The sequence below is a fragment of the Pseudomonas sp. Marseille-QA0892 genome, assembly GCF_054950135.1.
The window spans coordinates 1,876,036-1,933,706 of sequence record NZ_CM143104.1; the positions used below are offsets into that span (position 1 = coordinate 1,876,036).

At 58.4% G+C, this 57,671-nt stretch carries 44 protein-coding genes and 1 pseudogene (2 of these 45 only partly in view); 24 read left to right on the forward strand and 21 right to left on the reverse strand.

Annotation, left to right across the window (positions count from 1 at the left end):
• Window positions 1-204, forward strand: partial view of a SurA N-terminal domain-containing protein gene (locus tag ACY8D3_RS08785; protein WP_462383427.1) — the end only. 1,656 nt of this gene lie to the left of the window's left edge; only the last 204 of its 1,860 coding nucleotides appear in the window; the start codon falls outside the window, past its left edge; the stop codon is at window positions 202-204.
• Between the two features lie 99 nt (window positions 205-303).
• Here the strand turns inward: ACY8D3_RS08785 and fabI are convergent, their stop codons facing one another.
• From fabI to gloB, 7 genes are all read right to left on the reverse strand, one after another.
• Window positions 304-1,101: an enoyl-ACP reductase FabI gene (gene fabI / locus ACY8D3_RS08790; RefSeq protein WP_462383428.1), complete on the reverse strand. Its 798-nt coding sequence runs from the start codon at window positions 1,099-1,101 to the stop codon at window positions 304-306.
• A gap of 14 nt (window positions 1,102-1,115) precedes the next feature.
• Window positions 1,116-2,735 (reverse strand): ABC transporter ATP-binding protein, encoded by a 1,620-nt coding sequence (locus tag ACY8D3_RS08795; protein ID WP_462383430.1) that lies wholly within the window; start codon window positions 2,733-2,735, stop codon window positions 1,116-1,118.
• Window position 2,736: 1 nt separating this feature from the next.
• Complete coding sequence (locus tag ACY8D3_RS08800) at window positions 2,737-3,756, reverse strand: ABC transporter permease (protein WP_462383432.1); 1,020 nt, start codon at window positions 3,754-3,756, stop codon at window positions 2,737-2,739.
• A 3-nt stretch (window positions 3,757-3,759) separates the two neighbouring features.
• Window positions 3,760-4,842, reverse strand: a complete 1,083-nt coding sequence (locus tag ACY8D3_RS08805; protein WP_462383434.1) for a microcin C ABC transporter permease YejB — start codon at window positions 4,840-4,842, stop codon at window positions 3,760-3,762.
• On the reverse strand, window positions 4,843-6,666 hold the full coding sequence (locus ACY8D3_RS08810; protein ID WP_462384304.1) for an extracellular solute-binding protein: 1,824 nt from the start codon (window positions 6,664-6,666) through the stop codon (window positions 4,843-4,845).
• Between the two features lie 301 nt (window positions 6,667-6,967).
• Entirely contained in the window at window positions 6,968-8,284 is a 1,317-nt protein-coding gene (locus ACY8D3_RS08815) for a transglycosylase SLT domain-containing protein (protein ID WP_462383435.1), read from the reverse strand.
• Window positions 8,285-8,381: 97 nt separating this feature from the next.
• A complete protein-coding gene (gene gloB, locus ACY8D3_RS08820; RefSeq protein ID WP_462383437.1) occupies window positions 8,382-9,161 on the reverse strand; it encodes a hydroxyacylglutathione hydrolase in 780 nt (259 codons plus the stop codon).
• Between the two features lie 65 nt (window positions 9,162-9,226).
• Between gloB and ACY8D3_RS08825 the strand changes: the two genes are divergently transcribed.
• The 6 genes from ACY8D3_RS08825 (at window position 9,227) to nudC (ending at window position 16,296) form a co-directional block, all read left to right on the forward strand.
• Window positions 9,227-9,991 carry a class I SAM-dependent methyltransferase gene (locus ACY8D3_RS08825; protein WP_462383439.1) on the forward strand — a complete coding sequence of 255 codons (765 nt, stop codon included), beginning with the start codon at window positions 9,227-9,229 and terminating at the stop codon, window positions 9,989-9,991.
• The gene (rnhA, locus tag ACY8D3_RS08830; RefSeq protein WP_462383441.1) at window positions 9,988-10,440 is read left to right on the forward strand and encodes a ribonuclease HI; all 453 of its coding nucleotides are present in this window, start codon (window positions 9,988-9,990) and stop codon (window positions 10,438-10,440) included. The genes ACY8D3_RS08825 and rnhA overlap by 4 nt, the downstream gene beginning before the upstream one ends.
• 57 nt (window positions 10,441-10,497) lie before the next feature.
• Window positions 10,498-11,271 (forward strand): DNA polymerase III subunit epsilon, encoded by a 774-nt coding sequence (gene dnaQ / locus ACY8D3_RS08835; protein WP_462383443.1) that lies wholly within the window; start codon window positions 10,498-10,500, stop codon window positions 11,269-11,271.
• Window positions 11,272-11,369: 98 nt separating this feature from the next.
• Entirely contained in the window at window positions 11,370-13,628 is a 2,259-nt protein-coding gene (locus tag ACY8D3_RS08840) for an Orn/Lys/Arg family decarboxylase (protein WP_462383445.1), read from the forward strand.
• 185 nt (window positions 13,629-13,813) lie between these two features.
• A complete protein-coding gene (locus tag ACY8D3_RS08845) occupies window positions 13,814-15,466 on the forward strand; it encodes a ferrous iron transporter B (RefSeq protein ID WP_462383447.1) in 1,653 nt (550 codons plus the stop codon).
• The gene (nudC, locus tag ACY8D3_RS08850; RefSeq protein WP_462384306.1) at window positions 15,466-16,296 is read left to right on the forward strand and encodes an NAD(+) diphosphatase; all 831 of its coding nucleotides are present in this window, start codon (window positions 15,466-15,468) and stop codon (window positions 16,294-16,296) included. The genes ACY8D3_RS08845 and nudC overlap by 1 nt, the downstream gene beginning before the upstream one ends.
• Window positions 16,297-16,366: 70 nt before the next feature.
• Here the strand turns inward: nudC and ACY8D3_RS08855 are convergent, their stop codons facing one another.
• Entirely contained in the window at window positions 16,367-16,681 is a 315-nt protein-coding gene (locus ACY8D3_RS08855) for an SCP2 sterol-binding domain-containing protein (protein ID WP_462383449.1), read from the reverse strand.
• A 207-nt stretch (window positions 16,682-16,888) separates the two neighbouring features.
• On the opposite strand from ACY8D3_RS08855, the gene sohB reads away from it, so the two are divergent.
• Window positions 16,889-17,908, forward strand: coding sequence for a protease SohB (gene sohB, locus ACY8D3_RS08860; protein WP_462383451.1), 1,020 nt, complete (start codon window positions 16,889-16,891; stop codon window positions 17,906-17,908).
• 8 nt (window positions 17,909-17,916) lie between these two features.
• On the forward strand, window positions 17,917-18,912 hold the full coding sequence (locus ACY8D3_RS08865) for a YhdH/YhfP family quinone oxidoreductase (RefSeq protein ID WP_462383453.1): 996 nt from the start codon (window positions 17,917-17,919) through the stop codon (window positions 18,910-18,912).
• A gap of 72 nt (window positions 18,913-18,984) precedes the next feature.
• On the opposite strand, the gene ACY8D3_RS08870 is transcribed toward ACY8D3_RS08865, so the two are convergent.
• The 5 genes from ACY8D3_RS08870 to ACY8D3_RS08890 form a co-directional block, all read right to left on the reverse strand.
• Window positions 18,985-19,485, reverse strand: coding sequence for a DUF934 domain-containing protein (locus ACY8D3_RS08870; protein WP_462383455.1), 501 nt, complete (start codon window positions 19,483-19,485; stop codon window positions 18,985-18,987).
• On the reverse strand, window positions 19,469-21,127 hold the full coding sequence (locus tag ACY8D3_RS08875) for a nitrite/sulfite reductase (protein WP_462383457.1): 1,659 nt from the start codon (window positions 21,125-21,127) through the stop codon (window positions 19,469-19,471). The genes ACY8D3_RS08870 and ACY8D3_RS08875 overlap by 17 nt, the downstream gene beginning before the upstream one ends.
• A 248-nt stretch (window positions 21,128-21,375) precedes the next feature.
• On the reverse strand, window positions 21,376-22,896 hold the full coding sequence (locus tag ACY8D3_RS08880) for a tripartite tricarboxylate transporter permease (protein ID WP_462383458.1): 1,521 nt from the start codon (window positions 22,894-22,896) through the stop codon (window positions 21,376-21,378).
• Window positions 22,897-22,905: 9 nt separating this feature from the next.
• Window positions 22,906-23,394: a tripartite tricarboxylate transporter TctB family protein gene (locus ACY8D3_RS08885; protein ID WP_462383460.1), complete on the reverse strand. Its 489-nt coding sequence runs from the start codon at window positions 23,392-23,394 to the stop codon at window positions 22,906-22,908.
• 65 nt (window positions 23,395-23,459) lie between these two features.
• A complete protein-coding gene (locus ACY8D3_RS08890) occupies window positions 23,460-24,440 on the reverse strand; it encodes a tripartite tricarboxylate transporter substrate binding protein (RefSeq protein WP_462383462.1) in 981 nt (326 codons plus the stop codon).
• Window positions 24,441-24,880: 440 nt separating this feature from the next.
• Here ACY8D3_RS08890 and ACY8D3_RS08895 point away from each other — a divergent pair, with 440 nt between their 5' ends.
• Complete coding sequence (locus tag ACY8D3_RS08895; RefSeq protein ID WP_462384308.1) at window positions 24,881-26,290, forward strand: FAD-binding oxidoreductase; 1,410 nt, start codon at window positions 24,881-24,883, stop codon at window positions 26,288-26,290.
• 89 nt (window positions 26,291-26,379) lie between these two features.
• Here the strand turns inward: ACY8D3_RS08895 and ACY8D3_RS08900 are convergent, their stop codons facing one another.
• The 3 genes from ACY8D3_RS08900 to ACY8D3_RS08910 form a co-directional block, all read right to left on the reverse strand.
• Window positions 26,380-26,706: a hypothetical protein gene (locus ACY8D3_RS08900; RefSeq protein WP_462383463.1), complete on the reverse strand. Its 327-nt coding sequence runs from the start codon at window positions 26,704-26,706 to the stop codon at window positions 26,380-26,382.
• Window positions 26,707-26,808: 102 nt separating this feature from the next.
• Complete coding sequence (locus ACY8D3_RS08905) at window positions 26,809-28,101, reverse strand: tyrosine-type recombinase/integrase (RefSeq protein ID WP_462383465.1); 1,293 nt, start codon at window positions 28,099-28,101, stop codon at window positions 26,809-26,811.
• Between the two features lie 1,183 nt (window positions 28,102-29,284).
• Complete coding sequence (locus ACY8D3_RS08910) at window positions 29,285-30,259, reverse strand: GlxA family transcriptional regulator (RefSeq protein ID WP_462383467.1); 975 nt, start codon at window positions 30,257-30,259, stop codon at window positions 29,285-29,287.
• A gap of 95 nt (window positions 30,260-30,354) precedes the next feature.
• Between ACY8D3_RS08910 and ACY8D3_RS08915 the strand changes: the two genes are divergently transcribed.
• Together ACY8D3_RS08915 and ACY8D3_RS08920 are read left to right on the forward strand one after the other, a co-directional pair.
• Window positions 30,355-30,855, forward strand: coding sequence for a cysteine hydrolase family protein (locus tag ACY8D3_RS08915; protein WP_462383469.1), 501 nt, complete (start codon window positions 30,355-30,357; stop codon window positions 30,853-30,855).
• 249 nt (window positions 30,856-31,104) lie between these two features.
• Complete coding sequence (locus tag ACY8D3_RS08920; protein ID WP_462383471.1) at window positions 31,105-31,407, forward strand: hypothetical protein; 303 nt, start codon at window positions 31,105-31,107, stop codon at window positions 31,405-31,407.
• Here the strand turns inward: ACY8D3_RS08920 and ACY8D3_RS08925 are convergent.
• On the reverse strand, window positions 31,351-33,327 hold the full coding sequence (locus ACY8D3_RS08925; RefSeq protein ID WP_462383473.1) for a putative bifunctional diguanylate cyclase/phosphodiesterase: 1,977 nt from the start codon (window positions 33,325-33,327) through the stop codon (window positions 31,351-31,353). The genes ACY8D3_RS08920 and ACY8D3_RS08925 overlap by 57 nt on opposite strands.
• Window positions 33,328-35,002: 1,675 nt before the next feature.
• Between ACY8D3_RS08925 and ACY8D3_RS08930 the strand changes: the two genes are divergently transcribed.
• From ACY8D3_RS08930 to ACY8D3_RS08985, 12 genes are all read left to right on the forward strand, one after another.
• Window positions 35,003-35,797, forward strand: a complete 795-nt coding sequence (locus ACY8D3_RS08930) for a WecB/TagA/CpsF family glycosyltransferase (RefSeq protein WP_462383475.1) — start codon at window positions 35,003-35,005, stop codon at window positions 35,795-35,797.
• A gap of 395 nt (window positions 35,798-36,192) precedes the next feature.
• A complete protein-coding gene (glgA, locus tag ACY8D3_RS08935) occupies window positions 36,193-37,743 on the forward strand; it encodes a glycogen synthase GlgA (RefSeq protein WP_462383477.1) in 1,551 nt (516 codons plus the stop codon).
• A gap of 15 nt (window positions 37,744-37,758) precedes the next feature.
• Window positions 37,759-39,531, forward strand: a complete 1,773-nt coding sequence (gene treZ / locus ACY8D3_RS08940) for a malto-oligosyltrehalose trehalohydrolase (RefSeq protein ID WP_462383479.1) — start codon at window positions 37,759-37,761, stop codon at window positions 39,529-39,531.
• Complete coding sequence (gene malQ / locus ACY8D3_RS08945; protein WP_462383480.1) at window positions 39,524-41,608, forward strand: 4-alpha-glucanotransferase; 2,085 nt, start codon at window positions 39,524-39,526, stop codon at window positions 41,606-41,608. The genes treZ and malQ overlap by 8 nt, the downstream gene beginning before the upstream one ends.
• Window positions 41,605-44,391, forward strand: coding sequence for a malto-oligosyltrehalose synthase (locus ACY8D3_RS08950; protein ID WP_462383482.1), 2,787 nt, complete (start codon window positions 41,605-41,607; stop codon window positions 44,389-44,391). Before malQ ends, ACY8D3_RS08950 begins: the two co-directional genes overlap by 4 nt.
• Window positions 44,392-44,393: 2 nt before the next feature.
• Window positions 44,394-44,786 (forward strand): DUF2934 domain-containing protein, encoded by a 393-nt coding sequence (locus ACY8D3_RS08955; protein WP_462383483.1) that lies wholly within the window; start codon window positions 44,394-44,396, stop codon window positions 44,784-44,786.
• A 184-nt stretch (window positions 44,787-44,970) separates the two neighbouring features.
• A complete protein-coding gene (glgX, locus tag ACY8D3_RS08960) occupies window positions 44,971-47,139 on the forward strand; it encodes a glycogen debranching protein GlgX (RefSeq protein WP_462383485.1) in 2,169 nt (722 codons plus the stop codon).
• Window positions 47,140-47,156: 17 nt separating this feature from the next.
• Complete coding sequence (locus ACY8D3_RS08965) at window positions 47,157-47,993, forward strand: PIG-L deacetylase family protein (RefSeq protein WP_462383487.1); 837 nt, start codon at window positions 47,157-47,159, stop codon at window positions 47,991-47,993.
• 312 nt (window positions 47,994-48,305) lie between these two features.
• Window positions 48,306-49,223 carry a DUF72 domain-containing protein gene (locus ACY8D3_RS08970; protein ID WP_462383489.1) on the forward strand — a complete coding sequence of 306 codons (918 nt, stop codon included), beginning with the start codon at window positions 48,306-48,308 and terminating at the stop codon, window positions 49,221-49,223.
• Entirely contained in the window at window positions 49,220-50,014 is a 795-nt protein-coding gene (locus tag ACY8D3_RS08975; RefSeq protein WP_462383491.1) for an endonuclease/exonuclease/phosphatase family protein, read from the forward strand. The genes ACY8D3_RS08970 and ACY8D3_RS08975 overlap by 4 nt, the downstream gene beginning before the upstream one ends.
• Window positions 50,011-51,246, forward strand: coding sequence for a cardiolipin synthase ClsB (gene clsB / locus ACY8D3_RS08980; RefSeq protein WP_462383493.1), 1,236 nt, complete (start codon window positions 50,011-50,013; stop codon window positions 51,244-51,246). Before ACY8D3_RS08975 ends, clsB begins: the two co-directional genes overlap by 4 nt.
• Window positions 51,243-52,229: a lysylphosphatidylglycerol synthase transmembrane domain-containing protein gene (locus ACY8D3_RS08985; protein ID WP_462383495.1), complete on the forward strand. Its 987-nt coding sequence runs from the start codon at window positions 51,243-51,245 to the stop codon at window positions 52,227-52,229. Before clsB ends, ACY8D3_RS08985 begins: the two co-directional genes overlap by 4 nt.
• A gap of 42 nt (window positions 52,230-52,271) precedes the next feature.
• Here the strand turns inward: ACY8D3_RS08985 and ACY8D3_RS08990 are convergent, their stop codons facing one another.
• From ACY8D3_RS08990 to treS, 4 genes and pseudogenes are all read right to left on the reverse strand, one after another.
• The gene (locus ACY8D3_RS08990) at window positions 52,272-52,946 is read right to left on the reverse strand and encodes an RES family NAD+ phosphorylase (RefSeq protein ID WP_462383497.1); all 675 of its coding nucleotides are present in this window, start codon (window positions 52,944-52,946) and stop codon (window positions 52,272-52,274) included.
• 3 nt (window positions 52,947-52,949) lie between these two features.
• Complete coding sequence (locus ACY8D3_RS08995; RefSeq protein WP_462383499.1) at window positions 52,950-53,351, reverse strand: MbcA/ParS/Xre antitoxin family protein; 402 nt, start codon at window positions 53,349-53,351, stop codon at window positions 52,950-52,952.
• Between the two features lie 126 nt (window positions 53,352-53,477).
• A complete protein-coding gene (gene glgB, locus ACY8D3_RS09000) occupies window positions 53,478-55,682 on the reverse strand; it encodes a 1,4-alpha-glucan branching protein GlgB (RefSeq protein WP_462383501.1) in 2,205 nt (734 codons plus the stop codon).
• Window positions 55,682-57,671 (reverse strand): annotated as a pseudogene (gene treS / locus ACY8D3_RS09005) (maltose alpha-D-glucosyltransferase); it runs 1,328 nt beyond the window's last position. The gene glgB and the pseudogene treS overlap by 1 nt, the downstream one beginning before the upstream one ends.

Consider the following 57,671-nt stretch of genomic DNA (forward strand, 5'->3'; position numbering starts at 1 on the left):
GGCACACCTCGGATGTCTGGCGTCGCGCTGGACAACGGTAGCTTCGTGGTCATCCGCCTTGACGGGGTAAACTCACCGGAGCAGACGCTGAGTGATGAAGAGAAAGCCAATTATCGGCGTTTCTTGGCATCGCGGGCAGGTCAACAAGACTTTTTCGCGTATCGGGAGATGTTGCGCGAAAGCGCTGAGATCGAGCGTAAGTGACCCGAGATGTGCGATGACTCTTCATTAGGAAGAGGGCAGAAATGAAAACGCCGCTATCTTTCGATAGCGGCGTCTCTTTAAGCGGGATACGTCGGGCGATTAGTCTTCGCTGAGATTGCCCATCGCCGTCGTGTTGAAGCCACCGTCGACGTACAGGATTTCACCACTGATGCCGGACGCAAGATCCGAGCACAGGAATGCGCCTGCATTACCCACTTCGTCGATGGTGACGTTGCGACGCAGCGGTGTCTGCGCTTCATTGGCAGCGAGCATCTTGCGGAAGCTCTTGATCCCGGATGCAGCCAATGTACGGATCGGGCCGGCGGAAACGGCATTGACGCGTGTGCCTTCTGGGCCAAGGCTGGATGCAAGGTAGCGAACCCCTGCTTCCAGGCTGGCTTTCGCCATTCCCATGACGTTGTAGTTCGGCATGGTACGCTCGGCGCCGAGGTAGGAGAGGGTCAGTAGGCTGCCATTGCGACCCTTCATCATTTCGCGGCCCGCTTTGGCCAGGGCGACGAAACTGTAGGCACTGATGTCGTGCGCGATCTTGAAGCCTTCGCGGGTGGTGACTGCAGTGAAATCACCGTCAAGCTGGTCGCCTGGAGCGAAGCCTACGGAGTGTACGATTACGTCCAGACCGTCCCACTTCTTGCTGAGTGCCTCGAACACGGCTTCGATTTGAGCGTCGTCGGCCACGTCACAAGGGAAGCACAGGTCAGCACTGGAGCCCCAACCAGCCGCGAATTCTTCAACACGGCCTTTGAGCTTGTCGTTCTGGTAGGTGAAAGCAAGTTCGGCGCCTTCCCGATGCATGGCAGCGGCAATACCGGACGCGATGGAGAGTTTGCTGGCTACACCGACGATCAGTACGCGCTTACCGGCGAGAAAACCCATGTTCTATTCCTCTTCTAGTGTAAAGGCGACCGCTGGTTAGCCACGAAGGCGGCTTCCAACAGCTGTCGCGTGTAGGCATCCTGCGGTGAGGTGAAAACCGTCTCCGCAGGGCCCTGTTCTACGACCACGCCCTGTTTCATCACCAACAGGTGATGGCTAAGGGCGCGGACGACAGCCAAATCGTGGCTGATAAATAAATAGGCGAGATTGTGCCGTGCCTGTAGTGTCCGAAGCAATTCCACAACCTGCTTCTGAACGGTTCGATCCAGCGCAGAGGTCGGCTCGTCGAGTACGATCAGGGCAGGCTTGAGTACGAGTGCACGGGCAATCGCGATACGTTGCCGCTGCCCACCTGAAAACTCGTGTGGGTAACGATGGCGGGCGTCCGGGTCGAGCCCAACCTCCTGCAGCACCTCAATGATGGCCGCTTCTTGAGACTGCGCACAGCCGATGTCATGAATTCGAAGGCCTTCGCCAATGATCTCCGAAACGGACATACGAGGACTTAAGCTTCCATAAGGGTCCTGGAATACGACCTGCATTTGACGCCGGAATGGCCTGACCTGTTTTTGCGAAAGCCCCTGCAGTTCCTCGGAGCGATAGCGTATTGAGCCGTCACTTTGCAGTAATCGGAGGATGGCGAGTCCTAGTGTCGATTTGCCGGAACCGCTTTCACCTACAACCCCTAGCGTTTGGCCTGCCTTGAGTGTCAAATTGATCCCGTCGACCGCTTTTATGTGGTTCACCGTACGTTTGAAAAGACCTTTCTTGACGGGGAACCAGACTTTCAGCCGGTCGACCTGAAGCAGGGTGTCGTTCGATACAGCGGGGACGGGTTGTCCTGTAGGCTCAGCTGCGAGAAGTTGTCGTGTGTATGCGTGCTCGGGTGAGGAGAAGAGCTTATCGACGTCAGCCTGCTCGACGATACGACCCTCTTTCATCACGCATACGCGGTGAGCAATTCGTCGTACCAGGTTTAAATCATGACTTATGAGCAAGAGCGACATGCCCAGACGAGCCTGGAGGGACTGAAGCAGCTCCAATATGGTCTGTTGGACCGTGACATCCAGTGCAGTCGTTGGCTCGTCCGCGATGAGCAGTTCAGGTTCATTTGCCAGCGCCATCGCAATCATTACACGTTGGCGCTGCCCGCCGGACAGCTCATGTGGAAACGAGCGTAAGCGGCTCGCTGGCTCGTGGATACCGACCATCTCCAGAAGCTCGGTTGCCCGGGCAACGGCGGCTTGGTCCCGGAGCCCTCGGTGCAGAGCCAATACTTCCGTGATCTGCTTACCTACCGTATGCAACGGATTGAGCGAGGTCATAGGCTCCTGGAAGATCATTGCAATACGGTTGCCACGCACCTGGCGCAATGCGCGCTCTGAAGCAGCCAACAGATCCTTGCCGTCATACCGTATGGCCCCGGTAGGGTGACTGGCGATCGGGTAGGGCAGTAGCCGGAGGATCGAATGTGCCGTCACCGACTTCCCTGATCCGCTTTCACCAACCAGCGCGAGTGTTTCTCCGCGCTTGATCGTGAAGTCGACGTGCTCGACGGCTCGCAACTCGCGGCCGTCCTGCTTGAACGTGACGGAAAGGTCGCGAACCTCCAGCAGCGTGTTCGGCTCGCTCATGTCATTTCCTCGGGTCGAATGCATCACGGGCAGCCTCGCCGATGAATACCAGCAGTGTGAGCATGACGCCCAGTACGATGAATGCCGTCATGCCGAGCCATGGCGCCCGCAGGTTCTCTTTGCCCTGGGCGACGAGTTCGCCAAGTGACGGTGAGCCTGGTGGGAGACCAAAGCCGAGGAAGTCCAGCGCGGTCAACGTACCGATGGCAGTGGTCAGGATGAAAGGCATGAAGGTCAGCGTTGATACCATCGCATTGGGCAGGATGTGACGGAACATGATGGTGCGGCTTCTCATCCCAAGCGCGCGCGCAGCTCGGACATACTCCAGATTGCGACTTCGTAGGAATTCGGCGCGGACGACGTCTACCAATGTCATCCAGGAGAAGAGCAGCATGATGCCGAGCAACCACCAGAAATCGGGTTGAACGAAGCTCGCCAGGATGATGAGTAGATAGAGCACTGGCAACCCGGACCATACCTCCATCAGCCGTTGGCCGACGAGGTCGACCCAGCCCCCGTAATAACCCTGTACCGCACCGGCGGCCACGCCAATGAGGGAGCTCAGCAAGGTAAGCGAAAGCGCGAAGAGTATCGAAACCCTGAATCCGTAGATGACACGGGCCAACACGTCCCGCGCCTGGTCGTCGGTTCCCAGCCAGTTCTCGGCAGAGGGAGGAGAGGGCGCGGGCACCTTCAGGTCATAGTTGATGGTTGCGTAGCTAAACGGAATCACTGGCCAGATCATCAGGCCGTCCTTCTCGTCGATAAGGCTCTTGATGTAAGGGCTGCGGTAATTGGCCTGGAGTGGAAACTCGCCGCCAAAAACCGTCTCTGGATAGCGTTTGAATACAGGGAAAAACCATTCGCCGTCGTACCGCACCGCGAGCGGCTTGTCATTGGCAATAAGCTCGGCGCCGAGGCTAAGCACGAAGAGAGTGAGGAAGATCCATAGCGAGTACCACCCGCGTCGGTTGGCCTTGAATCGTGCAAAACGGCGTTGATTGATAGGAGACAACGGCATCGGTCACTGCTCCCGACTGTCGAAGTCGATTCGCGGATCAACGAACATATAGGTCAGGTCGCCAATCAGCTTGACGACGAGGCCTAAGAGCGTAAAAAGAAAAAGCGTACCAAAGACGACCGGATAGTCGCGATTGACGGCAGATTCGAAGCTAAGCAAGCCCAGCCCGTCCAGCGAAAAGATGAATTCGATCAACAGCGACCCGGTAAAGAACATGCCTATGAAAGCGGCCGGGAAGCCCGCGATGATAATGAGCATTGCATTGCGGAACACGTGCCCGTACAGCACGCGTCTGTTGCTGAGCCCCTTGGCTCGTGCGGTGACGACGTATTGCTTGCTGATCTCGTCGAGGAAGCTGTTCTTCGTCAATAGGGTCAACGTGGCGAAATTCCCGATGACCAAGGCCGTGACGGGAAGCACCAGATGCCAGAAGTAGTCGCCGACCTTGCCGAAGAAGCTGAGCTCCGCAAAATTGTTCGATGTCAGGCCGCTTAACGGAAACCACGACCAGTAGCTGCCGCCGGCGAACAGGACAATGAGGAGGATTGCGAACAGGAAGGAGGGAATGGCGTACCCGACGATGATCGCGGTGCTACTCCAGATATCGAACGGCGTACCGTGTCGCGTCGCCTTCGCAATGCCTAGCGGAATCGATACCAGATACATGATCAGGGTGCTCCACAAGCCTAGCGAGAATGACACCGGCATTTTCTCAAGAATGAGATCCGTCACCTTGGCGTCGCGAAAGAAGCTCTCTCCAAAATCGAAGCGCAGATAGTTCTTCAACATGATGAAGAAGCGCTCAGGCGCCGATTTGTCAAAGCCGTACTGCCGCTTGATGTCTTCGACCAGATCCGGGTCCAATCCCTGGGCGCCTCGGTAATTGCTCCCGCTGCTGACCTCCTGCCCGCCCCCGGAGATTCGGCCGGTTGCGCCGCCAGCCGCAGCGTCAATACCTTCGAGGCGCGCAATGGTCTGCTCGACCGGCCCACCCGGCGCTGCCTGAATGATGATGAAGTTGATCAGGAGGATGCCAAGCAGCGTCGGGATGATCAGGAGCAGTCTGCGTACCAGGTATGCAAGCATCTAGGGCGTTTCCTGCGTAGAGAGAGCGGCCTCGGCGTCCGGCTCAGGATCGTTGAGGGCCTCAGGTTTGACCCACCACGTCATTAGCCCAATGTCATAGGCGGGAGATACGGTCGGATGCTGGAAACGGTTCCAGTAGGCCACGCGCCAGGTGTCGGTGTAGTAGTTCGGAATGACGTACTCGCCGGCCAGCAATACGCGGTCCAGCGCTCGGGCGTGATCGATCAGGGATTGCCGAGAATCAGCGCGAACCAGGCCTTCAACCAATGCGTCAATGGCGGGATCGCGCAAGCCAATGAAGTTTCGGCTTCCAGGGTTATCCGCGCTGCTGGAGTGCCAGAACTCCATCTGTTCATTGCCCGGGGAGTTGGACTGCGGCCAGATGGATGACGTCATGTCGAAGTCACGTGTCCTGAGCCGGTTGATGTACTGCGACACGTCCACCACGCGAATCTGCATGTCGATGCCCAGGTCGGCCAGGTTGCGTTTGAACGGGAGTAGTACGCGCTGCAGATTGGCCTGGGTTATCAGGAATTCAAAGCGTAGCGGGCGACCGCTCGGGTCGACCATCTGGTCGTTCTCGATGTGGTATCCAGCCTCGGTCAATAATCGATAGGCCTCGCGCAGCTTGTCTCGGATGATGCCGGAGCCGTCAGTAACCGGCGGTTTATAGGCTTCGCCAAACACCTCGTCAGGCACCTTGCCTCTGAGCGGCTCGAGGATTGCCAACTCTGCCGCGCTTGGTTTACCGCGCGCGGCCATCTCGGAATTCTCGAAGAAGCTGCCGGTACGCTTGTAGGCGCTGTAAAACAGTTGTCGGTTGGTCCACTCGAAGTCAAAGAGGAGGGAGAGCGCACGCCGTACGCGCCGGTCCTGGAACATCGGCCTACGGATGTTGAAGGTGAACGCCTGCATCCCGACTGGATTCTTGTTGGGAAGTGCCTCTTTCACGATGCGGCCTTCGCGCAGTGCCGGGCCGTCGTACCCGGTGGCCCAATCTTTCGCGGAATACTCAAGGTTGTAGTCGAAACGGCCGGCCTTGAACGCCTCAAGCGCAACCGACATGTCTCGATAGTAATCGACCGCGATAGCGTCGAAGTTGTATTGGCCCTTGTTCACTGGCAGGTTCGCGCCCCACCAGTCCTTCACCCGTTCGAAACGGATCGAGCGGCCGGCATTGAAGCTCGCGATTCGGTATGGGCCGCTGCCGAGTGGCGGCTCCAGACTCGTCTTCGTGAAATCGCGCGTAGCCCACCAATGCTTTGGCAGGACGGCCAATTGCCCGAGAATGAGCGGCAGCTCGCGATTGCCGGCATGCTTGAAATCGAACCGAATCTGATGCGGCCCTTCGACCTCGACTTTCGATACGTCCGCATAGTAGTAGCGATAGAGCGGGTCGCCATGCTCTAGCAGGGCATCGAAGCTGAACTTGACGTCCTCGGCGGTCAGCGGGTGGCCGTCATTGAAGCGCGCCTCCGGCCTTAGGTAGAAACGGACGTAGCTGCCATCGTCAGCTTTTTCGATCTTCGCGGCCACGAGGCCGTACTCGGTAAACGGCTCGTCCGGAGAATGATAGGTAAGCGTGTCATAGAGTAGCCCAAGACGGTCTGCCGCATTGCCCTTCGGTATAAAGCTATTGAAGCTGTCGAACCCATTGAGGCCGGACAGTCGCAGCGTTCCCCCCTTGGGCGCATCCGGGTTGACGAAATCAAAGTGCGTGAAGCTGGCCGGGTATCTGGGGGCTTCGTCGTAAAGCGTCATGGCGTGTTTCGGTTCAGCGTAGGCCAGGGAGTAGCTCAGCGTAATCGCCAACGCACCGGCCAATGCGCGATAGGCTCGGGTAGTGATCAAGGCATAGACTCCAGAGATCCGGGCTGCTCAGAGCGAAGACGTGTGGCGTACCACAGCGTAGAACGCCGGCCCGCCTGGATTACGACCGGGCGCCCTATGGTTACGGCGCGTATCCGGCAGGCACGTCGATAACATGATTCGGCAGTTCGAGCGTTCAGACGTCGGCACTCATTGTGGCTGCTTTATGACGGTAGGGCCGTACAGTAGCAGTTCGAGTCGACACTGTTAACGGGCTCGCCAGAGCGGCAAGCGTAACGGGGCGTGTTGATTACGGTCAGTTTCGGCGAACGGTTAGAATCTGGCCAGGCTGCAGAACACGCTTGCTGCGAGGATTCCATTTGCGCAGCGCGTCGAGCCCAACATCAAAACGCTTGGCTATCTGGTAGAGCGTATCGCCCTTGCGCACCCGGTAGTAGGTGACGTCGTCCTTAGGCTTGGTGGCTTGCCGTAGCTGCACGCTTACATTGGTCAGCGATGCGGTCTGAACGCCACCGGTCACTTCGCGCGGCGCTGTTCGCGTGCCTGCATTGGCCACATCGGCGGCAACGCTTAGCTGGGCAAGGTTTTCTGCAAGCACCTGGGCCTTTTCGGCAGGTACGAGCAATTGCTGAGGGCCGTCCAGTGTCTGCTTCGTCTTGTAGGCAGGATTCAACTGATAGAGCACCTCTTCATCGACACCTGCGAGGGCGGCGACACGCGCAAGCTTCATGCTGCGGTTGAGTTCGACGGTCTCAAAGAAGGGTTCGTCTGGAATGGAATCGAGTGCGATGTTGTACGCGTCAGGTGACATCACCAGCTGGGAAAGCGCCAGGAGCTTGGGTACGTAGTCCTGCGTTTCCTTGGGCAGCGGAAGGTTCCAGTAATCCGTAGGTAAACCAAGCTTTTGATTTCGCTCCATGGCACGACTGACCGTACCTTCGCCTGCATTATAGGCGGCAAGTGCGAGCAGCCAGTCGCCATTGAACATGTCGTGGAGGTAGCTAAGGTAGTTGATTGCGGCGTCAGTCGATGCTGCGATGTCGCGACGCCCGTCATAAGACGAGGTCTGCACCAGATTGAACTGGCGTCCCGTGGACGGAATGAACTGCCAGAGACCGACCGCATGGGCCCGCGAGTAGGCAAAGGGATTGTAGGCACTTTCGATAATCGGCAGGAGCGCGAGTTCGAGCGGCATGTTGCGCTCTTCCAGACGCTGAACGACGTAATGTATGTACGGCCCACCGTTGGTGCTGGCGCTTTCCAGGAACGAAGGCTTACTGACGAACCAGAGTCGCTGCTGCTCAATTCGAGGGTTGCTACTGGTAAGGTCCTGCATGGCGAAGCCGTCGCGCATTCGGTCCCAGAGGTCCCGTGGAGTAGCGTCTTCCTCAACGCTGTGTCGGAGCGCATCGTCGGACAGCCACCTCGGATCCTTCTGCACCGCGCGCTTGGCCGCTTGGCCTAGAACAACCGGCTCGTCCTGTTGCGGCGCTGTCTGGCAACCCGCAAGCACGCACGCCAGCAACACCGCCGCCGATACTGCAGTCGATCTACCGACCTGTCGCCGCCAATAGCCAGGCAGTGGAGGGGTGTCGCTGTGGCTAAATGGCATTGGGTTGGCGGCTTCCCTAGGCGAAAAAGCGGCGATTCTAGGTGCCGCTTCGTTTTAGGGTCAAGCAAGCCGCCCTGCGGATACTCCGAAGCGAGACCTAGAACGCATCCTTCCAGGCACGCAGAACCCGGAAAGCATCCACCGCTGTTTCCAGCGCCTGGCCCGAATGACGCTCCAGGTTGGTACGCAAGGACGGTGCCTCTACGCGCAGAAACGGATTGGTTCGGCGCTCGACCTCAAGCGTGGTCGGAATGGTGATTTTCGACTCCGCGCGCATCGATTCGACTTTGGCCAGCCGTGTTGCTGTTTCGGCATTTTCCGGCTCGGCAACCACCGCGAACCGGAGATTGCTCAGGGTATATTCATGCGCACAATAGATCAGCGTCGAATCAGGCAGCTCGGCAAGCTTCTCCAGCGAGGTATACATCTGGGCAGGACTGCCCTCGAAAAGCCGGCCGCATCCTGCAGCGAAGAGGGTGTCTCCGGAGAATAGGCACGGTTGATTGTTCAGTACGCCGTGGTAGGCAATATGGCCAGCTGTATGTCCTGGCACGTCGACAACATGGAATGCCTGCCCCAGGACATCGATCCGATCGCCTTCCATCACCCGGTGATCGAGTCCATGGATCGCTTCTGTGGCAGGGCCCCACGCCGTCGCTCCGGTGCGTTCCTTTAGTGAATCGAGCCCACCGGTATGATCATGATGGTGGTGCGTGATAAGGATCTGTGTGAGCCTGCAGGTCGGACGCGCATTAAGCCACGCGTCGACTGGCCCTGCATCACCGGGATCGACCACTGCGCAGCGGTTGTTGTCGACATCGTGCAACAACCAGATGTAGTTATCCGAGAAGGCGGGTAGGGCATGTATCTGTATCATGGGGTCACTCCCGTCCAGAAAGAAGGTCACATGATAGACCTCGATCACGCCGCAGGAGGAATCCCATGACCGAGCAAGCATTTGCCCAGGCTGACCCACAATGGCTTGCGCTGACGGAGCGCGCCCGTGCCTGGTTCGACGGACCACTCGGACACTTCCTGCTCGACCAGGAGCGAGCCGAGCTTGAAAGCGAGCTCGGCCGCTACTTCGGCGGCTACATGGTTCATTACGGACCCGCCGCGGCTGAGCCTCCTAATGCCCAGCAGATCCAGCGCTGCGTTCGTCTTGGGGCCCCATTACCTGGTGTTGAGATCGCTTGTGAGGAACAGGCCTGGCCATTAAGTGAGCATGCTGCAGATGTCATCGTCATGCAGCATGGCCTGGACTTCAGCCTCTCACCGCACGGCTTGTTGCGGGAAGCGGCACGCAGCGTCAGGCCCGGTGGGCATCTACTGATCGTCGGCATCAATCCATGGAGCGCCTGGGGCGCCCGCCGACTGTTTTCTCGAGGCACTTACCGTAAGGCCCGTTGCATCTCGCCCGCCCGGGTAAGCGACTGGCTGAATCTGCTGGGTTTCGCGCTGGAGAAACGCCGGTACGGGTGTTATCGTCCGCCGCTTTCTTCGGACCGCTGGCAGAATCGACTCGAAGGGATGGAGCGCTGGGGCGATTCGCTTCAAGGCGTTGGCGCAGGGTATTACATCCTGGTAGCGCGCAAATTGGTGATGGGCCTTCGCCCCCTGCGACCACAGCGCCGCGAGCCGATGGGCAAGCTGATCCCCATGCCAGTGGCGAAGGTTAGTCGACGAGATTCCGAGCCCTATAAATGAATGATGATGTCGTAGAAGTCTTCACCGACGGCGCTTGCAAGGGGAATCCCGGCCCTGGCGGCTGGGGCGCGTTGCTACTGTATAAAGGCAGTGAGCGCGAGCTGTGGGGCGGCGAGAATGACACCACCAACAATCGGATGGAGCTTACCGCAGCGATACGTGCGTTGGAGGCACTGAAACGGCCATGCCGCGTCAAGCTGGTAACGGATTCGGAATACGTCATGAAGGGCATTCGCGAATGGATGCCCAATTGGAAAAAAAGAGGCTGGAAGACGGCTGCCAAGCAACCGGTCAAGAACGCCGACCTGTGGCAGCGCCTGGATGAGGAAGTTGCTCGTCATGAAGTCGAATGGCAATGGGTCCGGGGCCATACGGGCCATCCAGGCAACGAGCGCGCCGATCTTCTAGCGAATCGTGGCGTGGTCGAAGCACGGCATAATATCGCTTGACCGGCGCTCAGCCGGGCACAGTTAGTAAATCCTTTCGAACCAAGGTTGAGTCAACGCATGAGTGAGCAAGCGTCCGGCAACAGAATCATTGTGCTGGATACCGAAACCACCGGTATGCCCGTTACGGATGGCCATCGTGTCATTGAGATCGGCGGTGTGGAAATCATCGGCCGCCGGCTGACGGGGCGGCATTTTCATGTCTACCTGCAGCCGGACAGGGATATCGACGAAGGTGCCATCGCTGTTCACGGTATTACCAACGAAGCGCTGATCGGTAAGCCGCGTTTCAAGGATGTGGCCGATGAATTTTTTGATTTCATCGAAGGCGCCCAGCTCGTCATCCACAATGCGGCGTTCGACGTCGGCTTCATTAATTCCGAATTCAAGATTGCGGGGCAGCTCAATCGCTCCGACATCGCTCAGCACTGCTCTATTTTCGATTCCCTGGCGATGGCGAGGGAGCGGCACCCCGGCCAGCGCAACAGCCTCGATGCACTCTGCAAGCGTTACGGTATAGATAACTCCGGCCGTGTGTTGCACGGCGCCTTGCTCGACGCTGAGATTCTAGCGGACGTTTACCTCGCCATGACCGGCGGGCAGACCCACCTGTCGCTGGCAGGTGACGGTGATGGCGATGGCAGTGGTCGCCAGGTGGCAACCCCGATCCGCAGATTGCCCGCTGACCGTGTCCCGACGCGCATAATACGTGCTTCAGAAGCCGAACTGGCTGCACATGCCTCAAGACTCGCTGCTATCGAGAAGTCTGCTGGAACCGTGCTGTGGTCGCAATGGGAGTCTCAGGTTCAACCGGAAGCCGAGGCCCAGGCTTGACATTGCTGCGGCAGCTGCGAGTTACCCAGGCAGTTTCCAGTACTTCGACATGAGCCTATGCTCCCTGGATAGCCACTGAGCGTTATCCGGGGTTGCACATGTATAAAGACCTGAAGTTTCCCATCCTGATCGTCCACCGCGATATCAAAGCAGATACGGTGGCAGGGGAACGTGTAAGGGGCATCGCGAATGAGCTTGAGCGTGATGGATTTCTTATCCTGTCCACGTCTGACTCCGCAGAGGGACGGATCGTTGCGTCAACCCATCATGGCCTGGCCTGCATTCTTGTAGCAGCGGAGGGCGCCGGAGAAGATCGACGTCTTCTGAAGGACATGGTGGAACTCATCCGCGTGGCCCGGGCCCGGGCACCGCAATTGCCGATCTTTGCGCTTGGTGAACAAATCACGATCGAGAATGCGCCTGCTGAGGCCATGGCGGACCTGAACCAGCTCAGGGGCCTTCTCTATCTCTTCGAGGATACGGTTCCGTTCCTGGCACGCCAGGTGTCGCGTGCGGCGCGCAACTATCTGTCCGGTCTTTTGCCCCCATTCTTCAAGGCACTGGTGCGACACACTGCCCAGTCCAACTATTCCTGGCATACGCCCGGACACGGCGGAGGCGTTGCTTTCCGCAAGAGCCCCGTCGGACAGGCATTCCACGAGTTCTTCGGCGAAAACACGTTGCGCTCGGATCTTTCAGTATCCGTGCCGGAGCTCGGGTCTCTTCTCGACCATACAGGTCCGCTGGCGGAGGCCGAAGCCCGGGCTGCCCGTAATTTCGGCGCCGATCATACGTTCTTCGTAATCAATGGAACCTCGACGGCCAACAAGATCGTATGGCACAGCATGGTGGCGCGCGGCGATCTGGTCCTCGTTGACCGTAATTGCCATAAGTCGATCCTGCATTCAATCATCATGACCGGCGCAATCCCGCTCTATCTGGTTCCGGAGCGCAACGCGCTAGGCATCATCGGGCCAATACCGCTTTCCGAGTTCAGCCGGGAGTCGATCGAGGCGAAGATTGCCGCCAGCCCCCTCGCGCATGGGCGAGCCGCGCGGATAAAACTTGCAGTCGTCACCAACTCTACCTACGACGGGCTGTGCTACAACGCAGAGCTCATCAAGGAAGCGTTGGCAGGCACAGTGGATGTACTGCATTTCGATGAGGCCTGGTACGCCTACGCGGCATTTCATGGTTTCTACGCCGGCCGCTACGGCATGGGCACGACACGCCACGAGAACGCGCCACTGGTCTTCAGCACCCATTCCACCCATAAGCTCCTGGCTGCCTTCAGCCAGGCATCCATGATCCATGTACAGGATGGCGGGCAACGTGTACTGGATCGCGATCGTTTCAACGAAGCGTTCATGATGCACACCTCTACGTCTCCTCAGTACAGCATACTGGCTTCACTCGATGTGGCGTCCGCAATGATGGAGGGCCCTGCGGGCCATTCGCTCATTCAGGAAACGTTCGACGAGGCGCTGAGCTTCCGACGCGCGCTCGCAAACCTACGCCGCAGTTTCAAGGACGACGATTGGTGGTTCACCATCTGGCAGCCGACTGGCGTTGAAGGCGTCGAAGAGGTCACGACATCCGACTGGGTCCTTGATCCTGATGAGGAGTGGCATGGTTTCGGTCAGGTGAGCAATGACTACGCGATGCTCGACCCCATCAAGGTCACGCTCGCCATGCCCGGCCTGACCGCGAGTGGCCGCCTCGATGATCGCGGTATCCCAGCGGCCGTGGTAAGCAAGTTTTTATGGGAGCGTGGCCTCGTCGTCGAAAAGACTGGTCTCTACTCCTTCCTGGTGCTGTTCTCGATGGGCATTACCAAAGGCAAATGGAGCACGCTGCTGACCGAATTGCTTGAATTCAAACGTAGCTATGACGCCAACGCGCCATTGGTTGATGTGCTTCCGTCGATCGCGTGCGAGGACCGTGCCCGGTATGCCCGCATGGGGCTACGGGACCTGTGCGACGCGCTTCATTCATGCTATCGCGAGAATGCCACCGCAAGGCTGATGAAGCGGATGTATACGGCGCTGCCTGACGTGGCAATGACGCCAGCGGATGCGTATGACAAGCTCGTGCGTGGCGAAGTGGAAGCGGTGCCAATCGATGCGCTGGACGGTCGTATCGCTGCCGTCATGCTGGTGCCATATCCACCGGGCATTCCGTTGATAATGCCCGGTGAACGCTTCACCGAAACAACCCGTTCAATCATTGACTATCTGGCATTCGCAGATCGGTTCGACCGGGCGTTTCCGGGGTTCGACGCGGATGTGCATGGACTTGAAGTGTCCATTACAGACGACGGCGGTCACACCTATACTGTCGATTGCATCATGGAATGATCAGCGGTCGACGGCTCGGGACCGGCGTGATTTGGAATGCTGGGCGCTATTGCTATAGTGGCGTAGCTCAAGGGCGGTGCGTGCCGTCTGCCAATAGAAATCGATACTGTGACCTATGCCCGGTAGCTGAATTGCTCCGGATCACTCGCGTGGTCGCCTGGTCGTGCTGAAAGGAGTTAGCTGACATGTTAGGTTCGCCGCTCGAGCTCGTTCGCGAAGGTCTGTTCGAAACGATCGCTCACACCGAAGACAGCCTGGAGCGCTTCATTTGCGATCGCAACGACGGGGTCCCGCTACAGCAGGCCATCGACGGTCTGCAGCAGATGAGAGGCATCCTGGAACTGGTCGAGTTACCCAGCGGTTGTCTTCTTGTCCAGGAAATGATGCGTATGGCCATGGGCATCCCGGCAGGCGCCGGCGATGATCGGAACCAACAGCTCGCCGCGCTCGGTACCGGACTTCACATCTTGCGTCGATACCTCGAAAGCGTAGACGGCCGATTCGCCGCCGCGCCCGAGCTCCTGCTTCCCACGATTGACGTCATACGTCAGGCCGCCGGGTTGACACTGCTCCCCGAGAGCTTCTTCTTTAGCGTGGCGCTCGATCAGCCGCGCGTTGCTAGCACGACCTCATCGTTGCCGGATGACATCAGGCCGGCCGCAGCCGGCCGTTTGCGCCATATGTATCAGGTTGGGCTGCTTGGATATTGCCGTGACGACAACCCAGAGCCCAGCCTGCGGCTCATGGAGCGCGCCATGGTAAGACTGCAGGCTAGTTTCGACACTGAGCCCGCGCTACGCCTCTGTTGGATAGCGGCCGCTGCGCTCGAGGCAATGCGCGACGGCGATCTGATCGTTAACGACAAGCGCAAACGGCTTCTTGGGCGCCTGGATCGTGCGCTGCGTGACTGCATCAGGCAGTCCAGCCACGAAGCTCCGGCTTCACTCCTCAAGGAGCTGCTCTATCTCATCACACTCGCGAATACGGACGGGCCTAAGAGCCGTGAGCTGAAGTCCGTGTTTAAGCTATCGGGCCTTCCATTCGGCGACCGTGAGCTGGCGGATGAGTATGCTCGCCTCGCAGCGCCAGGTCGCGATGTCATGCGCAGCCTTGCAACGGCGCTGAACGAAGAGCTGGCGGAAATCAAAGACTTGCTCGACCTGGTCGAGCGCGGCGCAGCTGGCCCGGAAGGCGTTTCCGATCTGTCGCACAGGACATCCCGTCTCGCAAAAACCCTGGAAGGCGCCGGCCTTCCTGCCGTCGCCAGTGCTATCGAGTCGCAGATTGAGCATATTGCGCCACGCGAGGGGTTCGTTATGGCACCGACCGCGCTGACGGACCTTGCACGAGCACTGCTTGATGTCGAAGCGCAGATCCGATGGCTTGTTACGGAGTCCACGTCGCCAGCGGACGTTTCAGAGCCAGACGCTGTTGTACAGAGTCAGCTCGCGCAGGCAAAACTCGCCGTTGTTCAGGAGGCGTTACAAGGCCTGGCTCGCACTCGGGGTGCCATCAGTACCTTTCTGGACACGCAAGGTGATCACCAGCACCTGGAAGGTGTGCCAGAGTCACTCGAAACAGTGAGGGGCGCATTCTGGTTCCTCGATGAGCAGCGTGCCGCAGAAATGGTATCGACGTGCGAACGCTTCATTCGTACGCAAATGGTTGAAACCCAGACAGTGCCGGCAGCTCAAACCATTGAGACGCTGGCAGATGCGTTGACCAGCCTCGAGTACTTCCTGGAATCTGGCAGCCGCGGTGGCCAGATGCGGGGCAAGGTTCTCGATCTAGCCGAAGAAAGCCTGCAAGCGTTGCAATCAGAGGCAGTCGCAGCTTGATAGATAATCAGTGGATCGCTGGATGGATCGATCACACGGAAAGTGCAAAAACGCTCGTTCGCAGCCGCGAAGGATTCCTCGTCGGCAGCCAAGGCGTGTTCTTCAATCGTGCCTGGGTCCATGGCCTGTCGCTATCGGTTAGAGACGAGGCGGGGCTGGGGCGATTCCGAGGTGAAGCGGTATCCGTGATCGATCTGGACGATGCTCCAGCCATCCCTGATACAGAATGGCAACCCCTCCGCACATTGATGATGGCGGCAAGCGACCGCGACACCTATCGCATACTCGTATACGCCGCGCAAATCGCTACTTGGATGCGAGAACATCGATTCTGTGGCCACTGTGGCGCGCCAATGGTGTCTGTGAAGGGTGAGCGCGCGCGCCATTGCCCGGCCTGCGGGCTACGTCAGTATCCCCGCATCTCGCCAAGTATGATCGTGCTGGTCACGCGTGGAGACGAAGTATTGCTGGCTAGGTCGCCACGTTTTCTACCCGGCGTCTACAGCACATTAGCCGGTTTCGTCGAGCCGGGCGAAAGCGCCGAAGACTGCGTGCATCGCGAGGTACACGAAGAGGTGGGTGTCAGCGTCCGCAACCTGCGTTACCTTGCGAGCCAAAGCTGGCCATTCCCCCATTCCCTCATGCTGGGGTATCACGCCGAATACAGAAGTGGGGATATCACGCTGCAACCGGAGGAAATCGAGGATGCGCGCTGGTTTCGCCTCGACGAATTGCCCCCGCTGCCTGGCAAGATGAGTATTGCGCGGTTCTTGATTGATACCTACCTTGCCGAGCGAAGAGGCAGCCAGCCGCCGCCATTCCCGCTTTGAAAGCCGCCAGCTTTTTCAGGGCAAAAAAAACCGCGGCAGCTGCCACGGCTTTTCTTGAATGCAACGGTGCTTAGGCAGGGAACAGCTCGCCCAACTTCATCGCCAGCATCATATCGCCTTCGGTCCGCAGCTTGCCGCTCATGAAAGCCTGCATGCCATCAGTCTCGCCGCTGACGATACCCTTGAGGGTTTCGCTGTCCATGATAAGCGTGACGTTCGGATCGGTAGCATCACCTTGCTTGAGGTCGCAGGTGCCATCCTTAACGACGAGATAGTAGTTCTCTGCGTCTTCGATGCTGAACTGGAAGATCAAGTCGAGGCCTTGGGCGGCAGAAGGGTTGAATCGTGCGTGCAGTTTTTCAGTGACTTCAGCAACAGAGCTCACGGCATTCTCCTTGTAAGTAGGGACTTCGGACCAGCCGAAGATGAGCCGAGCGTAAGGTGGCGCGAAGGCTGCTGTCAATCGACAATCATACGTTTGTTTGAACGCGTGTAACCTGCGCTGCCGCTGGCACGCTGGCTGAGCCGGGTACGCATCGGTATTCTTCGTTTCAAGGCTCGAAAGGCAGCCCAACAACATAAGGGGTCATACGTGGAGTTTCTGTCGGAATACGCGGGTTTCCTTGCGCGCACGGTCACGATCATCGTGGCGATATTGATCGTCCTGATCATGATCGCCGTTTTGCGGGGACGGGGTAGACGAACGGGGGGCGGGCATCTGGATGTCATCAGGATGAACGACTTCTACAAGGATCTCCGGCATCGGCTGGAACAGGCGTTGCTGGACAAGGACAAGCTGAAAGCGCTGCGCAAGGCAGAAGCAAAGGCCACGAAGCAGGCCCGTAAATCGGAAGAGAAAGCGCGCGTATTCGTGCTGGATTTCGATGGGGACATCAAAGCGTCCGCTACCGATCAGTTACGGCATGAGGTCACCGCGCTGCTTGGAATGGCTACACCCCGGGACGAAGTGGTCCTGCGTTTGGAGAGCGGCGGCGGCATGGTCCATGGGTATGGCTTGGCGGCCTCGCAGCTCGCCCGGATCCGTCAGGCGGGCGTGCCGCTGACGGTGTGCGTCGATAAGGTCGCCGCAAGCGGCGGTTACATGATGGCATGTATTGGCGATCGCATTCTCAGCGCGCCCTTCGCGATACTGGGGTCCATAGGCGTGGTTGCGCAGCTTCCAAACGTGCACCGGCTTCTGAAGAAGCATGACGTGGATTTCGAGGTGTTGACCGCTGGCGAGTACAAGCGCACGTTGACCGTCTTCGGTGAAAACACCGAGAAGGGGCGTGAGAAGTTTCAAGAGGATCTCGAGTCAACGCACGAGCTGTTCAAGAACTTTGTCGCACGATATCGCCCTCAACTGGCTATCGATGAAGTCGCCACTGGTGAGGTATGGCTCGGCCAGGCCGCGCTTGGCAAGCAATTGGTTGATGAGCTCAAGACCAGTGATGAATATCTGGCTGATCGTGCTGCGCATGCCGAACTGTTCCAGCTACGCTATGTCGAGAAGAAAAGCCTGCCAGAACGCGTCGGCCTTGCCGCGAGCGCGGCGGTTGACCGCTCACTGCTGACCTGGTTGAGCAGGCTCCAACAACAACGGTTCTGGTAGGAGTGAACATGGCCACATCGTTCAAAGCGCTCTGGGTAGAGGAAAAGGCACACGAGACCTTCGACCAGCAGATAGCCGAACGACAGGTCATGGATCTGCCCGGCAATGATGTGCTGATCCGTGCCCACTATTCATCCCTGAACTACAAGGATGCCTTATCGGCAACCGGCAATAGAGGTGTGACGAGAAAGTATCCCCACACTCCCGGAATCGATGCCGCAGGGGTTGTCGAGGCGTCTCGAGTCAGCGATTTTGCACCTGGCGATGAGGTCATCGTCACGGGATACGACCTTGGAATGGACACCCCCGGCGGCTTCGGCCAATACATCCGCGTTCCAGCAGGTTGGGTCATCAAACGGCCCGCTGGATTATCGATCCGGGAGGCGATGATTCTAGGTACAGCAGGCCTGACCGCAGGCCTGTGTATCGAGAAGCTCGAACATATGGGTATCGACCGTGAAGCAGGACCTGTTCTGGTTACGGGGGCCACCGGCGGTGTAGGGACGCTAGCCGTAGCACTGCTCGCCAAGCTGGGATATACGGTAGCCGCGGCTACCGGCAAACAGGAGCAAGCCGGGTTTCTACACCAACTTGGAGCCAGTCAGATCCTGGACCGAGCCACTGCGCAGGATGGAGTAGGGAAACCATTGCTCAACGAGTCCTGGGCAGGCGCTATCGATACGGTCGGAGGCGATATCCTGTTCAACGTGGTGAAGTCCCTCCAGCATGGGGCAAGCGTTGCATGTTGTGGTTTGACTGCCGGTACCTCCTTCGAGGCGACCGTATTGCCATTCATACTGCGTGGCGTGAACCTGTTGGGTGTTGATTCGGTTGAACTGCCATTGGTTGCCAAGGCATCCATGTGGGACAAGCTGTCTGTGCAATGGAAGCTGGATAACCTTGATCTACTTGTGACGGAAATCGGTCTTGATGAGCTGCCAGGCGCGATCAGCCAAATGCTTGCGGGGCGCCAGCGGGGCCGTGTCCTGGTGAATCTGACATAACGGCACAGAAGCGGCTCAGCAGACGCATCCTGATAGAAAAGGGGCCGCATTGCGCAGCCCCTTTTTTCTGAGTTATGCCTGGCGGCGACGGAAGAGCGGCCGCGCGTCGTCGGCCGCCCCTTGGTAGGTCTCGGAAAAGTCCTTCAGCCCCTCCAATGCATCGTAAGGATCGCGGTCCGCTCGCACCGCATAAGCGTCGAACCCGCAGCGTTTCATGAAGAACAGCTGGTCACGCAGGACATCGCCAATCGCCCTGACTTCACCCTTGTAACCGTAGCGCTCGCGTAGAAGGCGCGCAGTCGAGAAATGGCGACCATCAGTGAAGGCGGGAAAGTTGAGTGCAATCACCTGGAACTTGTCCAGCTCCGAGGCAATATCCTCGATCTCTTCACCCGCGTCGAGCCAGACACCGAGGCTGCCATCACGCGCGCGAAGGGCATGGCCATGCTCAAGCCAAAGCGACATGGGAATGATGATGTCGTCGCTGTTCGATAGGTCTTCGAGCGAAACGTCCTTTGGCAGCAGATGCCAGCTCTCATCGACGACCTGGTCGTTCTTAATGATTCGCTGCATAAACGCGCTCCTTGAATGGGTCGATGCCGATACGGCGGAAGGTATCGATGAAACGCTCATCTTCTGTCCGGCGCTCTACATAAACATCGATGACCTTGCTGATGACGTCGGGCATGACTTCCTGTGCGAATGATGGACCAAGAATCTGGCCCAGCGAGGCATCACGTGCAGAACTGCCGCCAAGCGAGACCTGATAGAACTCTTCGCCTTTCTTGTCGACACCCAAAATACCTATGTGCCCTACGTGGTGGTGGCCGCAAGCGTTCATGCAGCCCGAGATGTTCAGGTCGATATCGCCAAGATCGAAGAGGTAGTCAAGGTCATCGAAGCGCCGCTGTATCGCTTCCGCAACAGGGATGGACTTCGCATTGGCCAGCGAGCAGAAGTCGCCACCTGGGCAGCAGATCATGTCGGTCAGCAAACCGATATTCGGAGAGGCAAAACCGTGTTCGCGAAGTTCGTTCCAGAGCGTGAACAGCTGGCGCTGCTCCACATCGGCCAGGATCATGTTCTGATTGTGGCTGTTGCGCACTTCGCCGAAGCTATAGCGATCCGAAAGGTCTGCGATCGCATCGAGTTGCTTATCCGTGACATCGCCGGGCGCTACGCCCGTAGGCTTGAGCGATAGCGTAACCGCAGCGTATCCAGGCTTCTTGTGTGGTACGACATTGCGTGTGCGCCAGCGGGCAAAACCCGGATGCTCGGCATCAAGGCTTGCCAGGGCTTCGTCTTCATCCGCCAGGTTCTGGTACGCCGGGTCTATGAAGAATGCTGCGACGCGGCTGACCTCGGCTTCAGTGAGGGTGGCCGGGCCGTCTTTCAGGTGGGCCCATTCCGCCTCGACGCGCTCGGCAAATACCGCCGGAGTTAGTGCCTTCACGAGTATCTTGATACGCGCCTTGAACTTGTTGTCCCTTCGTCCGTACCGGTTGTATACGCGCAGGATCGCTTCGAGATAGGTCAGCAAGTGCGGCCACGCCACGAACTCATTGATGAAGCTGCCCACAATGGGGGTACGGCCAAGGCCGCCCCCCACGGATACGCGGAACCCAAGCTCGCCAGCGTTGTTCTTGACGGCCTCGAGCCCGATATCGTGAACTTCGATCGCCGCGCGGTCCTGGCGAGCGCCATTCACGGCAATCTTGAACTTGCGGGGCAGGTGCGCGAATTCAGGGTGGAATGTCGACCACTGACGAATCAATTCGCACCATGGGCGAGGGTCGATCAGTTCATCTCGGGCCACGCCTGCAAACTGATCCGTCGTGGTGTTGCGAATGCAGTTGCCGCTGGTCTGAATGGCGTGCATCTGAACAGTAGCGAGCTCGGCGAGGATTTCCGGTACGTCCTCAAGCTCCGGCCAGTTGAATTGGACGTTCTGGCGGGTGCTGATATGAGCGTAGCCCTTATCGTAATCGCGCGCGATCTGCGCGAGCTTGCGGACCTGGCGAGACGCGAGCAGGCCGTAGGGGACAGCAACACGGAGCATCGGCGCGTAGCGCTGTATGTACAGTCCGTTCTGGAGACGGAGAGGGCGAAACTCTTCTCCGCTCAGTTCGCCTGCAAGATACCGGCGGGTCTGGTCTCGGAACTGTTTGACGCGATCCTCGACGATGCGTTGATCGTATGAGTCATAAACGTACATGGAAAATCCTGTCGGTCAGGCACTGCTGCTGTGCGCTCACGGTTGCGCAGGCACGGCGAGACGCATATCGAGCTCTTCGGCTCCTGTGCGTTCCACCATGAAGGGCCTTGGAAAATAGCAGCTTCGCGTTATGCGTAAAAGTGAAGAATAAATATATGGTAATCAGCTTTGCTGATAAGCCGGAACTGTACCGCCACTAACAAAAATGGCCGGGGAGTGCCCCGGCCATCGTTCAGATCAGCTTCCGATCAGCTGCGAAGCAATTCGCCTACTGCGCCTTTCTTCGGGCGCAACGCACTGAACACATGCCAAGCGATGAATACGATCGCGAGGCCCAGGAATGCTGCAGCAATCGGATTCTGGAAGAACGCCCAGAAGTTGTTGTTCGACAGCATTAACCCGCGTCTCAGATTGGTCTCAGCCATTGGCCCCAGAATGAAGCCAATGATGAACGGGGCAGGCGGAATGCCCCCTTTGACGAAGGCGTAACCCAACAGGCCGAAGAGAAGAATCGACCAGACGTCGAATACGCGGCTGGACAGTCCGAATGCGCCTACAACGCACAGTACGAGGATGATGGGCAGAAGAATATGCTTGGGGATATCGAGCAGCTTGATGAACAGGCGTAACCCATAGAACTCCATGAACAGCATCAGCACGGTTGCGACGATCAGCGACGCGAAAATGCTATAAACCAGCGGGCCCTGGGTGATAAAGAGAAGAGGGCCCGGTTGAATGCCATGGATCAGGAAGCCGCCAAGCATGATCGCGGTGACCGTATCTCCAGGAATACCCAATGTCATCAGCGGCAGCATCGCACCGCCGATACCCGCATTGTTCGCCGTCTCGCTCGCGACAACTCCGCCAATATTCCCTTTGCCGTAGGTCTCCGGATCCTTCGCCCGTTTCTTCGAGATAATGTAGGCGACAAGGTTCGAGGTGCCGGCACCGATGCCTGGCAGAATGCCGATCGCAAGACCTATGAAGCCGGAGCGGGTTGCGTTGGGAATCTGCTCGCGAAACTCCTTCATGGAGAATCCGAACCCCTTGATGTTCTTCATGCTCACGGACTGCGCTTTCTCCTGACGCACCCTGCGGCCGGTCTCGGCAACCTTGATGATCTCGGCGACCGCGAACATCCCGATCATCACCGTAAGCATGGCAAAACCGCCATTTAGCTCAGCGAAGTCAAAGGTAAACCGGCGGATTGCCTCTACCGGTGCAATTCCGACTGTAGAGACTGCAAAACCCAGTGTCCCGGCGAACAGGCCTTTCACCATTGACCCGGTGGAAAGGGTGGCAATCAGGGTCAGTGAGAACACCGCAATGGCGAAATACTCATGGGGACCGAAGCGTAGAGCCACCTTGGCCAGTTCCGGCGCGATGAACATCAGCGCCGCAATACTGAAGATGGTCCCCAGGAATGAGAAGACGATGCCTACGCCCAGCGCTTTAACGCCCTGACCCTTCTCCATGAGCGGGCCGCCGTCGAATACCGTGGCGATCGAGGAGGGGGTACCAGGAATCTTGAGCAGGATGGCGGAGATGAGGCCGCCAGAGGTCGCGCCGATGAACAGAGCGACGAGCAACGCGAGGCCTGCCTGTGGACCCATCGTGAAGGTCAGAGGTAGGCAGAGAGCGATAGCCATGGTGGCTGAAAGCCCGGGCACCGCGCCAAACACGATCCCGACCGCTACCCCAACGGCAATGAGAAGAATGATTTGTACCGAGAATACTGCGCCGAAGCCGGCAGCGAGCAAGTCCAACATGAAAGGCTCCTAGAACGGCACCGGGCCGGACGGCAGCATGAGGTCGAAGACTTCGCGGAACAGGAAGTACACCGTGGCGGCCGTGATCAACGCGGTCGCGGCGTAAGCGACATGGTTCGGCTTTTGGCCTTCCGGTGTGAGGACCAGGAACTGCAGATAGAGATAAATCGGGGTCGCAATCGGGAAACCGGCGTACGACAGGGTGGCGATATAGACGGTTATCAAGCCGAGCGTAAGAAACACCGTCTTCACATCGGACTTAACGCCGGGCGCGACGTCTTCGCCTGTCGTTTCCTTCTCCAGCGCCTTGGGTGAACGGAGGAGCATCAGCAGGTGGATAAGACCCAGACCGCATAACATGACTGCCAGCAGGAACGGTATCGACGCTGCATCGATGCCATCATGGCCGGGGAGTCGAAGGGTCATCACCAGGTAGGCAATGCCCGCGCCGAGCATGGCAAGGCCAATGATCAGCTCTTTCTTCTTGGAAGCATGCACGTTGGCACCTCTCGGAATGACGTGCTTGGTTGGGCTCGCTCCCTAACAGGAGCGAGCCGCCGGGATCACTTCGAGGAACGGAGCGCGTCCTTGAACTGCATGAAGTCTTCGCGCGTCTTGGCCAGGACTTGCTTGGCTTCTTCGGTGCCGTAGAAGGCCACCGGCTGCTTGAACTTCTTGAGCTCTTCGGCGTATTCCGGCAGTTCGGTGATCTGCTTCATGACGTCCGACATCTTGTTGACGATCGCAGCGTCAGTGCCTTTCGGGAAGGCGACCACGTAGGGCTTGTCGATGGTGAAGTCGACGCCTTGCTCCTTGAATGTCGGCACATCGCCCAGCAGCGGGTTACGCTCGGCGTTAGGCTGGCCCAGAGCGACCATCTGGCCACCGTTGATGTAGTCCTGTACCGAGCCATAGCTGATCGCACCCATATCGATACGACCACCCAGCAACGCAACGACCTTTTCCGACACGGTACCCGAGTCAACCATCTTCAGCTTCGCGCCGGTCAGCTTTTCAAACATCAGGCCCTGGATGTGAGAGAAGTTACCCATCTCGGTGCCATAGGTAACGCTCTCAGGGTTCGCCTTGGCCTTGTCGACAAGGTCCTTGAGGCTCGATACACCCGATTGTGTGGACGCTACGAACACGGCGCCCTTGTCGACACCGGCGATGCAAGCCACGTCGAATGCCTCGAAGCTGTCGTTGGTGAGGCCCGCAACTTCGTTCACGATCAACTGGCCAGGGTGGGTGAAGAGGAGCGTATTGCCATCAGCGGCTGCGCCTTTGACTTGCTCCGCAGCGAGGGTGCCACCGCCGCCTGCCACGTTCGTCACGACCATGTTGCGGCCCGTGATCTTTTGGAAGTACTTGGCCATGAGCCGGGCATTGAAGTCCGTGTCTCCGCCTGGGTTGGCAATCACGACGACCTGGACGGGGCGTGTCGGCCATTTGACGTCATCAGCCGCATGAGCAGTGCTGCTCAGACCTATCGTTCCGATTGCGGTCATGGCGGACAAGAGGGTGGCGCGTATTATTTTTTTCATGGCGTACTCCGTTTTTGGATTTCTTTGGGGTGCGTGGCGCTAGACCTGCCATTGCTAAAGCGTGGGCAGGAAATGAAGGCGATAGGTAAAGGCGCGGTTTGTAACGGGGGCGGGCGTTGCTCGGACGGTGCTGAGCAAAACGGCGAACTGTCTGCACCAGCAGGCGGTTAGGCAGGAAGCATGTGGTGCGGACGAATGTGTCATGGCGACGCTCCGTTTGTATTTGTTATGGTCGACTATGTTGTCAGACGACATGGTGAATTCTTACCAGTCCACATATGCCACGTCAACGATCAATTGCAGGCTATGCCGCGTGGTTAACGCCGCCATGCCTCTGCGCATGGTGTCCTAGACGGCCGGAATGACATACGATGACGTACCTCGAAGCCGTACTGTTAGAAGGTTGAACAACAACTACAACAAGGGGATTCTCTAGAATGCTGCACGAACGACTCTTGGCCGATATCGAATCCATCGTCGGGCGCGCCGGGCTGCTTACAGATCCTGGCGAAATGGCTCCGTACCTTAGCGACTGGCGGAATGCTTATCGGGGCCTTGCTGCGGTGGTCGTTCGCCCGGCGGACGTGCAACAGGTGTCGGCCGTTGTGTCGCTATGCGCAGAGCATGGCATTGCGATCGTCCCTCAGGGGGGCAATACGGGCTTGTGTGGCGGCTCCATCCCAGATGAAGGAGGGCGCCAGATCGTGCTGTCCTTGACCCGTATGAACCAGGTACTTGCGGTTGATGCGGCGAACGACACGATTACGGTCCAAGCCGGTGTCTTGCTCCAGCATGTACAGGAAGCAGCCGACAAAGCCGGGCGGTTCTTCCCGCTCTCACTGGGCGCAGAGGGCAGTTGTACGATTGGGGGCAACCTGGCGACCAATGCCGGTGGCACGGCTGTGCTTCGCTACGGAAACATGCGTGAGCTGACACTCGGTATCGAGGCGGTGCTGCCGGATGGCCGGATCTGGAATGGGCTGCGAGCGCTGCGCAAGGACAACACCGGCTACGACCTCAAGCACCTGTTCATCGGATCCGAAGGCACACTGGGGATCATTACAGCCGCCGTCCTGCGGTTGTACCCGAGGCCACGCAGCGTTTCGACAGCCTGGGTAGCGTTACCAAGTAGCGATGCTGCGATCTCACTCATCGCCCAGGTACGCAGCCATTGCGGGGACCGCCTGACCGGGTTCGAGCTGATGTCACGTCAGGCTGTGACATTTGTAGTAACCCATATTCCGGGTTGCAAAGATCCTTTCGAGGCCACGCATCCCTGGTACGCCCTGATTGAACTCAGCGACACGCTTGAAAGCGCGCGCTTGCCCGAACTTTTCGAGACGAGCCTTGCAGAAGGGTTTGAGTCTGGATTGATCCTGGACGCTGTTATCGCAACAAACGAGGCACAGGTCGCCGGCCTATGGGCGCTTCGTGAGGGGATATCCGAAGCGCAGAATCATGAAGGGCCGAGCTTGAAGCATGACATCAGCATCCCAGTCAGCAGTATTCCTGCCTTCGTCGTCCAGGCTGAGAAACGCCTCGCCGCGATCATGCCGGGCCTGAGGCTCGTCACGTATGGGCATGTCGGAGATGGCAACCTGCACTACAACATCAGCAAGCCCATCGATATGGAGGCAAACGAATTCAAGGCAAAGGAAGCGATTATTACCGATGCGGTGTATGCCATAACGGCGGATTTCAATGGCAGCATTAGCGCCGAGCACGGCCTGGGCGTAGCCAAAAAGGCCGCTGCCAAACGTTACAAGGACCCGCTCGAGCTTGCGATCATGCAGTCGGTAAAGTCCGCACTTGATCCAAGGGGCCTAATGAACCCAGGCAAGGTCCTCTAGCGCAATACGCGGTCGACAGGCGTCGACTAAGCGCGCGTCCCTCGATCATCGCCGGTCAAGGCTGGTGTGGCATAGCGGCACCCGACAGATCAGGAAGGATCGGCATCGCTCAAGCTTTCGTACCACTCGGCGTACACCGTATTCTTGACCAGATGCCGGTTAAGGTCGGGACTGCCATCCTCCCACCAGACTGGGCCGCGTTCGCCCAGCGCTACCTTTGCATGCTGCACTCGCGCCCGCGCGTCCTTCATCTGATCTGGATCGCTGGATCCCTTGGCGTCCTTGACAGCGCGTCTTGCCGACATCAGCTCACTGACGAGCCGGTCGCGTGTCCGCTCGTCAATCGCGGGGTTGGTAGAGCGCCAAAGCCGACCTTTGACCACGAAGTAGCGGCCGTCGGGTGTCGTTGGATACACGTGGAAACTCCCCAAATTCGAGTCGCGAAGCGGCATCACACAGCGGCTGAAGCGTTAGACGTGCAACACGCTGCTTTCTTCCCGCGCATGCCGATGAGCCAATCATCGCTTGATCTTCAATGCCTTCACCGAGTGCGCCCGTTGCTCATCCAGTGAATTGTAGTAAGTGTTCTGCGTTGTACTTAGGGTGTTATGGCGAAGGTCCGCCTGAAGATCCTTCATGTCGCGATAGGGCGCATCAAATGTCGCAGAGGTATGCCGCAGCCAATGCAACGAGACGGAGCGCAACTGGTCGACCTCGTCGTCGCTCCAACCTTCTTCGGTCATGCGCGCCAGTGACCGATCGAAAACGTCCTGCAGCAACAGCCTTACATGGCGGTCCGATAGACCCGGCCGTCCCTTCACGCTACTTATAAGCGGCGTTTTTTCATGCGCTGAGGGCAGGGGAGGCAGTTGCAGGTAGCGGCGATAACGTACGAGATAGGTGTCGATGTAGTCGTCTCGCACGCTGATCTTCGCCGCTTTGTTGCCCTTGCCGACAACATGGAACCACCAACTCTTCGTCGAATCCCGGCGGATATCTCCCATGGTCGGCGTCCAGTTATCGCGGCCGACGAGATCGGATATGCGCAGGTACATACTGAAAAGCGTCGCGACGATAAACAACGTTCTCTCATGGGACGGATCTTCCGCAGCCATAAGCTCCGCCGTCTCTATCACGAAGTTCCACTGCAACTGCGTCAGAGAACGCGATGCCACTTCTACGGTGTTTCGCTGCTTGTAGACCGATTTCTGTTTAACGGCACGAAACGGATTGACCTCCGTGAGTCCTTCATCGATTGCGTGTTGGAAGAAACTGCCGCACACGGCAAACACCTGTGCAACCGACCCTTGGGACATGCGATAGGCTCGAGGTGGGAGGGCGGTCATCGATTCTGCCGCAATCTTGCGCTCTCGCTTGGCGACGGTCGTACTAAACGGCCGCCAATCCGGGTTGCACACAAAAATATCGGTTTCAGCCTTCTTCCGGCTCCCTTTGCGTATGAAGCGGGACCGGACCATCTTTCCGACCCAGTCAGACGGAGGATCGAGGCAGAACTCCATGAAAGCCTCGGCATCCTTGCGGCGCAGATCCAGCAGTGGCTTCTGCGCCACGAGTAGAGCCCATAGCAGAAGCCGCTCGACGTGTGTCCGATAGGAGTTGTATGTAGCCTCATTGCCCGCATAAGACTTCAGAAACGAGCGGACGGAACGGTAACTGTCAGCAGCGGCCATCTCTGCTGGAAAACCTTCAATAAACGTTTTAACTGCCGGCAGTTCGCCGGTCATGTGATGGAAATTAAGCTCGTGAAAACGGTCAAAGGTTTCAAACAACGGCTGTAGCGGCTGCGGCATTGTCTATTAGATTGGAGATTATTGAATAGCTCACAAGCATACTGCTCCGTGACAAATATGCAATATCCGGGTCTGGCTGTTATCGGATATTACATTCCTGTAGTAGCGTATCAGTCGGGTGTATTCGGCGCTTCTGCTTGAGTTTCCTGGTGAAACCCTTAAGGGGTATGCCGAACTGCGGTTTATCGCTTCCAGTATGCCTTTGCCACCTTATTTTATTGGAAAATCAGCTCGAGTCAGCGGCTACGGGACGCGAAACCGTAGCCCATTTCAGGCAGGGCAGGTCCGCCTTAAACACCATTACTTCAGGGATCAGCAGGTTATAAGGCCTGCAAGCTAGATTCGTGGTCCCGGTGTGCCGGGCTTTGAAAGCGGGTAATAGCATGGGACGAAGTTATATCCGCAGTTGATACGTTCCGCGTTCCCAACGCCGTTGTTGTGCGTTCAATGCCGGGTCCACAGTGCATATACCTTCACTAGATAGCATCAGCCGATGCGGGATACTCGCTTAGGACAGCAGCGGAGATCATTTCGGTTAAGTCATCGCCTGTAGCAGCTCCGTCAACGCGCTGAGTGTTCAGTGGGACAACTCAACTTCACCTCAGCTGCCTCATATGCCTGCAATCCTTCGGGTATATGGATACGTGACTTCAGTAGCCAAGCCATTCCAAGCTGCCTGGTGAGGCGTGTCTCAACGCACAATGCGGAACGGTCCATGGCCGATGCTTTTTAGGGGACGATGTGCAAGAACGTTTGTTACTTATCAGCATAGAAAACTGGCGTGCCGTGCACGGCGCTTCAATGGGCCCTCGGCTAATCCATGAGATCAAGGAGCACGAGCCTGCACAGGACGAGTGCTCAGCAACGAACTACATGCCGCGCCGATTTCCTGTCTGGATGCACAGCCCGCGGTTGACTGACTGCAGGTGAGCGCAGTTTGAGTGGTGAACCGATGGCCAAGACCCTTAAGGCGCAGAGGGACGCTTGAAAAGCTACAGGCAGGGTGGGAACGGAAGGCGATCCGCCTTGACTCCTGAAGACCAATCAACATATCCGTATAAGCGATTTAACATAATATACATTATGCGTATTTATAATCGCCTGCATCTGGTCAACGGTAACCGGTCCTCCATAGCTTCAGGCGTCTGGCCTTGATCGACGCTTGAAGCTTCCGTTAGTCCATTCAATCGACAAGCCCCGGGCCTCGCCCATTCTGATGCTCCATTGCAAACCGCTGACGCGCGATCCATTGCGATGGCGTCATTCCCAGCGTTGCCTTGAATGCAGCACGTAGCGCTTGAGAATCAGAGAACCCGCTTAGTAACGCCACACGATCAAGCCCAAACGTCCCGCGTACCATTTCTTCCTGCGCCTTTGCGACCCGTATGTGTCTCATCCAGTCCTGAAGGCTTCCTCCGGTTCGCTCACGGATGTGCCTCGTCAGGCTTCGGCGGCTAAGTCCAACCTGTTCGGCAAGATGGTTCAAGGACGGCTTTTGCTCAGGCGCATTGCGCAGCGCTTCGAGTGCATCGCTGAGCCGTTTCGCAGTTGATGATGCCGGGACAGCCTGCTTGAGTAATTGGGGCTGCTCACCTTGACGCTGCGGCGCCGCAACCAGATGTCGAGCGACTCGGTTCGCCTCGGTGACGCCTCGCATGCGCCCTAGCACATGAAGACAACAGTCCAAGCCGGCCGCAAGCCCGGCGGATGTAACGATATGGCCTTCATCGATGAACAGCGCATCTGAATCAACGCAAACGTCTTTGAATCGCTCCGCAAGCCTCGCCGCGTGTTGCCAATGGGTAGTCGCCCGCTTGCCAGCCAGCAGCCCCGCCTCAGCGAGTCCGAACGCCCCCAGGCACAAGCCGACCACGACGGCTCCGCGATCGGCCGCCTGCGAGAGGACATCCAGGATCTCAGGGTCCACCGAGTCCTGCGGATTACGCCAGCCTGGCAATATCACCAAGTCCGCATCTCGGGCGCGAGCCAAATCACATGGCACTTCGAGGGTGAGACCCTCGGCACTCCGGAGTCGCGCCTGACTGGCACAGACCGAAAGCCGGTCGCTTGAAAGAGCAAAGGGTTCACCAAACACCATAACGGGCGTCGATAGCAGATAGGGGCTGATCCCGTCATAGGCAAGAATGGCGATATGCATGGCCCAATCCTACTGTTAATTGGCTCTCAGGCCACTGTTGTGGTGTACCCGTGCTTGCGACGATATCGCCACTGAACACACACTTGGGGCCGCATATGCTACGCACGTTGCTCGTGATCGATATACAGAACGACTACTTTCCCGGCGGTGTCCTGCCTTTATGGGAGGCAGAGTCAACCGAGACCAGGATCATCCATGCGATTCAGCGTGCCCAGCAACAGGGCGATCGCGTCGTTCTCGTACGCCATGTCTCTCGGGCTGATGCCGGTTTGTTCGCGACCGGAAGCGCAGGCAACGAGATACGTACACAGGTTCTAGCCGTAGCCCCGGACGCCCCAGTCATTACCAAGCGCTTTGCGGATGCGTTTCAGGAGACAGAATTGTCCACCTGCGTTGAGGGCACTGGCCACTTGCTCGTGTGCGGAATGATGACGCAGAACTGCGTCGCGTTCACGGCGATGTCCACACTGGCACCAAGGTGCGACATCACCGTCCTTAGTGATCTCTGCACGGCCCCACTCGAGAGTGTTCACAAGATCGCGGTCAATGCGCTGCAATCCAAGATCAATGTCCGCACATCAAATGACATCTGGTAAGCAGGAGGGCTGATCAACCACCCTCCCACCTCCCCTGGTTCTGATCAGTACAACCGCCCTCCTTCGTATTGCGCGCTCGCCCGGCTCACTTTATTTGATATCCCGCAACGGACAGAGCCGTGGCAGTGCCAACGTTTTTCGACGAAGGATAAATTGCGTCAGATCAAGGATTTAGCTGCGCGAAACGGTTTATTGACCCAACGGTACTCGCAGTCCGTACAATGCCGCCTTTTTGCTGCGAGGCCCTTTATGATCGATTACCGTCGTGATGTGCGTGGCACAGTGTTGCTGATCCTTCGGGAGGCTGCGGTTTCCTGTGTCCTTCTCACCCTGTTGATCGGGGCAATCCTCTGGCAGGCCGGTACATTCGGGCTGGCAGTACTGTATGCATTCCCCATCTCGCTAGGGCTTGGGCTCGCGATCGCATCGATCACCACTTATGCCGGCCGCGACCGCCAACCAATTCATGAGCGTGCGCTCGTCGGTACCGCCATTTCAGGCCTTTTGATACTCAGTGTGGCCGTGGTTGCGATCTGGTTGGTGGGCACCTGAGGCTTCCAGCCATGAGAGCGTTTGTTCGACCGGCAACGGGCGGCTGAACAGATAACCTTGCACGTAGCGGCAACCCAGCCGCATCAACGCCTCGAGTTCCTCACGCGTTTCAACGCCCTCCACGATACTCTCCAGTCTCATGTCCTGGGCCAGCGTTACCAGCGACTTCACAATCTTGCTGCTTGAAGGCGACTGATGAATGTCCGTGACGAAGCTTCTATCCACTTTCAGCTTGGTCAAAGCCAGTGCGTGAAGTTGGCTTAGGCTGGAATAGCCCGTTCCGAAATCATCCAGCGACACTCCGCAACCCAGGTTCCGGAAATCCTGCACGGCGCGCTGCACCTGGCCAATGTCGTACATGATTGCGGTCTCCGTGATTTCGAAATCCAGGCGCGAAGGATCAAATTCATGGCTAATCACCATATTGGCGATAGCGCGGACTTGGTCGATCGCCCCCACATCGTGCGCAGACAGGTTGAACGAAAGGCGTATAGGCTCTGGCCAGGTGCGCGCCGCCTGAAGCGCTTTCTTCAACAGTGGCAGTGTTAATTGGCGGATCATGCCGATGCGTTCCGCCGTTGGTATGAAAACGGCGGGTGACAGCTCGCCAAGCTCAGGACTGCGCCACCGAGCCAGCGCCTCGAACGCGACAGTCGCGCCGGTGCGGCAATCCAGAATCGGCTGATAAACCAGATACAGCTCTCGATCCAGGTCAGCACGTCGCAGCGCATGTTCAACGGCAGCCCGCTCCTCCAACTGACGCCTATGGTCTTCACAGAACAGGCAAGTGAAACCGGGATTGTCTCGCTTTCCCTGGTACAGCGCGTAGTCGGCATACTCATAAAGCTGTTCCGCGCTGGTGGCGTTGTCAGGAAAGGTAGAAATCCCGACGGTCGCACCGACCAGCACCGGTGTATCAAGTACCGTGAACGTATCACGCAAAGACTCGAGGACCACGTCCGCAAACCGTTCTGCATCGGCTGCAGCTTGCTTGCCGGTAACTATGAACGCGAACTCATCACCCCCAAGCCGAGCGAGCAGTACACTCGGGCCCACGAACGGCTTGAGCCGGCTTCCCACACAAGCAAGCAGATTATCGCCTGCGCCGTGGCCATAAAGATCATTGACCAGCTTAAAGCCGTCCAGGTCGATCACGCCAACCGCGAGCTGCTCCCCCCGTGCGCACGCGCCGACAATTGCGTTGTCCAGCGTCGAGAAGAAGGCGCGTCGATTGGGTAGATCCGTCAATGCATCTTGGTTCGCAAGTAACAGGTTCTGCGAGCTGAGCCGCTCGGCATGGGCCTGCATGTCAATGAGTCGCGTAAAACTTCGATAGTGCGAATTGAGTACGATCAACATGGCGATCGATACCAGCGCGATATTCAGTGCAGTGGCGATGAACGTCGGATTACCCGTCGACGCAAAGAACACAACGAACGCGACGTCGACCACCACCGTTGCAGTCAATGCTGCCGGTCTGAGGTGCATCAGGCAGAAGATACAGACGATCACGGTGATGCCCATGAAGAAGGCAACGTGAGCCTGCGCGTAGGCATCACCGTATGGATAGAGCGCGAGAGACCATCCGGCGAACCCGGCCGCGATCACCACAGCCAATATATTGGTACGCCTCAGTGCCTGAACGATTTCAGTGGCCGACGGGTTGCGCAGGCGTTCCCTTCGCCACCAACGGACGCGAACTCCGCATACGGCGGTGAGCACCACTGGCACGAAGATCGTCAGAAGCAGAGGTGCTGAACTCAAGTGCGTGCTGGCAAGCGCCCATGTGTTGATCAGCAGTACGCCGTACATCATCGGAAGCTGGCGAGATAGCGCCCGAAACTGGGCGTCGAGTAGGCGCGGGTTGCCAGCATCTACAGACATGATGCTCTGAATGGACTTCAGCAGGGCTGCAAGCATCGGGAATTCCTGGCGCTTCGGGGGGCAGCTCGCCCCGGGCAGATCCAGGACGATTGAACAGGGTATCGACCGCCGTGCCGGCTGCTTTAGGCCCTTAGATCGCTTCAATGGGCATCTGAGCGTTTAGTGGGTCGCTGCACGAAGTATTCGACCTGGGTTGCTGCAACCGCGAAGACGCATAGGAAGAATATGGGCCTGACGGTTCGAGGTTCAATTTGTCGGTGAGCGGTTGGCGCTTCCCCCTTTGCTTCCAGCTCGACATTAAACTGGTGCGTCGCCGATGGATCTGCCTAAGCTGAAGACCGCGATGCTCTGAGAGGCGACTAAAGCAAACGCACAGTGGCCGCGCCTCAATCTGCCAGAACAGCCAATGAGGCGTTCAAATCATGGAACAGTGGGGTCGAGTTAGCGTACCCGCTATGAACAGGTGTAGATCGATCCAGATGCAACTGCCCTTCCCCCGCTTGCTATAACGACCGACGCTGGAGTGATTCGAGCAATAACGGCGCCCTGGGCGGAGCGATACCCTGTCCCGTGCCACCGCTGAAAAGTGGAACCACGCCTTCCTACAGTCCAGCTGTAGCTGCTTACCCTCGGCTTAGCCAGGCCAGCAGATCGTCGACTAGCTGAGCCAAGTGTCGGTTCGTAATCAGCACTTCGTCGATTGCATCGCCCTCTCCCCCCTTACACTACCTCTGCCTCGAACTTGATGCGCTGGGGCAAGGCAGAGCCTCTTCTCCAAGGGGTTATCGCGTGAGTCGCATAGACAAACCGGCCAGCCCGGTACCACACGAATATAAAGAAGGCCGCGTAGAGGATGACCGGGCCAACCTGCCCCCTGCGGACAGTTGTGTTGGCTCCTGCACTGCGGCAGATCGGCCGCTGGCGTGCGATACAGGTGATCGACCTGCGGGTCCATGACGGACTGGCTGCTGATCAGTTAGGCAGTGTAGGCACCGATGGGCAGCCCAAACAATGTCAGCGGTATCAGCACACCCTGAGTAAATACGTGCCATAGCAGCGACTTGAACCAACCTTTTTATCCGCTTTTGCCCAAGAACATACTTGGGCGCCGTAAGTATTTCGTCGGCTGGTATGCGGGCGCACCGTCAGCGTGCCATTTTGCCAAGATTGAAGATCGACGGGGCACATGGCAGATATCGGCCCTATTGTTCCGACGGATCGAGCATACATATTGAATATATTCGGATTGTCCTATAGACAGTTCACTTGCAGCTTTCCTTCCGGTTCCCATTTGTAAGCATTTCACCCCGGGCCTGTCTCTGATATTGAAAAGCCGGTAACCACAGGGCTTCGCGGCTACTATGGAATTGGACGGAGGTCGGAACCTTTTACGTTGGGCGTGTCGAAGTAGCCGGGTTCAAGGAAGAACGCGTCTCTGGTCGACGACATCAGCGTCGACCACCTCTGCCTGAAAAACCCAGTACGAAGGTTCAGGCCCAGTATCCACAGGATCGGCCGAAGGGTCGGTTGCTTTGCCGTGCTCGCACGGACAAGGAACAGACAGTGCCTTCTCGTGGTCTGCCATCTCGAAGCAATGCGGAGCTAAATTTGAAACTCATCACAGTGTATGGAGAGGTTCTGCCCCCCGATGTGGGTGTGCTCATGAACAAACAGCCGTTCGGTTTCCCCTCGTACGTTACTGAGGTGACTTGTGACGACCGCTAACTTCAAATCGGGCGATCCACTGATTAAGAGGCTCTGTCTCCTGGACGACGACGAAGTCCCGGAACTCTTCGACGAGCTCAGCAAGGTAAATTCCCCTACGGTGCTCGGTTTTCTCAATCAGCACGGCTACAACATTGCTCAGAAATACCCGCAGGCGCAGAAGTACTTCGAACAGATGAGGTACATGCTTCGCGACGGGGTGGGTATCAAAATGGCCTGCAAGGCGAACGGGCTCGACCCGAAAGCCAACCTGAACGGTACCGACCTTATCCCTGCCCTCGTCAGGCATGTGGCGGAGAATCCAGAGCGTCCTTGTCAGTTTTTTACGATGGGCACGCGGGACCCCTGGCTGTCCCAAGGTTCCGCAAAGCTATTTCAAGGGCATAGCTTCCACGCCATTGATGGCTTCCAGAAAAACGACGTTTACCTGAACTTTTTCCGACAGCATTATCAGACCGGGAAGCTGGCTGTCGTCGTCCTCGCGATGGGTATGCCGCGTCAGGAAGAAGTTGCCGCTTATCTTAAGCGCGAACTCGACGTCCCCTGCATCATGATCTGTGGCGGCGCTATCGTAGATTTTTGCGCGGAGCGCTTTGCACGTGCGCCGGCGGTCTTCAGGAAATTCGGGCTTGAGTGGCTGTTCAGACTGTTAATGGAGCCGCGTAGACTGTTCAAGCGCTACGCAATTGGCATTCCTGTATTCATGTACTACGTCCTTCGTAATAGCTCATCCAGCTCTAGTGGCGTCGGCAAGGAAAGCGTCGCCAACCGCGAACGCTGACTGCTATCTTCAAATTGAAATAAATAAGGCTCACTTTTCCAGGTGGGCCTTTTTTTTATTCGGGGAAAGTGCCTATCCACACTTCCTATTCCTATATTGATCTATATCAATGCACGGTTGAATTGAATATGCACTGGAACCGCTCTGGCGCGCTGCCAACGGGGGCTGCCAGCTATTCGCGTGTTACTCGGCAGACAGCCAGAACTTTCCTTCATGCGCCACGGTCAGGTGCTGTGTGGGGGAGCTGAACGTCGGCGCTCGGTCGACGCATACCAGCAGGAATCGAAGGCTGTGTGCTCATTCTGTTCGGCACTTATTTTGCTGAGCCAGACGTGCGACACCAGGGGTAGGTGCCCGCCGCATTTCAAGTTGGGAATCGGCTATCGGAGATCGTCATGAGCAATGCCGCGGTAAATTATGGGGAAGCGTTAGGCGCTCTCGTTTCAGGTAGCACACCCAGTCGCGTTAAACCGAACCTTGAAGTCAAGAGTTTGGTTGAAAGTAAAAGACGTATCCTTTTTGTAACTTCCGAGATGGCAGATCTGGTCAAGGTAGGCGGCCTTGGTGACGTTTCGTCCGCTCTACCTCGGGCATTGCGCGACAAGCATGACGTTCGTGTCCTTATTCCCGGGTTTCCCCAGGTCGTAAATAGCGGCCATACCGTTCGTGTGGTTGGCGAGTTGGCCGGCCATGCTGCCTTGCCGCCGGCTAAAATCGGCCGCATCGATCTCGAAGACGGTTTGATCGTCTATGTCCTGCTGTGCCCGGAGCTGTACGAGCGTCCCGGCACACCCTATGGCGATGCAAAGGGCCAGGATTGGGCCGATAACCATATCCGTTTTGCGCGATTGGGATTGGCTGCTGCCGACTTCGCTGCTGGTGCAGCCGGCATTCTTTGGAGCCCCGAACTGGTGCACGCAAACGATTGGCCGGCTGGATTGGCGCCTGCCTATCTGCGCTGGAGAAAGCAGCCGACGCCAAGCATTTTCACTGTACACAACCTCGCCTACCTGGGGCTTTGCGAACCGCATAGCGGACCCGAGCTTGGCATCCCGCGCGATGCCTTCGGCCTTGACGGCATGGAATTTCACGGCAAGCTTTCGCTGCTTAAGGCTGGTATTTCCTACGCCGACCATGTGACTACCGTGAGTGCCACCTATGCACGCGAAATTACAACAGAGGCCTTCGGCTGCGGCCTCGAGGGCCTACTTCGCAATAAGCTGCGCCAGGGTTTGCTGAGCGGCATCCCAAATGGTATCGACGAAAGCTGGGACTCGGAATCGGACGAGCATCTCATCAGCCCGTTCGCCGCACGCGATTGGGTAGGCAGAGACGTTCACGCCGCTTATACGCGCAATCTCTTCGATCTGGACATGGACCGTGCGCCCCTGTTCGCGGTCGTATCTCGCCTCGTCTATCAAAAAGGCCTGGACCTTACGCTTGGCGTGGCGGAAACCATCGTCGAAGCCGGCGGGCAGCTTGCCGTTATCGGCCGAGGTGAGCCTGCATTGGAAGAGGCCATGCGCGCGCTTGCAGAGCGCTTCCCGGGCCGTGTGGGCGTTCATATAGGCTTCAACGAAACAGACGCACGCCGGATGTATGCCGGCAGTGACTTCCTACTGATGCCATCGCGCTACGAGCCATGCGGGCTCAGCCAGATGTATGCCCAGCGCTATGGTTCATTGCCGATCGCACGTCGGACGGGTGGTCTTGCCGATACCATCGAACACGGCGTAACGGGTTTCCTCTTCGACGATGCAAGCGTGGAGTCCTACCGCGTGGCTGTAAAGCAGGCGCTAGAGGTGTATCGCTATCCCGAGCTGTTCCATGCCATGCGTTGCCGCGCGATGGCAGCGCCTTTCTTCTGGCACCAATCGGTGCATCCCTACGACAACCTTTATCAAACCCTGCTGACAAAGAAGAACGAAGCTCGTCTCGAACATTGATAAAGGGTTGATTACATGGCTTCAGTGAACGACACGAATTTCCAATTTGGTGCTGTCCCGCTCTCCTCCGATACCACACGGTTTTCCCTCTGGGCCCCTAGCGCCCAGAAGGTCAGCGTGTTGCTCGAAGATGGCCATCAGGTCGACCTTTCCGAGGCTGAAGGCGGCTGGTTCCGCGGCGAATATCAATGCGGCGCTGGCACGGGTTACCAGTTCGTCGTGGACGGCGGCAACCCCGTCCCGGACCCTGCCTCCCGGCAGCAACGAGGCGACGTGCATGGACAGAGTGTCGTCACCGACCTGACTGCATACCCTTGGACGCAAACGGAATGGAAAGGCCGGCCATGGCATGAGACAGTTTTGTACGAGCTGCATGCCGGTTTGCTGGGCGGCTACGCAGGCGTCGAAGCACAGCTTCCTCGGCTCGCCGAGCTTGGTGTTACCGCAATCGAACTGATGCCACTTAACCAGTTCTCCGGGGAACGCAACTGGGGCTATGACGGCACACTGTGCTATGCCCCTGCCAGCGCTTATGGTCCCCCTGAGGCCCTCCAGCGCTTGATCGACCGCGCCCATGAGCTTGGCCTGATGGTGTTCCTGGACGTGGTTTATAACCATTTCGGCCCGGACGGTAACTACATCGGCCAATATGCGGGGGATTTCTTCCGAGACGATATCCCTACGCCATGGGGCCAGGCCATCGATTTCCGTCGGTCCGAGGTGTGTGATTTCTTCATCGAGAACGCGCTCATGTGGCTGCGTGACTACCGATTCGACGGCCTTCGTCTGGACGCAGTCCACGCCATCAGCGAAAAGCGGTTTCTCACTGATCTTTCCGATCGAGTCCACGCTGCCCTGCCCGATCGCCACGTTCACCTTGTACTGGAGAACGAGCACAACGATGCGCGCCTGCTCGAAACCCACTTCCAGGCGCAGTGGAATGATGATGGACACAACGTGCTCCACCATCTGCTGACCGGCGAACGCGAAGCCTATTACGAAGATTATTGCGAAGAGCCAACGAAGAAGCTCGCGAGCGTCCTAGGCGAAGGCTTTATCTACCAGGGCCAAACGAATCGACATGGCAACACCCGCGGGGAGCCGAGTGGGCACCTGCCGCCGCATGCGTTCGTCCTCTTTCTGCAGAATCATGATCAGGTCGGCAATCGGGCGATGGGTGATAGGCTCATCACGCTAACGGACGAGCGAAGCCTCAAGGCGGCCACTGCAGTTTTGTTGCTTTCGCCCATGATTCCAATGCTTTTCATGGGCGAAGAATGGGGCTCGCGACAGCCTTTCCTCTTCTTCACTGACTTCCACGATGAACTGGCGGACGCCGTTCGCGAAGGCAGGAGAAACGAGTTTGCCGAATTCGGGGCGTTCAACGATCCGGAGGCGAGGGAGCAGATTCCCGATCCGAATGCGTTGAGCACGTTCGAACAGTCTCGGCCTGACTTCGATGCCGCGTCCAGGGGTGAACACGCCGAGTGGTATGCACTCTATCGCAGCTTGCTTGCGCTGCGCGCTAAAGAGATTACCCCTCACGTACCAAACGCCCGTGCAATCGGTACGGAGATTCGCGGCGAGGCCGCTGTGACTGCGCGCTGGACGATGGGCAATGACCGCGTGCTACGCATCGACATCAACCTGAGCGATAGCGAACTCAGCATGCTGCCGGTCCTGAGCGACCTGCTTCACGAAAGCCACCAGGGTGTAGCAGAAGCAGCCCGAAACGGGACGCTGCTCGGCCGCAGTGCACTGGTGACGTGGGAGAAGCCTGATGAGTGATGATCGCCTGGAAGCGCTGGCGAAGGCTGCAGGCCTCGCGATCGAATGGGTGGATGCAGATGGGCGAGAGCAGACGGTCAAACCGGACGTGCTGCGTACGGTCGCAGAGCGGTTGGGTTATCCCGCCAACAGCGACGAGCAGATCAAGGACAGCCTGAAACGGCTCGAAGCCGAGAACGGCGCGAACCACCTACCGCCGCTGGTGACAGCAGACAGCGGTCAGGCCGTCGATCTCTCCGCGTTTTTTTCACCCGACACGCCGTTCGAATTGACACAGGAAGATGGGTCACGCCTCTCGGCCCGTCTGGATGCCCAGGGCCGTATGCCTGGTTTTGCGGGTATGGGGTATCACCAACTATTGATTGGGGATCAGTCTCTAACGATTGCCGTCGCTCCGCCCAAGGCTCCGTCTGTACGTGAGCGCACCCAGCGCGGGCGTGCATGGGGGATTGGTGCGCAGCTTTATGCATTGCGTCGCCAAGGTGATGGCGGGCTGGGTGACACCGAAGCACTCGAGACGCTGGTACGTAGCGCCGCCGAAGCGGGTGCGGACGCCGTCGCGATCAGTCCGCTCCATGCAATGTTCAGCGCCGACACCCATCGATTCAGTCCCTATTCCCCGTCCAGCCGGCTCTTTCATAACGTGCTGCATTCGGCGCCCGGTACTATCGTGGGCGAACGCGCCGTCCGTGTTGCGATTGAGGAAAAAGGGCTGGCGCCCGAGCTGGCTCGCCTGGAAGGGCTCGACTTGATCGACTGGCCTGGCGCTGCCGCAGCCAAACTATCGCTCCTGCGCGCCATTTACGATGGCTTCCTGCAAGGCGGTAATCCGCTACAGCAAGACTTCGCCAGCTTTCGTCACACTGGAGGCGAAGCGCTGGAGAATCACTGTCGGTTCGAGGCGCTGCACACCCTTCGAGTGCGCGAGCAAGGAGAATACGACTGGCGCCAATGGCCGGAAGCGTTGCGCGACCCACGCAACGCCGAAGTTGCACGCTTTGCCGAAGAGCAATCCAACGAAGTCGGCTTCCACGCGTTCTGCCAATGGCTCATCGCGCGCGGGCTGGAACGTACCCAGGCCGCAGCTCGCAGTGCCGGCATGGGCATCGGTCTCATTGCTGATCTCGCAGTGGGCGCAGATGGCGGCGGCAGTCAGGCCTGGAGCCGGCAGGAGGAGCTGCTACCAGACCTCAGCGTGGGCGCCCCGCCCGATATCCTGAACCGTTCCGGTCAGAGTTGGGGAATCTCTGCATTCTCACCGACTGGGCTGAAACGTCACGGCTTCCGGGCATTTATTGAAATGCTGCGCGCCAATTTCGCTCACGCCGGCGGCATGCGCATCGATCACGCAATGGGGCTTCAGCGTCTCTGGGTCATGCCGCAAGGCGCGGATCCGCTCGACGGTGCGTACCTGCACTTCCCCCTGCAGGACATGCTTCGCCTGCTTACCCTGGAGGCGGCCCGACATGACGCAATCGTCCTTGGCGAGGATCTGGGTACGGTGCCGGACGGTTTTCGCGAAGAGCTGACCGCACGTGGGATTCTCGGCATGCGCATCATGCTGTTCGAACAAGACCATGCTCAATCGCGCTTTTACCCACCTCGACAGTGGGACCGCAACGCACTTGCTACGACCACCACCCATGATCTCCCAACCGTACACGGCTGGTGGCTAGGGAACGACATAGACTGGCGTACCCGTATCGGCCAAACATCGGAAGAAACCCGCACCAAGGATCAGGAGCACCGTACGCACGAACGCGATGGCCTGGCGAAGGCGCTCCGTGAGGAGGGTTTGCTGACTGACAGCGATGCCTCGGTAGATAACGTAGTCGATGCCGCCGCCGCGTTCATTGGACGTACGCCGGCGCCGCTGGCTTTATTGCCGGTAGAGGACGCGCTGGGTCTCAAAGAGCAGGCCAACCTTCCTGGCGACGTCGACAAACACCCCAACTGGCGGCGGCGCTGGCCGCAAATGAGTGACGACTTGCTCAAGGGTGAAGCACCTCAGCGTCGTATGAAGCTGCTGGACGATGCCCGCCGTCAATCTGAATCCGAGGAGTCCGGAACGCGATGAATCCCCTTTGCGCCACACAGCGCTTGCAGTTCCACAAGGATTTCACCCTGGATGATGCCAATCGCCGGGTAGACTATTACGCAAGCCTTGGCATCACTCATCTCTACGCATCACCCGTTTTGGTTGCACGGCCTGGTTCGATGCACGGATATGACGTAGTCGATCCGACTCGCATCAATCCGGAACTCGGCGGCGAAGACGCGCTACGTCGCCTTGTCGCGTCGCTGCGTCAACGCAACATGGGCTTGATTCTCGATATCGTGTCGAACCACATGGCGGTCGGTGGCGACGCCAATCCGTGGTGGCTCGATGTGCTCGAGTGGGGCAAGCGGAGTCCGTACGCAAATTTTTTCGACATCGAGTGGCACTCCCCGGACCCTCTGCTTGAGGGGCAATTGCTCGTTCCGTTCCTTGGAGCCGACTACGGCGATGCGCTGAAAGGCGGCAACATCCCCCTCAAGTTCGATGCCGAGCAAGGCGGCTTCTATGCCGAGCACTATGAGCACCGCTTCCCTGTAAACCCTCAGAATTACGCCGAGCTGCTTGGCAGCACCGATCATTCCGAACTGCGGGAAATGGCGGCGCGCTTCGCCGGTTTACGAGGTGCTACCGATGCGTGGGACCAGGCGCGTACATTGCGCGCCGAACTGAAGGCACTGGCCCGCGATCCCGAAGCCGCAAAAGCCATTGAAACGATGCTCGAGCGCTATGACGGTACGACCGAAGAAGGCTTTGCCCGTCTGCACGCATTGCTCGAGCGCCAGGCTTACCGTCTGGCGAGCTGGCGCACCGCAGCGGACGACATCAACTGGCGGCGGTTCTTCGATATCAATGAACTCGGCGGTCTTCGCGTCGAGCGGCCGGACGTCTTCGAGGCGACACACGCCAAGATCTTTCAAATGGTTGAGGAAGGTCTGATCGATGGCCTGCGCATCGATCACGTCGATGGTCTCGCGGACCCGCGCGGCTATTGCCGTCGCCTGCGTCGGCGAGTCGATTCGCTACTGTCTCGTAGACCTGCCGAAGCCAAGCTTGATCACTTCCCGATTTATGTGGAGAAGATCCTCGGCGAAGGCGAGCAGCTCCACAGTGATTGGGGAATCGACGGCACCACAGGCTACGAGTTCATGAACCAGGTCTCGCTGGTTCAGCATGATCCGGCAGGCGAAGCGCCAATGAAGGCGTTGTGGAGCGAAGTCAGCGGGCGCACAGATGATTTTCTGGAGGAAGCACGCGAGGCGCGTCGTCTGGTATTGACGAACTCACTGGCCGGCGATTTTGAAACGGTTGCCCAAGCGCTGCTGCAAGTTGCCCGCAGTGACGTGATGACCCGCGACGTAACGCTGGGCTCGATCCGCCGCGCGCTATTGGAGTTGATCGTCTACTTCCCGGTTTATCGGAACTACGTGAACGCGTGTGGCCGACCGGAGGAAGATCAGCCTTATTTCCAGCAGGCCCTTGAAGGTGCTCGCCAAAGTCTGCCGGAAGGCGAGTGGCCCCTACTCGATCACATGGAGCGCTGGCTTGGCGGCACTCCCATCCGCTCATTGCCGATGAAAGAGCGCGCGTTGCGGCGCTATGCCTGCGCACGTTTCCAGCAGCTCACATCGCCAGCAGCGGCCAAGGCCGTCGAGGATACGGCCTGCTATAGGTCAGCCGTGTCCCTGGCACGCAACGATGTCGGCTTCGACCCGCAGCAGTTTGCAGGCAGCATCGAGCACTTCCACGAGCAGAACGCGACCCGTGCCGAACGCTTTCCCATCAACATACTGACTACGGCGACGCACGATCACAAGCGTGGCGAAGACACGCGGGCACGCCTCGCCGTGCTCAGTGAGCGGGCGGAATGGTTCGGTGATCAGGTACGGCACTGGATGAGCCTGGCAGCACCGCTGCGCGATGAGCAACCCGAGCGCACGGCCCCTACTCCCGGCGATGAGCTGCTGCTTTACCAGACGCTCATAGGCTGCTGGCCGCTGGACGCCGAGGAGCGCGGCGAAGCATTCAAGAAGCGCGTCCTGCAATGGCAGGAAAAAGCGATGCGTGAAGCGAAGCTCTTCAGCACCTGGAGCAATCCGGATGAAGCCTATGAACAGGCGTCGCGAAATTTCCTGACGGGGCTACTGGATTCAAAGGAACTGTGCGAGAGCATCGACCAGGCCGTGCAGGCGCTCGCACCCGCCGGTGCCATCAATGGTCTTGTCCAGACGGCTTTGCGTATGACGGTCCCAGGTGTACCGGATCTGTACCAGGGCACCGAGTACTGGGATTTCAGCCTCGTTGACCCTGACAACCGCCGCCCTGTCGACTATGACGCACGCGAAGCGTCGCTTGGTACCGAACAGCCGTTGGCGGATCTGGTCTCGAACTGGCGCAGCGGACACATCAAGCAGCGCCTTGTCCGGGACGTCCTCCGTCTTCGCCTGGCACACGCCCCGTTATTCCGGCAGGGCGATTACGTGCCGCTGACCGTGGGCGGTGAGCAGGCGAAGCATGTTTGCGCGTTTGCCCGAGTCCATGGAGATGATTGCGCAGTGGTCGTCGTCCCGCTACGGACTGCTACGCTGTTGGGTGACGAATCAGGATCGCTGGTTCCGGCGGAACGCTGGGGAGACACATACGTCGAATTACCCGAAGCATTCGCAACCCGCCAGTTCGCGGGACTTTTCTCGCGGGGCGAAGTCACAGATGGAAAGGGTCGGCTCACGCTTGGAGCAATACTTGCGGAGTTCCCGGTCAACCTCTTGTTTTTGGAAACTAATGACAATGCGTGGAGAGCGTGAACATGAGTGTGGATGAGCGTCGTGTGAAGGAATTGGCTTATCAAATCTGGGAGTCCGAAGGCCGTCCGCATGGTCACGACTCTCGTCATTGGGACCAGGCTCGCAAGCTTGCAGAGGCGGAAGCCGACACGGGCAAAAAGGCGACGGTACCGAAGGCGCGTAAGCCGAAGGCCGCTGCACTGACCGAAGTGTCGAGCGATACGGCCAAGAAGAAGGCTACCGCCAAGCCAAAGGCTGAAAAGGCAGAGAAGGCTGAGAAGCCCGTTGCCAAGCCAAAAGCAGACAAGCCGGCTGACAGTGCCGAGGCGAAGAAGCCATCGACGCCGCGCAAAACAAGCACGCGCAAGCCTGCTGCCGCAGTAGACAAAGACAACGCCGCGTCCTCCAAAGCCTGAGCGCACCTATCGGGCTGGCGTGCATGCCAGCCCGATAGGCCTCGGCTCCGCTTTTCGAGCACTCGCTCAGCCTCGAGCACTCTGTGCCAACCCGTTGATATCCGATGAATGACGCGAAGCGCTACGGCACTTCATGCGGTCGGCTGGCCTCAAATTCACATCTCATCATGAAGGTATCGAGCAGATGGAAAAGCAATCTACTGCCTCTGAAAACGCGGCGCCCGCAGTCGTAGTCAAGTCGCGAATTCGGGAGGGTCTCCCCTACCCGCTAGGTGCGACATGGGACGGCCTGGGAGTGAACTTCGCCATCTTCTCCGCGCACGCGACCAAGGTTGAACTGTGCCTGTTCGACTCCAGTGGCAAGACGGAACTCGAGCGTATCGAACTTCCAGAGCGTACCGACGAGATCTGGCACGGTTACCTGCCTGATGCCCATCCAGGTCAGGTCTATGGTTATCGCGTGCACGGGCCGTATGAACCCGAGGCCGGCCACCGCTTCAACCCGAACAAGCTGCTTATCGATCCCTATGCCAAGCAGCTTGTGGGCAAGCTCGAGTGGTCAGAAGCACTCTTCGGCTACACCATCGGGCACCCGGATGGTGACCTTAGTTTTGATGAACGCGACAGCGCCCCCTTCGTACCGAAGTGCAAGGTGATCGACCCGGCCTTTACATGGGGCAACGACCAGCCCGTGCGCGTGCCATGGGACAAGACGATCATCTACGAGACCCATGTGAAGGGCTTCACGATGCGTCATCCCGGCGTAGGCGAAGAGGTCCGGGGCACCTTTGCAGGACTGGGGTCGTCCGAGGTTCTGGACTATATCCGTCGCCTCGGCGTGTCGTCTGTCGAGCTCCTGCCGATACATGCGTTTGTCCAGGACCAGCACCTGCTCGAAAAGGGCATGAGCAACTACTGGGGCTACAACACCATCGGCTTCTTTGCGCCGCATCCACAGTACATTGCCAGTGGTAAGGTCAGTGAGTTCAAGGAAATGGTCGCCCGCATGCATGATGCCGGCCTCGAAGTCATTCTCGATGTGGTCTACAACCACACCGCCGAAGGTAATGAACTCGGCCCGACCCTGTCGATGCGTGGTATCGACAACGCCACGTACTACCGCCTGATGCCGGATAACCACCGTTATTACATCAACGACTCGGGCACAGGTAACACTTTGGACCTCAGCCACCCATGCGTGCTGCAGATGGTCACCGACTCTCTGCGGTACTGGGTCAACGAGATGCATGTCGATGGCTTCCGTTTCGACCTGGCGACCATTCTTGCTCGCCACCACGACGGCTACGACGAGCGCCACAGCTTCCTCGTCGCGTGTCGTCAGGACCCGGTGCTTAGCCAGTGCAAACTCATTGCAGAGCCATGGGATTGCGGCCCCGGTGGTTATCAGGTCGGCAATTTCCCGCCGGGCTGGATGGAATGGAACGACCGTTACCGCGACACCGTTCGGGCGTTCTGGAAAGGCGACGAAGGCAAGTTGGCCGAATTTGCCAGCCGCGTAACCGCATCGGGTGACCTGTTCAATCAGCGTGGCCGCCGCCCATTCGCCTCAGTCAACTTCATTACGGCACACGACGGCTTCACGTTGCACGACCTTGTTTCGTACAACGAAAAGCACAACGAAGCCAACGACGAAAACAACATGGATGGCAGCGACAACAACATTTCCTGGAACTGTGGCGCCGAAGGCCCGACAGATGATCCGGAGATCCGCTCGCTGCGCCTGCGCCAGATGCGCAACTTCATGTCCACCCTGCTCTTTTCGCAGGGCACCCCAATGATCGTGGCAGGGGACGAATTCGCGCGAACCCAGGGCGGCAACAATAACGCCTATTGCCAGGACAGCGAGATCGGCTGGGTGAACTGGGAGCTCGACGAAGACGGTGAAGCCTTGCTGCAATTCGTGCGCAAGGCCATCCGGCTGCGACTCGCCTATCCTATCCTGCGACGCGGCCGTTTCCTGGTCGGTGCCTATAATGAGGAGCTTGGCGTCAAGGACGTCACCTGGTTGGCACCCGATGGCAACGAGATGTCGATTGAGCAATGGGAAGACCCGAACGGACGGTGCCTGGGCATGTTGATGGACGGTCGGGCGCAGGCTACCGGTATCCGCAAGGCAGGCTCCGACGTCACGCTTCTGCTCATCGTCAATGCTCATCACGACGTAGTGAACTTTTCGCTTCCAGAAGTGCCAGAAGGATCGCACTGGGTTTGCCTTGTCGATACCAATCAGGCAAGCGTCAGCGGAGAGGAAGTCTTCGAGTTCGACAGTAGCTATGAAGTGACTGGACGATCTTTGTTGCTCTTCGAATTGGTGAAATCCGCCACTTCGTAACGGAAAAAGGAATTACCATGGGCGACTCGTCCCTCAGCGATGTCTGGAAACGATTCAGGTCATCAACAACGCCGGGGGACGCGCAGAACCTTCTTCAGGGCCAGGGCACACCCTGGTCCGAATGGAAGAATTCCGCGCGCATAAGTAGCCTTTCGCCTATCGAGCCCAAGCAGATCGCCACCGAGCAGCAACGCGTGGTGGTGATCGCGCCACACCCTGGATTCGAAACCGTCGCATGCGGTGGTTTGTTGCAGCGGTTCAGCAAGCTGGGCTGTACCCTTTCGCTTATCTCACTTACCGACGGTAGCCGTAGTCACGAGGGGTCCTCCGTGTGGACACCCGAGCGGCTAAGCGCCATCCGCCCACAGGAAAGCGCCGAATCATTAAGGCGCATGGGACTGCCCGCCAGCCGACTGAAGTGGATTCGCGGCGGCTTTCCTGACGGCCGATTGTACGAAGAGCAGGATAGGCTTCGTGAATTCCTGCAGCGCTACCTTCAGCCAGACGACATTGTCTTTACCAGCTGGCGACAGGATGGTCACCCGGATCATGAAACCACCGGTGCAATTGCGGGATTGGTAGCCGAGGAGATTGGCGCGCCGTTGTACGAAGTGCCAATGTGGACCTGGCATTGGGCAGCACCCAACGATCCACGTATCCCTTGGTATCGTTTGCGCAAGCTTCCTCTCAGCCGTTGGACCGTGGCACGCAAGCGCCACGCCATTCAGGCACATGCCAGCCAACTCACCACAGACATCCAGACCGGCGCGGAGCCCGCGTTCGGGCCTTACACCCAGCAGCGCACGCTTCAGCCCTACGAAATCATCCTGACGCCGGCTGTCACGCTTGCCTGATTGGCCGCCCACAGGGCACTTCGCCGCGTCCGACTTCCTCGTAAACACCCTGTCGATTGTAGCGCGCAAGCTGTCTGAAAGCTGAACCCCGCTTTCCGTCCGCGAGTCTCAATTGGGTGTGGATAGCTTGCAACTGCCGGTTCGCCGGGTGGCAGCCACTGCAGTCAAGCATCCGAAAGAAGCAGGAACGGCGCGCGAACGTCGGGAGGAGCGGTATGGAAATTCTGGAGCGGCGAATCATTCCCCTCGCTCGTAGGCCCGCGTCCGAGATGGTGGCCGAGCCCCTGCGTTATCGCGGAGGTGGGATCACTAATGGCTGATATACGCATCGGTATCTCGGGTTGGCGCTATGCACCCTGGCGGGGTGATTTCTACCCCAAGGGACTTACCCAGAAAAATGAACTTCACTTCGCCTCCCGCGCCGTCAACAGCATTGAGATCAATGGTTCGTTCTACGCGTTGCAGCGCCCTGAGCGATTCCTCGAGTGGTACGAACAGACGCCCGAAGACTTCATCTTCAGTGTCAAAGGGCCCCGCTTTATCACTCACGTCCGGCGCCTGCGAGATATCGAAAAACCGCTTGCCAACTTTTTCGCCTCTGGCCTCTTCGCACTGAAGGAGAAACTCGGGCCGATCCTTTGGCAGTTTCCCGCTACATTCAAGTTCGACCCCGATCGCTTTGAAGCCTTCCTGGCCATGTTGCCGCACGATACCGAGGCAGCCCTGGACGTCGCCAAAGGCTGCGACAGCCGCATGAAAGGACGAAGCCATCTTGAAGTCGACCGTAAACGACCGCTCCGCCATGCCATAGAGATCCGTAACGACAGCTTTGTAGACCCTGCCTTTGTCACGATGCTGCGCCGCCACCGGGTGGCGCTAGTCGTCGCTGATACGGCCGGTAAATGGCCGTACTGCGAAGATGTCACGAGCGACTTCATGTATCTGCGCCTGCACGGTGCAGAAGAGCTCTATACCAGTGGCTATAGCAATGATGCGCTCGCTGTATGGGCAGACCGGATCCGCCAATGGTCCGAGGGCACCCAGCCGGATGATGCCAAGCTCATTTCAGACGCCACCCCCCGCGCCAGAAAGTCGAGGGACGTCTACTGCTATTTCGACAACGACGTGAAGGTGCGAGCGCCCTATGACGCCCGCAGGCTATTGGAGCGGCTGGACTTGACCGAATCGCTACAGACCAAACCAGGACAGAAGGAGGAAAAAGCGGCGTGACGCTCGATAACCCCATACCTGCCAGCCAGCGTGTAGAAAACGCAGGCGAGGTGCATCAGGTAGGCATTCTGACTGTGAACACCCATAAGGGCTTCACGGCGCTCAACCGTCGCTTCATCCTGCCCGAACTTCGTGATGCAGTACGTGCAGTCTCGGCCGATGTTGTCTTTCTACAAGAGGTAATCGGTACCCACGAGCGGCACGCGTCCCGCTATGGCAACTGGCCCGCTGCACCGCACTACGAATTCCTTGCTGACACCATGTGGCCCCAGTTTGCTTATGGCCGCAACGCCGTCTACCCGGACGGCCACCACGGCAACGCGGTACTGTCCAAATACCCAATCAGCCGCTATGAAAACCTTGACGTATCGATCTTGGGGCCGGAAAAACGCGGACTCCTTCATTGCGAGCTGCAGCTTCCCAAGCACCACGTCCTACATGCGATCTGCGTACATCTCGGGCTGCGGGAAGCGCACCGCGCCAAGCAACTCGCATTGCTCTGCGACTTGGTGAACAGTCTTCCTGCGGATGCGCCTGTCGTGGTCGCCGGCGACTTCAACGACTGGCGTCACCGCGCCAGCCCGATCCTGGCCGACCGCGCCGGTATGCAGGAAGTGTTCGAGCACACCACCGGCGCTCTGGCACGTAGCTTTCCTGCACGGATGCCCGTCCTGCGGCTCGACCGAATCTACGTACGTAACGTTGCGATCCACGATCCCCGGATCCTGTCGGCTCGACCATGGTCGCACCTATCTGACCACGTTCCACTGGCAGTGGAGATCAGGTTATGAAGTTCTCCTGGAAAGATGGCAATCAAATCTCCCTTCTGGAAAATGGCGAAGAGTTCTTTCCCCGCGTTTTCGAATGTATTCGCGCCGCCAAGCGCGAGGTGCTGATCGAAACGTTCATCCTGTTCGATGACAAGGTTGGCCGTGACTTGCGCGCGGCCGTCATCGAGGCAGCTGAGCGTGGCGTGACCGTCGAACTGACGGTGGATGGCTATGGCTCTGCCGATCTTGGCGGTGAGTTTGCGGCGGGAATGACGCGGGCCGGCGTGAAGATCCATATGTTTGATCCGAAGCCACGCGTTATGGGTAAGCGTGTAAACCTGTTCCGGCGTTTGCACCGCAAGATCGTAGTGATCGATGCGGAGCGCGCGTTCGTTGGCGGCATCAACTTCTCGGCGGACCATTTGGGCGATTTTGGCCCTGAAGCCAAGCAGGATTACGCGATCGAAATACTTGGTCCGCTTGTGGACGACATTCACCGCTTCGCGTTGAGTACGCTTGACCCGAATGCCCAAAGGAGGCATTGGTGGCAAAAGCGTCAGCTACCCCTGGCTGCAACGACGGTCTCCCACGACAGAGGCGGTGTGCGAGCGCTGTTCGTGCGGCGTGACAACGATGAACATCGAGACGACATCGAAGAACACTACCTGCAGGCAATTCGCTCTTCTCGGCACCGCCTGGTCATTGCAAACGCCTATTTTTTCCCCGGCTACCGCCTACTGCGCGAATTGCGGAATGCAGCCCGGCGTGGCGTGCAGGTGCGTCTGATCCTTCAGGGGCAGCCCGATATGCCGATTGCAAAGCTTGGTGCCCGGATGCTCTACAACTACCTTATCCGCGATGGCGTGCAGATCTTCGAATACTGCCGACGCCCGCTTCACGGCAAGGTGGCACTGGTCGACTATGACTGGGCAACGGTTGGTTCGAGCAACCTTGATCCGCTCAGCCTGGCATTAAATCTGGAGTCAAACGTCATCATCCGGGATGCCGAGTTCAACCGGACCCTCCACGAGCGACTGGATCGCCTCATGGCCGACCACTGCCGGCAAATTCCGCTGGAGCGCGTCCTCAAGGGTTACTTCTGGCGTGCACCGATCATTTTCATGATCTTCCACTTCCTCCGACGCTTCCCTGCACTTGTCGGCCTCCTACCTGCCCATACGCCCAAGATCGCACTGGTCCAGCCGCACGAAGGCAGTGATATTCAGCCGATAGGCACCGAGAAAACCCAATGAGCAGTGTCTCCGGAACCACCCATCAGCCATCGCGTGCCCGCCGTTGGTGGCCCATTATCAAGAAGGTCCTGACGTGGGCCTTCTTCATTGCGATCACGGTGTTCTTCATCGTTCTCGCACGCAGTATCGACTGGGCAGACGTTTGGCAGTCCTTGCGCGGGTACAGCCCCGGCACGATTGCCGTGGCGATCGCGGTAGCGCTGGTAGGCTATGCGTTCTACAGCACGTTCGACCTGCTCGGGCGCGCCTATACCGGACATCATCTGCCGGCCAAACAGATCGTACCGCTCACGTTCGTATGCTATGCATTCAACCAGAACCTGGCCTGGGTAGGCGGTATAGCCATGCGATACCGACTCTACTCGCGCCTGGGACTGACCAGCCTGGTCATTACCCGGATCCTGAGCTTGAGCATCATTACCAATTGGATCGGGTATCTGATGCTGGCGGGCGTCGTATTTGCCATGGGAACGATCCAGCCGCCACCCGAATGGGATCTCGACTTCTTCGCACTACGTATCATCGGTGGCTGTATGGTCCTGGCCAGCCTTGCGTATCTGCTGGCCTGTGGTTTTTCCCGGCGTCGGGCCTGGTCGATACGGGGCCACGAGATAGAACTGCCCAGCTTCAAAATGGCCGCGCTGCAGATTGTCCTTGGTGCCACGTGCTGGATGTTCATGGCAGCAACGGTATGGGTGTTCATGCCAGAGAAGGTTTCCTACCTCACCACGCTCGGCATCCTGCTTATCAGTAGCATCGCCGCGGTGCTTGCCCACATACCTGGCGGCATCGGTGTGCTTGAGACGGTCTTCGTTACCCTCCTACAGCACGAGGTACCACGGGCCGACCTGCTTGCCGCACTGATAGGCTACCGTGTCGCCTACTTCCTCGTTCCACTGATGCTGGCCAGCCTGGTCTATCTCACATTCGAGAGCCGCGCCAAACGCATGCGACGCAAGAACGAGGCGCCCGCCAAGGCATGATGCAGGAAGGGCCCAAGCGGCCCCTGCTCTCATTGCGCCGATTCACAGCGGCAATTCGTTCAATTCTACGACCGCCGTAATTGCCTGTGCTTTCCCATCCCACATGTAGCGCAAGTGAGGCCCCTGCACCGGCAGGGATACCGCTCTGGGCTTGAATGCGGCAACACACTCGCCGCCAGGGAAGCGCACACTTCGGTAGAGAAGTCCCCACTCGCCTGCCTCGCGCTTTTCACGGGCAAACGCCTGGCTGATTCCATAGGTAGCGAGCGATGGATCATGAAGATGCGCATCGTTCCGAACGTCGAACATCGCTTCGACCACTTCGTTGATGTAGGTGCGCATCGTGATTTCGATGCTCGGTTCACGCGTCGCGGCTAGAAAACGCTCCTGGTGGAACCGCGTTTCGGCGATCGCCGCCTGCAGTGAATCGGCACAGTAATAAACGCCAAAGCTTCCGTCGGTGAACCGACTGGCGTTGCCAATGTGCGTATACGCCGCCATCACTGCTGTCGAGCCAGGTCCGCTCACGCGGTCACTCGGTGGTACCCGGCTTAGCTTTCCCGTTTCTTCCATCAGGCGATCGTTAGTAAGCCCCTCGATCGCGAATGCCAGGTCAAGGTCATCCGGATCGAGCGTGTCTTCGAACACGCTGATGGGTGGAAAGCAACTGTTGATGAGCCGATAGGCCTTCTTCCAGCGGGGACGTACCCGTGACATGCCCTACCCCCTGACCCCGTCCAGGTAGCGACGCACGTCCGCCATATCCACGACCCTGCCACAGAGCATGTACTCGAGCGCAGACTTTCCGTTGAACGGTGCAGCATCGTTCTCCTTGTGGACCCAGGCATAGGCGCGATCAGGCTGCTGGCTGAAAAGAATGCGCAATGCCTTGTGGATCCCCATGAGATAGGAGATTCGCTCCATCGTGTCATGCGGCAACCTTACGGCGGGCAATTTTCGATACTTGAAGTACGTGGTGTTGCCGATCGAGCCCAGGAGGACCCGTTGCTGCTCCCGATTACACTTCCAGTGCTCCATCAGGTTGAAGAAGAACTTCAACGCAACGCGTCCGGCTTCGGCGCCATCGGTAGCAGTCTGGACTTCGGGAGAAGGGGTAGCCATGGATGCCTCGAACGATACGGTATGAGAGCAGCATACTCCTCATGCGTATTGATTCAAGTATTTATTTCGCATCCGAATAATGGGTTGGAGCTTCCGGCACCGTTGCGGTGCCGGAAGCGATGACGCTTAACGCGTTGGACGCAATAGCAGAATGGCCAGGGGTGGCAGATCGACCGTGATCGAACTGGATTCACCGTGGCTTTCCACCTCCTCAGTCATTACCCCGCCGCCGTTTCCGACGTTGGAGCCTCCGTAGCATTCCGCATCGCTGTTAAACACTTCCTGCCAGTGGCCTTTGCAAGGCACGCCGATTCGGTACCCGTGACGTACGACAGGCGTGAAATTCACAACAGCCAGCACCGGCTCACGGTTCTTACTCCAGCGCAGCCAGGCATAGACGCTATTGGCGAAATCGTCCCCGATCAGCCACTGGAAGCCCTCAGGTCGGTCGTCCTGCTCATAGAGGGCCGGCTCGCTCCGGTAGACGCGGTTCAGATCCGATACGAGCTTGTGCACCCCCTGGTGGTCCGCATAGTTACTCAATAGGTACCAATCCAGTTCATGGTCATGGCTCCACTCACGCCATTGGCCGAACTCTGCCCCCATGAAGAGTAACTTCTTGCCCGGATGCGCCCACATGAACCCGAGGTAGGCTCGGAGGTTGGCAAACTTCTGCCAGCGATCACCAGGCATCTTGTCAATGAGCGAATGCTTCCCATGCACCACTTCATCGTGCGAGATCGGCAGGACGAAATGCTCCGAGAAGGCGTAGACCAGCCCAAACGTCATCTTGTCGTGGTGGTACTGGCGATTGATCGGGTCCTCGGAAATGTACTTGAGCGTGTCGTGCATCCAGCCCATGTTCCACTTGTACGAGAAGCCCAATCCGCCTACTTCGGTCGGCCGGCTCACGCCCGGCCATGCCGTTGATTCTTCGGCGATGACCATGGCCCCCGGGACCTCGAGCTTGACGACGTCATTGAGGTGGCGCAGAAAGTCGATCGCCTCCAGGTTCTCGCGCCCGCCGTAGCGATTGGGAATCCATTCGCCGTCCTTGCGTGAATAGTCGCGGTAAAGCATGGAGGCAACGGCGTCCACACGCAGACCGTCGATGTGGAAGTGCTTGAGCCAATGCAACGCGGACGCCAGCATGAACCCGTGCACTTCAGTGCGACCCAGGTTGTAGATGTAGGTATCCCAGTCCTGGTGGAAGCCTTCGAATGGATGCGCGTATTCGTACAGCGCCGTACCGTCGAATTGACCGAGGCCGTGGCTATCGGTCGGGAAGTGTGCCGGTACCCAGTCGAGGATCACACCAATATCCGCCTGGTGGCATGCATCGACGAACGCCGCGAAGTCCTTGGGCGAGCCGTAGCGTGCGCTTGGCGCGAACTGCGAAAGCAGCTGGTAGCCCCATGACCCCCCAAAGGGGTGCTCCATGATGGGCATCAGCTCGATGTGCGTGAAGCCCAGTTCCTTGATGTACGGGATCAGCCGCTCGGCCAACTCGTGCCAGTTATACGTGCGTCCTTCGCTACCGCCCTCCTTCTGCCACGAACCGGCATGCAGCTCGTAGATGGACATGGGCGCTGCAACGCTTTGACGTTCGGCACGGCGGTTGATCCACTCACCATCGTTCCAATGAAAGTCATACGGCTCGGCTACCACCGACCCGGTTTCCGGAGGCGCCTGGGTGGCGAGCGCCATAGGGTCGGCCTTCAGCGGGAGAACACCATTCGGGCCGAGGATTTCGAACTTATAGATTTCGCCTGGCTGGAGCCGCGGTACGAAGATCTCCCAGACGCCTGCGGGATGGCGGAGACGCATGGGATGCCGCCGACCGTCCCAGCCGTTGAAGTCGCCAACAACCGACACACGACGCGCATTCGGCGCCCATACCGAGAAGCGGACACCCTGCACACCTTCGACTTCCATGTACTGCGCGCCCAGGCACTGCCCGAGGTTTCGATGGTTGCCTTCGGCAAACAGGTAGATGTCCATTTCCCCCAACAATGGGCCAAAGCTGTAGGGGTCCTCGGTCACTTGCGTGCCGCTGGCCCAGCGGATGCGCAACAGATAAGCACTAGGCTGCGGCAACCTCGCCATGAAGAGGCCAGGGAAGCGACCGTCTTGCTCCATCGACGCGAGTTCGCGTTCTGTTCCCCGCTCGAGGAGGTCCACGCCCAACGCGTTTGGCAAATAGGCACGAACGATCAGGCCTTCGCCATCAGGGTGTGGGCCCAGTAGTGCAAATGGGTCACCATGCTGCGCCATCACCAGCGCACCGAACGCTGCCTCGTCCAGCGGTATCGCGTTTTGCGACGAGCTCATCAGTGTGGATCTCCTTCGGATAGGTGTTGTGCCAATTCGACCAGGCCCCGTAGTGGAACGGACAGCCAGGCCGGGCGATTTTCTGCTTCGTATGCGACCTCATAGGCCGTCTTCTCGAGAATGAACAGATCGAGTGCTGCTTCTTCGCCACCGTCTTCTGCCCATTGATGGGGCACACCGGCGGCCGCTTCTCGATATTGGGAGAGGAACAACTCTCGTGCACGCTGGCGATAGGACTCCGCAACCCGCTCACGAATTCGCCCCGTTTCTTCAGAAGAGTCACTGGTCTGTACATTGCGCAGCGCCATGGCGGCGGCATAGTCGAACGAGCGCAGCGCACCGGCGACGTCTTTCAACGGGCTGGTCTTGGCGCGACGTTCGTGCAGCGGCCTTGCCGGCTCGCCTTCGAAGTCGATGAGATAGGCATCGTCCTGCACCACGAGAACCTGTCCCAGATGGAGGTCTCCGTGCACGCGGATACGGGCGCCGCCGAGCGCGCGCTTGGCGAGAATCTCGATCTGGTCCAATAGGCGCTGGCGACTGGACAGCAGGACGTCGACCTCCCCCTGGAGCGCCTCATCGAATCCACTGCGACGTTGCTCGACCAGTTTCAGGGCATGATCGAGTTCCCCACCAATACTCTTGGCCCATGCAGCAGCCGTCGCATCGTCGGTGTACTCAACCTTGAAATCAGGCTCATCGCCACCCGCCAGCACCTGGTGCATTTCACCCAGGCGCTTTCCGAACATGCCGACAAAGGACTCGAGCTCCTCCATCGCGCTGTAGGCTGTTTCAGCATCAGCCGCGCCGCCCGCGATCTCGTCGCGGATTGCGCGCTCCAGCCCATTCTGCGTCCACTCCCAGGCATCACCCTGGTTATGCAGGAAGCCCTGAGCCAGCATCAGGACATGCTCGTTGCCCTCCTCGTCCACGCGACGCAGGTCGCCATACAGCGGGGCGATGTATTCGAAGCCGTGACGGGTCAGGAACCCGACCATTTCCAGCTCGGGATGGACGCCGCTGGCCACGCGGCGGATAAGCTTGAGTACCAGCTTGCCATCCACAACAGCCGACGTGTTCGATTGCTCGGCCGACAACACCTTGACCGGCGCATCTTCCGCCAGCTCCATGGATTGGAGCGCAGGCATCGCGGAGAACTTGAGCGCTCCACCCGCGCATGGGAGCTCCAGGCCGTTGCGCATGCCATTGAGCACTGCGCGAACGAAGTGATCGAGTGTGAATGCATCCGTCAGCAAGCCGACCTGCCGCCCGCGCCGGACGCGTGCGAGCGCCAGCTGTTGGGGTAGCGCGGTGCTGACCTCCTCTTCGGGCAGGAATCCTACCGGTAGCTGGTAACGGTCGCGTTGTTCGCCAGACGTCACTTCGATCTCGCAGAACATGGCTGTTCGCTTGCCTTCACCAAAGCGGACGCCATACAGCAGTTCGACCTTGTCAATCTGGCCGCTTTTTGCGGCGTACCAGCGCCGCTTTGGTAGATAGGTCGGCAGTGCGGTCTGTTCGAGCGTCTGTCGCGACGAACCTTCCAGCAGCTCATCGGCGCTACGCTTGACGACCAGGGTGTGAAATTCGGGCATGGTCTCGACCGGCTCGTTGTGCCAGCTCGGCATCTGCGTTTCCGAGGCGAGCAGGAACCAATAAAACCCATAGGGCTGCAACGTCAGCAGATAACTCAGCTGCCCAATGGGAGGAAATGCGCTTCCGCCAATCATTTCGACGGGGACCATCCCAGCATAGGCGGAGAGGTCCAGCTCAGCAGCCTGCGCGACGCGGGATACGTTCGCCACGCACAAGATTGTCTCCTGCGTGCCATCGGGTCCGCTGTATTCACGCAGGTATGCAAGGATGCGGCGGTTACTTGGCGATAGCATTTTCATCTCGCCGCGGCCAAACGCCTTCTGCTGTTTGCGAACGGCGAGTAGCCGGCGCGTCCAATTCAGCAGCGAATGAGGATCACGCTGTTGAGCCTCG

Bases quoted from the DNA above. Each gene is read 5' to 3' on its own strand.
- fabI (WP_462383428.1), bottom strand. From the start codon at position 1,101: ATGGGTTTTCTCGCCGGTAAGCGCGTACTGATCGTCGGTGTAGCCAGC.
- ACY8D3_RS08795 (WP_462383430.1), bottom strand. From the start codon at position 2,735: ATGAGCGAGCCGAACACGCTGCTGGAGGTTCGCGACCTTTCCGTCACG.
- ACY8D3_RS08800 (WP_462383432.1), bottom strand. From the start codon at position 3,756: ATGCCGTTGTCTCCTATCAATCAACGCCGTTTTGCACGATTCAAGGCC.
- ACY8D3_RS08805 (WP_462383434.1), bottom strand. From the start codon at position 4,842: ATGCTTGCATACCTGGTACGCAGACTGCTCCTGATCATCCCGACGCTG.
- ACY8D3_RS08815 (WP_462383435.1), bottom strand. From the start codon at position 8,284: ATGCCATTTAGCCACAGCGACACCCCTCCACTGCCTGGCTATTGGCGG.
- gloB (WP_462383437.1), bottom strand. From the start codon at position 9,161: ATGATACAGATACATGCCCTACCCGCCTTCTCGGATAACTACATCTGG.
- ACY8D3_RS08825 (WP_462383439.1), top strand. From the start codon at position 9,227: ATGACCGAGCAAGCATTTGCCCAGGCTGACCCACAATGGCTTGCGCTG.
- rnhA (WP_462383441.1), top strand. From the start codon at position 9,988: ATGAATGATGATGTCGTAGAAGTCTTCACCGACGGCGCTTGCAAGGGG.
- dnaQ (WP_462383443.1), top strand. From the start codon at position 10,498: ATGAGTGAGCAAGCGTCCGGCAACAGAATCATTGTGCTGGATACCGAA.
- ACY8D3_RS08840 (WP_462383445.1), top strand. From the start codon at position 11,370: ATGTATAAAGACCTGAAGTTTCCCATCCTGATCGTCCACCGCGATATC.
- ACY8D3_RS08845 (WP_462383447.1), top strand. From the start codon at position 13,814: ATGTTAGGTTCGCCGCTCGAGCTCGTTCGCGAAGGTCTGTTCGAAACG.
- ACY8D3_RS08865 (WP_462383453.1), top strand. From the start codon at position 17,917: ATGGCCACATCGTTCAAAGCGCTCTGGGTAGAGGAAAAGGCACACGAG.
- ACY8D3_RS08870 (WP_462383455.1), bottom strand. From the start codon at position 19,485: ATGCAGCGAATCATTAAGAACGACCAGGTCGTCGATGAGAGCTGGCAT.
- ACY8D3_RS08875 (WP_462383457.1), bottom strand. From the start codon at position 21,127: ATGTACGTTTATGACTCATACGATCAACGCATCGTCGAGGATCGCGTC.
- ACY8D3_RS08880 (WP_462383458.1), bottom strand. From the start codon at position 22,896: ATGTTGGACTTGCTCGCTGCCGGCTTCGGCGCAGTATTCTCGGTACAA.
- ACY8D3_RS08890 (WP_462383462.1), bottom strand. From the start codon at position 24,440: ATGAAAAAAATAATACGCGCCACCCTCTTGTCCGCCATGACCGCAATC.
- ACY8D3_RS08905 (WP_462383465.1), bottom strand. From the start codon at position 28,101: ATGCCGCAGCCGCTACAGCCGTTGTTTGAAACCTTTGACCGTTTTCAC.
- ACY8D3_RS08910 (WP_462383467.1), bottom strand. From the start codon at position 30,259: ATGCATATCGCCATTCTTGCCTATGACGGGATCAGCCCCTATCTGCTA.
- ACY8D3_RS08915 (WP_462383469.1), top strand. From the start codon at position 30,355: ATGCTACGCACGTTGCTCGTGATCGATATACAGAACGACTACTTTCCC.
- ACY8D3_RS08920 (WP_462383471.1), top strand. From the start codon at position 31,105: ATGATCGATTACCGTCGTGATGTGCGTGGCACAGTGTTGCTGATCCTT.
- ACY8D3_RS08925 (WP_462383473.1), bottom strand. From the start codon at position 33,327: ATGCTTGCAGCCCTGCTGAAGTCCATTCAGAGCATCATGTCTGTAGAT.
- glgA (WP_462383477.1), top strand. From the start codon at position 36,193: ATGAGCAATGCCGCGGTAAATTATGGGGAAGCGTTAGGCGCTCTCGTT.
- treZ (WP_462383479.1), top strand. From the start codon at position 37,759: ATGGCTTCAGTGAACGACACGAATTTCCAATTTGGTGCTGTCCCGCTC.
- malQ (WP_462383480.1), top strand. From the start codon at position 39,524: ATGAGTGATGATCGCCTGGAAGCGCTGGCGAAGGCTGCAGGCCTCGCG.
- ACY8D3_RS08950 (WP_462383482.1), top strand. From the start codon at position 41,605: ATGAATCCCCTTTGCGCCACACAGCGCTTGCAGTTCCACAAGGATTTC.
- ACY8D3_RS08955 (WP_462383483.1), top strand. From the start codon at position 44,394: ATGAGTGTGGATGAGCGTCGTGTGAAGGAATTGGCTTATCAAATCTGG.
- glgX (WP_462383485.1), top strand. From the start codon at position 44,971: ATGGAAAAGCAATCTACTGCCTCTGAAAACGCGGCGCCCGCAGTCGTA.
- ACY8D3_RS08965 (WP_462383487.1), top strand. From the start codon at position 47,157: ATGGGCGACTCGTCCCTCAGCGATGTCTGGAAACGATTCAGGTCATCA.
- ACY8D3_RS08970 (WP_462383489.1), top strand. From the start codon at position 48,306: ATGGCTGATATACGCATCGGTATCTCGGGTTGGCGCTATGCACCCTGG.
- clsB (WP_462383493.1), top strand. From the start codon at position 50,011: ATGAAGTTCTCCTGGAAAGATGGCAATCAAATCTCCCTTCTGGAAAAT.
- ACY8D3_RS08985 (WP_462383495.1), top strand. From the start codon at position 51,243: ATGAGCAGTGTCTCCGGAACCACCCATCAGCCATCGCGTGCCCGCCGT.
- ACY8D3_RS08990 (WP_462383497.1), bottom strand. From the start codon at position 52,946: ATGTCACGGGTACGTCCCCGCTGGAAGAAGGCCTATCGGCTCATCAAC.
- ACY8D3_RS08995 (WP_462383499.1), bottom strand. From the start codon at position 53,351: ATGGCTACCCCTTCTCCCGAAGTCCAGACTGCTACCGATGGCGCCGAA.
- glgB (WP_462383501.1), bottom strand. From the start codon at position 55,682: ATGAGCTCGTCGCAAAACGCGATACCGCTGGACGAGGCAGCGTTCGGT.